Annotated in this window: 54 protein-coding genes (2 of these 54 running past the window's edge); 11 read left to right on the plus strand and 43 right to left on the minus strand. The window is 62.8% G+C overall.

Annotated elements, in window-relative coordinates; translation table 11 throughout:
* Nucleotides 1-490, minus strand: partial view of a TetR/AcrR family transcriptional regulator gene (locus tag OPU96_RS03060; protein WP_192296965.1) — the 5' portion only. The gene continues 134 nt to the left of window position 1, outside the view; only the first 490 of its 624 coding nucleotides appear in the window; it begins with the start codon at nt 488-490; the stop codon falls past the left edge of the window.
* 153 nt (nt 491-643) lie between these two features.
* Between OPU96_RS03060 and OPU96_RS03065 the strand changes: the two genes are divergently transcribed.
* From OPU96_RS03065 to ppnP, 8 genes are all read left to right on the plus strand, one after another.
* Complete coding sequence (locus OPU96_RS03065) at nt 644-2,422, plus strand: acyclic terpene utilization AtuA family protein (RefSeq protein WP_498558631.1); 1,779 nt, start codon at nt 644-646, stop codon at nt 2,420-2,422.
* A 13-nt stretch (nt 2,423-2,435) separates the two neighbouring features.
* Nucleotides 2,436-3,308, plus strand: a complete 873-nt coding sequence (locus OPU96_RS03070; RefSeq protein ID WP_498558632.1) for an SDR family oxidoreductase — start codon at nt 2,436-2,438, stop codon at nt 3,306-3,308.
* A gap of 3 nt (nt 3,309-3,311) precedes the next feature.
* Nucleotides 3,312-4,928: a geranyl-CoA carboxylase subunit beta gene (gene atuC / locus OPU96_RS03075; RefSeq protein ID WP_305391292.1), complete on the plus strand. Its 1,617-nt coding sequence runs from the start codon at nt 3,312-3,314 to the stop codon at nt 4,926-4,928.
* Nucleotides 4,929-4,941: 13 nt separating this feature from the next.
* Nucleotides 4,942-6,099: a citronellyl-CoA dehydrogenase gene (gene atuD / locus OPU96_RS03080; RefSeq protein ID WP_498558633.1), complete on the plus strand. Its 1,158-nt coding sequence runs from the start codon at nt 4,942-4,944 to the stop codon at nt 6,097-6,099.
* Nucleotides 6,096-6,857: an enoyl-CoA hydratase/isomerase family protein gene (locus OPU96_RS03085; protein WP_226455016.1), complete on the plus strand. Its 762-nt coding sequence runs from the start codon at nt 6,096-6,098 to the stop codon at nt 6,855-6,857. Before atuD ends, OPU96_RS03085 begins: the two co-directional genes overlap by 4 nt.
* A 110-nt stretch (nt 6,858-6,967) precedes the next feature.
* Nucleotides 6,968-8,851 carry an acetyl/propionyl/methylcrotonyl-CoA carboxylase subunit alpha gene (locus OPU96_RS03090; RefSeq protein WP_498558634.1) on the plus strand — a complete coding sequence of 628 codons (1,884 nt, stop codon included), beginning with the start codon at nt 6,968-6,970 and terminating at the stop codon, nt 8,849-8,851.
* Nucleotides 8,852-8,923: 72 nt separating this feature from the next.
* A complete protein-coding gene (locus tag OPU96_RS03095) occupies nt 8,924-9,466 on the plus strand; it encodes a 3'-5' exonuclease (protein WP_192296972.1) in 543 nt (180 codons plus the stop codon).
* 64 nt (nt 9,467-9,530) lie between these two features.
* Complete coding sequence (ppnP, locus tag OPU96_RS03100; protein WP_192296973.1) at nt 9,531-9,815, plus strand: pyrimidine/purine nucleoside phosphorylase; 285 nt, start codon at nt 9,531-9,533, stop codon at nt 9,813-9,815.
* 49 nt (nt 9,816-9,864) lie between these two features.
* On the opposite strand, the gene OPU96_RS03105 is transcribed toward ppnP, so the two are convergent.
* Both OPU96_RS03105 and OPU96_RS03110 read right to left on the minus strand, forming a co-directional pair.
* Complete coding sequence (locus OPU96_RS03105; RefSeq protein ID WP_192296974.1) at nt 9,865-10,671, minus strand: MOSC domain-containing protein; 807 nt, start codon at nt 10,669-10,671, stop codon at nt 9,865-9,867.
* Nucleotides 10,672-10,775: 104 nt separating this feature from the next.
* Nucleotides 10,776-11,711 (minus strand): chemotaxis protein CheV, encoded by a 936-nt coding sequence (locus tag OPU96_RS03110; protein ID WP_498558635.1) that lies wholly within the window; start codon nt 11,709-11,711, stop codon nt 10,776-10,778.
* 548 nt (nt 11,712-12,259) lie between these two features.
* Between OPU96_RS03110 and OPU96_RS03115 the strand changes: the two genes are divergently transcribed.
* From OPU96_RS03115 to OPU96_RS03125, 3 genes are all read left to right on the plus strand, one after another.
* Nucleotides 12,260-12,709: a hypothetical protein gene (locus OPU96_RS03115; RefSeq protein WP_192296976.1), complete on the plus strand. Its 450-nt coding sequence runs from the start codon at nt 12,260-12,262 to the stop codon at nt 12,707-12,709.
* 258 nt (nt 12,710-12,967) lie between these two features.
* Nucleotides 12,968-13,861, plus strand: coding sequence for a sensor histidine kinase (locus OPU96_RS03120; RefSeq protein WP_226455013.1), 894 nt, complete (start codon nt 12,968-12,970; stop codon nt 13,859-13,861).
* Nucleotides 13,858-14,517 carry a response regulator gene (locus OPU96_RS03125; protein ID WP_498558636.1) on the plus strand — a complete coding sequence of 220 codons (660 nt, stop codon included), beginning with the start codon at nt 13,858-13,860 and terminating at the stop codon, nt 14,515-14,517. Before OPU96_RS03120 ends, OPU96_RS03125 begins: the two co-directional genes overlap by 4 nt.
* On the opposite strand, the gene yegS is transcribed toward OPU96_RS03125, so the two are convergent.
* The 40 genes from yegS to fliE all read right to left on the minus strand — a co-directional run.
* Nucleotides 14,476-15,393 carry a lipid kinase YegS gene (yegS, locus tag OPU96_RS03130; RefSeq protein WP_498558637.1) on the minus strand — a complete coding sequence of 306 codons (918 nt, stop codon included), beginning with the start codon at nt 15,391-15,393 and terminating at the stop codon, nt 14,476-14,478. The genes OPU96_RS03125 and yegS overlap by 42 nt on opposite strands.
* Nucleotides 15,394-15,486: 93 nt before the next feature.
* On the minus strand, nt 15,487-16,029 hold the full coding sequence (locus OPU96_RS03135) for a hypothetical protein (protein ID WP_192296980.1): 543 nt from the start codon (nt 16,027-16,029) through the stop codon (nt 15,487-15,489).
* Nucleotides 16,030-16,169: 140 nt separating this feature from the next.
* Complete coding sequence (locus tag OPU96_RS03140; protein WP_226455011.1) at nt 16,170-16,499, minus strand: hypothetical protein; 330 nt, start codon at nt 16,497-16,499, stop codon at nt 16,170-16,172.
* A gap of 24 nt (nt 16,500-16,523) precedes the next feature.
* Nucleotides 16,524-16,829, minus strand: a complete 306-nt coding sequence (locus OPU96_RS03145; RefSeq protein ID WP_192296982.1) for a hypothetical protein — start codon at nt 16,827-16,829, stop codon at nt 16,524-16,526.
* 11 nt (nt 16,830-16,840) lie between these two features.
* Nucleotides 16,841-24,610, minus strand: a complete 7,770-nt coding sequence (locus tag OPU96_RS03150; RefSeq protein WP_498558638.1) for a hemagglutinin repeat-containing protein — start codon at nt 24,608-24,610, stop codon at nt 16,841-16,843.
* A gap of 24 nt (nt 24,611-24,634) precedes the next feature.
* Entirely contained in the window at nt 24,635-25,156 is a 522-nt protein-coding gene (locus tag OPU96_RS03155) for a toxin-activating lysine-acyltransferase (protein WP_192296984.1), read from the minus strand.
* A gap of 11 nt (nt 25,157-25,167) precedes the next feature.
* Complete coding sequence (locus tag OPU96_RS03160) at nt 25,168-26,796, minus strand: ShlB/FhaC/HecB family hemolysin secretion/activation protein (protein ID WP_329959600.1); 1,629 nt, start codon at nt 26,794-26,796, stop codon at nt 25,168-25,170.
* 493 nt (nt 26,797-27,289) lie between these two features.
* Nucleotides 27,290-27,682 carry a DUF2802 domain-containing protein gene (locus tag OPU96_RS03165; protein WP_226455008.1) on the minus strand — a complete coding sequence of 131 codons (393 nt, stop codon included), beginning with the start codon at nt 27,680-27,682 and terminating at the stop codon, nt 27,290-27,292.
* Complete coding sequence (locus OPU96_RS03170; protein WP_017735234.1) at nt 27,683-28,168, minus strand: chemotaxis protein CheW; 486 nt, start codon at nt 28,166-28,168, stop codon at nt 27,683-27,685.
* A gap of 79 nt (nt 28,169-28,247) precedes the next feature.
* On the minus strand, nt 28,248-29,021 hold the full coding sequence (locus OPU96_RS03175) for a CheW domain-containing protein (protein ID WP_192296987.1): 774 nt from the start codon (nt 29,019-29,021) through the stop codon (nt 28,248-28,250).
* Nucleotides 29,021-29,809, minus strand: coding sequence for a ParA family protein (locus tag OPU96_RS03180; protein WP_192296988.1), 789 nt, complete (start codon nt 29,807-29,809; stop codon nt 29,021-29,023). The genes OPU96_RS03175 and OPU96_RS03180 overlap by 1 nt, the downstream gene beginning before the upstream one ends.
* Nucleotides 29,810-29,859: 50 nt before the next feature.
* Complete coding sequence (gene motD, locus OPU96_RS03185; RefSeq protein WP_226455006.1) at nt 29,860-30,747, minus strand: flagellar motor protein MotD; 888 nt, start codon at nt 30,745-30,747, stop codon at nt 29,860-29,862.
* 121 nt (nt 30,748-30,868) lie between these two features.
* Nucleotides 30,869-31,609, minus strand: a complete 741-nt coding sequence (locus OPU96_RS03190) for a flagellar motor protein (RefSeq protein ID WP_192296990.1) — start codon at nt 31,607-31,609, stop codon at nt 30,869-30,871.
* The gene (locus tag OPU96_RS03195) at nt 31,609-32,739 is read right to left on the minus strand and encodes a protein-glutamate methylesterase/protein-glutamine glutaminase (protein WP_305391300.1); all 1,131 of its coding nucleotides are present in this window, start codon (nt 32,737-32,739) and stop codon (nt 31,609-31,611) included. Before OPU96_RS03195 ends, OPU96_RS03190 begins: the two co-directional genes overlap by 1 nt.
* 47 nt (nt 32,740-32,786) lie before the next feature.
* A complete protein-coding gene (locus OPU96_RS03200; RefSeq protein WP_498558639.1) occupies nt 32,787-35,024 on the minus strand; it encodes a chemotaxis protein CheA in 2,238 nt (745 codons plus the stop codon).
* An 11-nt stretch (nt 35,025-35,035) separates the two neighbouring features.
* Entirely contained in the window at nt 35,036-35,824 is a 789-nt protein-coding gene (locus OPU96_RS03205) for a protein phosphatase CheZ (RefSeq protein WP_192296993.1), read from the minus strand.
* 18 nt (nt 35,825-35,842) lie between these two features.
* On the minus strand, nt 35,843-36,217 hold the full coding sequence (locus tag OPU96_RS03210; RefSeq protein WP_192296994.1) for a chemotaxis response regulator CheY: 375 nt from the start codon (nt 36,215-36,217) through the stop codon (nt 35,843-35,845).
* A 168-nt stretch (nt 36,218-36,385) separates the two neighbouring features.
* Nucleotides 36,386-37,126, minus strand: coding sequence for an RNA polymerase sigma factor FliA (gene fliA, locus OPU96_RS03215; RefSeq protein WP_065909829.1), 741 nt, complete (start codon nt 37,124-37,126; stop codon nt 36,386-36,388).
* On the minus strand, nt 37,123-37,956 hold the full coding sequence (gene fleN / locus OPU96_RS03220) for a flagellar synthesis regulator FleN (RefSeq protein WP_003192912.1): 834 nt from the start codon (nt 37,954-37,956) through the stop codon (nt 37,123-37,125). The genes fliA and fleN overlap by 4 nt, the downstream gene beginning before the upstream one ends.
* Before the next feature lie 106 nt (nt 37,957-38,062).
* Nucleotides 38,063-39,379, minus strand: a complete 1,317-nt coding sequence (gene flhF / locus OPU96_RS03225; protein WP_226455002.1) for a flagellar biosynthesis GTPase FlhF — start codon at nt 39,377-39,379, stop codon at nt 38,063-38,065.
* 11 nt (nt 39,380-39,390) lie between these two features.
* Nucleotides 39,391-41,505: a flagellar biosynthesis protein FlhA gene (flhA, locus tag OPU96_RS03230; protein WP_226455001.1), complete on the minus strand. Its 2,115-nt coding sequence runs from the start codon at nt 41,503-41,505 to the stop codon at nt 39,391-39,393.
* Between the two features lie 128 nt (nt 41,506-41,633).
* Nucleotides 41,634-41,834: a cold-shock protein gene (locus OPU96_RS03235; protein ID WP_305391302.1), complete on the minus strand. Its 201-nt coding sequence runs from the start codon at nt 41,832-41,834 to the stop codon at nt 41,634-41,636.
* Nucleotides 41,835-42,340: 506 nt separating this feature from the next.
* On the minus strand, nt 42,341-43,477 hold the full coding sequence (flhB, locus tag OPU96_RS03240) for a flagellar biosynthesis protein FlhB (protein ID WP_192296999.1): 1,137 nt from the start codon (nt 43,475-43,477) through the stop codon (nt 42,341-42,343).
* 3 nt (nt 43,478-43,480) lie between these two features.
* Complete coding sequence (gene fliR / locus OPU96_RS03245) at nt 43,481-44,266, minus strand: flagellar biosynthetic protein FliR (protein WP_192297000.1); 786 nt, start codon at nt 44,264-44,266, stop codon at nt 43,481-43,483.
* A 4-nt stretch (nt 44,267-44,270) separates the two neighbouring features.
* A complete protein-coding gene (gene fliQ / locus OPU96_RS03250) occupies nt 44,271-44,540 on the minus strand; it encodes a flagellar biosynthesis protein FliQ (protein ID WP_003214552.1) in 270 nt (89 codons plus the stop codon).
* 4 nt (nt 44,541-44,544) lie between these two features.
* Nucleotides 44,545-45,288: a flagellar type III secretion system pore protein FliP gene (gene fliP, locus OPU96_RS03255; RefSeq protein WP_192297001.1), complete on the minus strand. Its 744-nt coding sequence runs from the start codon at nt 45,286-45,288 to the stop codon at nt 44,545-44,547.
* Nucleotides 45,288-45,722 carry a flagellar biosynthetic protein FliO gene (fliO, locus tag OPU96_RS03260; protein WP_498558640.1) on the minus strand — a complete coding sequence of 145 codons (435 nt, stop codon included), beginning with the start codon at nt 45,720-45,722 and terminating at the stop codon, nt 45,288-45,290. The genes fliP and fliO overlap by 1 nt, the downstream gene beginning before the upstream one ends.
* A 1-nt stretch (nt 45,723) precedes the next feature.
* Nucleotides 45,724-46,191, minus strand: a complete 468-nt coding sequence (gene fliN, locus OPU96_RS03265; protein ID WP_192297003.1) for a flagellar motor switch protein FliN — start codon at nt 46,189-46,191, stop codon at nt 45,724-45,726.
* A gap of 43 nt (nt 46,192-46,234) precedes the next feature.
* Entirely contained in the window at nt 46,235-47,203 is a 969-nt protein-coding gene (gene fliM / locus OPU96_RS03270) for a flagellar motor switch protein FliM (RefSeq protein ID WP_017735217.1), read from the minus strand.
* A gap of 9 nt (nt 47,204-47,212) precedes the next feature.
* Nucleotides 47,213-47,713 (minus strand): flagellar basal body-associated protein FliL, encoded by a 501-nt coding sequence (gene fliL / locus OPU96_RS03275; protein ID WP_192297004.1) that lies wholly within the window; start codon nt 47,711-47,713, stop codon nt 47,213-47,215.
* A 220-nt stretch (nt 47,714-47,933) separates the two neighbouring features.
* Nucleotides 47,934-49,256 (minus strand): flagellar hook-length control protein FliK, encoded by a 1,323-nt coding sequence (locus OPU96_RS03280; protein ID WP_498558641.1) that lies wholly within the window; start codon nt 49,254-49,256, stop codon nt 47,934-47,936.
* Between the two features lie 142 nt (nt 49,257-49,398).
* A complete protein-coding gene (locus tag OPU96_RS03285; protein WP_192297006.1) occupies nt 49,399-49,746 on the minus strand; it encodes an Hpt domain-containing protein in 348 nt (115 codons plus the stop codon).
* A gap of 30 nt (nt 49,747-49,776) precedes the next feature.
* Nucleotides 49,777-51,495 (minus strand): ATP-binding SpoIIE family protein phosphatase, encoded by a 1,719-nt coding sequence (locus OPU96_RS03290; RefSeq protein ID WP_498558642.1) that lies wholly within the window; start codon nt 51,493-51,495, stop codon nt 49,777-49,779.
* Nucleotides 51,492-51,797 carry an STAS domain-containing protein gene (locus OPU96_RS03295; RefSeq protein WP_192297008.1) on the minus strand — a complete coding sequence of 102 codons (306 nt, stop codon included), beginning with the start codon at nt 51,795-51,797 and terminating at the stop codon, nt 51,492-51,494. Before OPU96_RS03295 ends, OPU96_RS03290 begins: the two co-directional genes overlap by 4 nt.
* A 183-nt stretch (nt 51,798-51,980) precedes the next feature.
* Nucleotides 51,981-52,430 carry a flagellar export protein FliJ gene (gene fliJ / locus OPU96_RS03300; RefSeq protein WP_192297009.1) on the minus strand — a complete coding sequence of 150 codons (450 nt, stop codon included), beginning with the start codon at nt 52,428-52,430 and terminating at the stop codon, nt 51,981-51,983.
* A 3-nt stretch (nt 52,431-52,433) separates the two neighbouring features.
* On the minus strand, nt 52,434-53,792 hold the full coding sequence (gene fliI / locus OPU96_RS03305; protein ID WP_192297010.1) for a flagellar protein export ATPase FliI: 1,359 nt from the start codon (nt 53,790-53,792) through the stop codon (nt 52,434-52,436).
* Nucleotides 53,782-54,546 carry a flagellar assembly protein FliH gene (fliH, locus tag OPU96_RS03310; protein WP_192297011.1) on the minus strand — a complete coding sequence of 255 codons (765 nt, stop codon included), beginning with the start codon at nt 54,544-54,546 and terminating at the stop codon, nt 53,782-53,784. The genes fliI and fliH overlap by 11 nt, the downstream gene beginning before the upstream one ends.
* A 10-nt stretch (nt 54,547-54,556) precedes the next feature.
* Nucleotides 54,557-55,576 (minus strand): flagellar motor switch protein FliG, encoded by a 1,020-nt coding sequence (gene fliG / locus OPU96_RS03315; protein WP_017735208.1) that lies wholly within the window; start codon nt 55,574-55,576, stop codon nt 54,557-54,559.
* Nucleotides 55,569-57,350 carry a flagellar basal-body MS-ring/collar protein FliF gene (gene fliF / locus OPU96_RS03320; protein ID WP_226454995.1) on the minus strand — a complete coding sequence of 594 codons (1,782 nt, stop codon included), beginning with the start codon at nt 57,348-57,350 and terminating at the stop codon, nt 55,569-55,571. The genes fliG and fliF overlap by 8 nt, the downstream gene beginning before the upstream one ends.
* Before the next feature lie 16 nt (nt 57,351-57,366).
* On the minus strand, nt 57,367-57,426 hold the 3' portion of the coding sequence (fliE, locus tag OPU96_RS03325) for a flagellar hook-basal body complex protein FliE (protein WP_192297013.1). The gene runs 270 nt beyond the window's last position; only the last 60 of its 330 coding nucleotides appear in the window; its start codon lies off the right edge, out of view — the gene reads right to left on this strand; its stop codon occupies nt 57,367-57,369.

Genomic DNA, 57,426 nt, shown 5'->3' on the forward strand with positions numbered 1-57,426 from the left:
CCCTGATGTAGCCAGCCGCCTTGGCCTCGCCAAGTACCTGCAACCACAGGGCTTCGTACACGTCGCGCAGCGCCAGCACCTGGGCCTGGCCTTCGGCAGACAGCGAACGCCACTCGTACACCAACACCGCCATGGCCTCGCCGCTGCCGCCCATGATCGACTGCAATTCACAGCGGATCAGCGCCAGCACGCGTTCGCGCACCGTGCTCGCTTCTTCCAGCGAGGCGCGCATCATCGCCGTGTTGTAGTGGATGGTTTCTTCCATCACCGCGCGCAGGATCTCGTCCTTGCTCTTGAAGTGATGAAAAATGCTGCCGGACTGGATGCCCACGGCACTTGCCAGGTCACGCACGGTGGTGCGCTCAAAGCCTTTGTTGCGAAACAGGTGCGCCGCGGTTTGCAGCAACTTGCCCCGGGCACTGTCGGGGTCGGTCAATTGGCCGGCGTCGACCATGGTGCGCATCACCCCCAGGGCTTTGTGCTCATCCATGCCTCTCTCCTCTACTTCTACTGACGTCTTGGCCGGCAATTTAGGCCGTGGCCGCTACCCAAGCAAGCGCTTGGGCAAAATCTATGTCCAGAGTTTACAAACCAAGCGCTTGCTTGGTAGTCTCGGCGACAGCCATCAGAGCAAGGATTTCTCATGAGTGACACGGTTCGTATCGGCTGCGCCAGCGCCTTCTGGGGCGACACCTGCACCGCCGCCGCCCAGTTGGTGCATGGCGGTGCGCTGGATTACCTGGTGTTCGACTACCTGGCGGAAGTCACGATGTCGATTCTTGCCGGAGCGCGGATGAAAGATCCCCAGGCCGGCTACGCCACGGATTTTGTCGAGGTGCTCACGCCGCTGCTGGCAGACATCCAGCGCCAGGGCATCCGCGTGATCAGCAACGCCGGCGGCATCCATCCCCAAGCCTGCGCCTCCGCCCTGCAAGCGGCCTGCGACAAGGCCGGCATCGCGCTGAAAATCGCCGTGCTGCTGGGCGACGACCTGCAACCCCAACTCAAAAAACTCGAAAACATCACCGACATGTTCGACGGCACGCCCCTGCCCCCCATGTGCGTGTCCGCCAACGCCTACCTCGGCGCGCCCGGCATAACCCAAGCGCTGGGGTTGGGCGCAGACATCATCATCACCGGCCGCGTGGTCGACAGCGCCGTGGTCAGCGCGGCACTGGTGCATGCCTTCAACTGGTCATGGCACGACTACGACCGCCTCGCCCAAGCCGCGCTGGCCGGGCACATCATCGAATGCGGCGCGCAGTGCACCGGCGGCAACTTCACCGATTGGCGCGATGTGCCGGACTACGCACACATCGGGTTCCCCATCGTTGAGGTCAGCGCCGACGGTCAGTTCACGGTGAGCAAAGTCGAGGGCACCGGCGGCCTGATCAGCGAACTGAGCGTGGCCGAACAACTGCTGTATGAGATTGGCGACCCACGCGCCTATTTACTCCCGGATGTGATCTGCGACTTCAGCCAGGTCACCTTGCAGCAACAGGGTGACAACCGCGTGCGCCTGCACGGCGCCAAGGGCCTGCCGCCCAGCGACAGATACAAGGTCAGCGCCACCTGGCCGGACGGCTTCCGTTGCACCGCCAGTTGCCTGATCGCCGGGATCGACGCCGTGGCCAAGGCCGAGCGGGTCAGCCAGGCGATCATCGACAAGACCGCCGAACTGTTCCGCCAACGCGGCTGGGCGCCGTATACCGAGGTGAACATCGAACTGCTCGGCAGCGAAGCCACCTACGGCCCCCACGCCAGGCGCCACGACTGCCGCGAAGTGGTGGTGAAACTGGCGGTACGTCACCCCAGCAAACAGGCGCTGGTGCTGTTCGCCCGCGAGATTGCCCAGGCCGCCACCGGCATGGCGCCGGGGTTGACCGGGATCGTCGGCGGACGGCCGACGGTGTATCCGCTGATCCGCTTGTTTTCGTTCCTGGTGGATAAATCCGTGTGCGCGCCGCTGATCGATTTCCAGGGCCAGCGTCACAACGTTGAACTGCCCGCCGCCGCCCGCCCCAGCACACCCAACGCCGCGGTTGCGCCCCCCAAACCCGAGGGCCAGGCCGACGCCAGCGTGCCGCTGGTCAAACTCGCCGTGGCGCGCTCGGGGGACAAGGGCAACCACAGCAATATCGGCGTGATCGCCCGTGCGCCCGAGTACCTGCCGTGGATCGCTGAAGCGCTGACCCCCGAGGTGATCGTCGAGTGGATGGGCCACGTGCTCGACCCACAGCGCGGCCGCGTTCAACGCTGGTATCTGCCGGGCAGCCACAGCCTCAATTTCCTGCTGGAAAACGCCTTGGGCGGCGGCGGTATCGCCAGCCTGCGCATCGACCCGCAAGGCAAGGCCTTCGCCCAGCAACTGCTGGAAATCCCCATCGCCGTGCCGCAACACCTTGCTGACCAACTCAACTGACAGGAGCGTGGCCATGGCCTTCGATTCGATCTTCAAAGCCGACCTGTTCCAGGGGCACACCGTGATAGTCACCGGGGGTGGCAGCGGCATCGGTCGTTGCACCGCCCATGAGCTGGCGGCGCTCGGTGCGCGGGTGATCCTGTTGGGACGCAAGCCCGAGAAGCTGGAAAAAGTCGCGGCAGAAATTGCCGAAGACGGCGGCAACGCCCATTGGCTGGCCTGCGATATTCGCGATGAAGAGGCGGTGAAGGCGCTGGTCACGCAGGTCCTCAAGGAGCACGGGCCGATCCACGGCCTGGTGAACAACGCTGGCGGCCAATACCCGTCGCCGTTGGCTTCGATCAACCAGAAAGGCTTCGAAACCGTGCTGCGCACCAACCTTGTCGGCGGCTTCCTGATGGCCCGGGAAGTGTTCAACCAATCCATGAGCAAACAGGGCGGCGCCATCGTCAACATGCTCGCCGACATGTGGGGCGGCATGCCCGGCATGGGCCACTCGGGCGCGGCGCGCGCCGGCATGGACAACTTCACCAAGACGGCCGCCTTCGAGTGGGGCTGCGCCGGGGTGCGGGTCAACGCCGTGGCGCCGGGGTGGATTGCGTCCAGCGGCATGGACACCTACGAAGGTGCATTCAAGGCGGTGATCCCGACCCTGGGCGAACATGTGCCGCTCAAGCGCATCGGCACCGAATCGGAAGTCAGCGCGGCCATCGTGTTCCTGCTCAGCCCCGCCGCTGCCTTTATCAGCGGCAGCACCCTGCGCATCGACGGTGCCGCGAGCCTGGGCAGCCGCGCCTGGCCATTGCACAAGGCGCAACCGCCGAGCGAGCCGTTCAACGGCTTCCACCGCGCGTATTTGCCCGATGTGCTCAAGGCGGAGCAATAAACCATGCCAGTGCTTGAATCCTTGATCGACCCCCACAGCGCCCAGTTCGCGCAGAACCGTGAAGCCATGCTGGTGGGCATCCAGCATCTGCGCCAATTGGAGCAGAACCTGCTGAACAAGGCCGAGGAGGCCAGGCCCAAGTTCGACAAGCGCGGGCAACTGCTGCCCCGTGAGCGCCTCAATCTGCTGCTGGACCCGGGCGCGCCGTTCCTCGAACTCGCCAGCCTGGCCGGCTACAAGCTGCACGACGACAAGGACGGCAGCGCCGCCGGCGGTGGCTTGATCGCCGGTATCGGCTACGTCAGTGGCGTGCGCATGCTGGTGGTGGCCAACAACAGCGCGATCAAGGGCGGCACGATTTCCCCCACGGGGCTGAAAAAATCCCTGCGCCTGCAACAGATCGCCATGGAAAACAAACTGCCGGTGGTGACCCTGGCCGAGAGCGGCGGTGCCAACCTCAACTATGCCGCCGAAATTTTCGTCGAAGGCGCGCGCAGCTTTGCCAACCAGGCGCGCATGTCGGCCATGGGCTTGCCGCAGATCACCGTGGTGCACGGTTCGGCCACGGCGGGCGGGGCGTATCAGCCGGGGTTGTCGGATTACGTGGTGGTGGTGCGCGGCAAGGCCAAGCTGTTCCTCGCCGGGCCGCCGTTGCTCAAGGCGGCCACCGGCGAAGTCGCCACCGATGAGGAACTGGGCGGTGCCGAAATGCACGCCCAAATCGCCGGCACCGCGGAATACCTGGCGGAAAACGATGCCGATGGCGTGCGCATCGTGCGTGAGATCGTCAGCGCTTTGCCATGGAATGATCAACTGCCGCAGGTGCCCAAGCGCGCCTACGACGAACCGCTCTACCCCATCGAAGAGCTGCTGGGCCTGATCCCGGACGACCCGAAAAAACCCTACGACGTGCGCGAGATCCTCGCGCGCCTGGCCGACGCGTCGCGCTTGCTCGAATTCAAGGGCGAGTTCGATGCCCACACCGTCTGCGGCCACCTGCACATCCAGGGCCGCGCCGTCGGCGTGATCGGCAACAACGGCCCGATCACGCCAAAAGGCGCGAGCAAGGCTGCGCAATTTATCCAGCTGTGCGACCAGAGCCGCACGCCACTGCTGTTCCTGCACAACACTACCGGTTTCATGGTCGGCACCGAATCCGAACAGCAAGGGGTGATCAAGCACGGCGCGAAGATGATCCAGGCGGTGGCGAATGCGCGGGTGCCTAAACTGACGATTGTGCTCGGCGGCTCCTACGGCGCCGGCAACTATGCAATGTGCGGCCGTGGCCTGGACCCGCGCTTCATCTTCGCCTGGCCCAACAGCCGCACGGCGGTGATGGGCGGCGCGCAGGCGGGCAAGGTGCTGCGGATCGTCACCGAGGCCAAGCAATTGAAAGACGGCCTGGTGCCCGATCCCAAAGTGCTGGACATGCTGGAGCAAGTCACCGCGCAGAAGCTCGACAGCCAGTCCACCGCGCTCTACGGCAGTGCCAACCTGTGGGACGACGGGCTGATCGACCCCCGGGATACACGGACCCTGCTCGGCTTTCTGCTGGACCTTTGCCACGAGGCCCAGATGCGTGAACTGCAACCCAATACCTTCGGCGTAGCGCGCTTCTAGGAGAACAATAAAAATGCTGTTTACCCAGGAACATCAGGAACTGCGCCGCACCGTGCGCGCCTTCGTCGACCGCGAGATCAACCCCTATGTGGATGAATGGGAAAAAGCCGGGCGCTTTCCCATCCACGAGATCTTCCGCAAGGCCGGCGACCTCGGCCTGCTGGGCATTTCCAAACCGGAACAATTCGGCGGCATGGGCCTGGACTACAGCTACTCCATCGTCGCCGCCGAAGAATTCGGCAGCATCCGCTGCGGCGGCATCCCCATGGCCATCGGCGTGCAGACCGACATGTGCACCCCCGCCCTCGCCCGCTTCGGCAGCGATGAACTGCGCGACGAGTTCCTGCGCCCGGCCATCAGCGGCGAGCAGGTCGGCTGCATCGGCGTGTCGGAAGTGGGTGCCGGTTCAGATGTGGCCGGGCTCAAGACCCATGCGCGCAAGGACGGCGACGACTACGTGATCAACGGCAGCAAAATGTGGATCACCAACTCGCCCAGCGCCGACTTTATCTGCCTGCTGGCCAACACCTCCGACGACAAGCCGCACATCAACAAATCGCTGATCATGGTGCCGATGAACACACCGGGGATCAGCGTCAGCCAGCCCCTGGAAAAGCTCGGCATGCACAGCTCCGAGACCGCCCAGGTGTTCTTCGACAATGTGCGCATACCACAGCGCAACCGCATCGGCCACGAAGGCGCGGGCTTCATGATGCAGATGTTGCAGTTCCAGGAAGAACGCCTGTTCGGCGCGGCCAACATGATCAAGGGCCTGGAGTACTGCATCGACAGCACCATCGAGTACTGCAAGGAACGCCAGACCTTTGGCAAGGCGCTGATCGACAACCAGGTTATCCACTTTCGCCTGGCCGAACTGGCCACCGAAATCGAATGCCTGCGCGCGCTGGTCTACCAGGCCACCGAGCAATACATCAAAGGCCAGGACGTCACGCGCCTGGCGTCCATGGCCAAGCTCAAGGCCGGGCGCCTGGGGCGTGAAGTCAGCGACAGCTGCCTGCAATACTGGGGCGGCATGGGCTTTATGTGGGACAACCCGGTGGCGCGCGCCTATCGCGATGTGCGCCTGGTGTCGATTGGTGGCGGCGCCGACGAAATCATGCTGGGCATCATCTGCAAACTGATGGGCACCTTGCCGGGGAAAAAACCATGAATACCCTGTTGCTGGAATCACACAACGGTGTGCTGCACATCACCCTCAACCGCCCGCAATCGCGCAATGCGATGAGCCTGGAGATGGTCAACGAACTGCATGCCGTGTTGGCTCAGCTGGATGGCCACACGCGAGCGCTGGTGATCAGCGGCGCCGGTGGGCATTTTTGCGCCGGCGCGGATGTGAAGGACCTGGCCGCTGCGGGCAGTGATTTGCAGGCGCTGAACCGGGCGTTCGGCACCTTGCTGCAAGCCGTCGAAGCCGTGCCGCAGGTGGTGATCGTAGTGCTGCAAGGCGCGGTGCTCGGCGGTGGCTTTGGCTTGGCCTGTGTGAGCGACATCGCACTGGCTGATCATCAGGCGCAGTTCGGCTTGCCGGAGACAGGCCTGGGGTTGCTGCCGGCGCAGATTGCGCCGTTTGTGGTCAAGCGTATCGGCCTGACCCAGGCACGGCGGCTGGCGCTGACGGCAGCGCGGTTCGATGGGGTGGAGGCGCAGCGGTTGGGGGTGGTGCACTTTACCGAGCGCGATCCCCAGGCATTGGCCGAGCGCCTGGATGAGGTGTTGGGCCAGGTGTTGCGCTGCGCGCCGGGGGCGAATGGGCGGACCAAGGCGTTGTTGTTGGCCAGTGTGGATGAGCCGCTGGAACGGGTGTTGGATCGCGGGGCGCAGTGGTTTGCCGAAGCGGTGCGCGGGGAGGAAGGGATTGAGGGGACGCGGGCGTTTGTGCACAAGCGCAAGCCTGGGTGGTGCAAATGACGCCTTCGCGAGCAAGCCCGCTCCCACATTTTGAAATGCGTTCCACCTGTGGGAGCAGGCTTGCTCGCGAAGAGGCCCGAACAAACACCCCATCAGCCGAGGGATAACCCATGCCCGCATTCAACAAAATCCTTATCGCCAACCGTGGCGAAATCGCCTGCCGCATCCAGCGCACCGCCCAGGCCCTGGGCTACCGCACCGTGGCCGTCTACAGCGACGCCGACGCCGACGCCCTGCATGTGCAGATGGCCGATGAAGCGGTGCCTATCGGCCCCGCGCCCGTGCAGCAGTCCTACTTGAATACGGCGGCGATTCTCGCAGCGGCTCGAATAACCGGCGCCGATGCGATCCACCCCGGCTATGGTTTCCTCTCGGAAAACCCCGACTTCGCCCGCGCCTGTCTGGCGGCAGGCCTGACCTTCATAGGCCCCAGCGCCGAGGCCATCGAGCTGATGGGCAGCAAGCGCCGGTCCAAACTTGCCATGCTCGACGCCGGTGTGCCGTGCATCGCCGGTTACCAGGGCAGTGCCCAGGACGACGCTACCCTGCAACGCGAAGCCGAGCGCGTCGGCTACCCGCTGATGATCAAGGCCAGCGCCGGCGGTGGCGGGCGCGGCATGCGCCTGGTGCACAGTGCCGAGACGTTGCTGGAGAACCTCCACACCGCACGCTCCGAAGCCAGCAACGCCTTTGGCAGCGACGAACTGATCCTCGAACAGGCACTGATCGAGCCGCGCCACGTCGAGATCCAGCTGTTCGGCGACAGCCACGGCCACTTGATCTACCTGGGTGAACGCGACTGTTCGATCCAGCGCCGCCACCAGAAAGTCATCGAAGAAGCGCCCTGCCCGGTGATGACGCCCGACCTGCGCCACGCCATGGGCGAAGCCGCGCTGAAAGCCGGGCGCGCGGTGAATTACGTGGGTGCCGGCACTGTGGAGTTCCTGCTCGACCGCAATGGCCGGTTCTACTTCCTGGAAATGAACACCCGCCTGCAAGTGGAGCACCCGGTCACCGAGCTGATCACCGGCCTCGATCTGGTCGACTGGCAATTGCAGATCGCCGCCGGCCAGCCACTGCCGCTGACGCAACAGCAGGTGAGCCTGACCGGCCACGCCATCGAAGTGCGCCTGTATGCCGAAGACCCGACCCAGGGCTTCCTGCCGCAAACCGGCGAAGTGCTGCGCTGGACGCCAGCGGCGGGGGTACGCATCGATCACGGCGTCAGCGAAGGCCAGCGCATCAGCCCGTTCTACGACCCGATGCTGGGCAAAATCATCGCCCATGGCGCCACCCGCGAAGAAGCGCGGCGCAAGCTGCTGCGGGCGGTGGAAGACACGCTGTTGCTCGGCGTGACCACCAATCAGCGGTTACTGGTGGCGTTGCTCAGGCATCCGGATTTTATCGGCGGCGATTTCAGCACCGGCTTTATCGCCGAACACTTCAACGACATCGCGCGCCCACCCGTATCAGCCGAACAACTCGCCCTGGCCGCCGCGCTGTTCTATCAGCACAGCGCCGAGCGGCATCCCCCGGGCCTGGCGGGCTGGCGCAACAACGTCGGTGTGCCGGGCACTTACCGCCTGGAGGTCAACCACGAGCTGCATAGTGTCAGCGTTGCCCCGCTGGCGCTGACCAGCGACGGCCGCCACGTCAGCGCCGTACTCAACGGCATCCGCCGACGCATCGCCTACCACCTCGACGGCGACCAACTGTGGCTGCCGGGCCTGAGCGTGACCAACCGTACCCAGCAAGTCGCCCGCCGCCAGGCCGACGCGCGCAGCGGCACGGTCAAGGCGCCGATGGACGGGGCCATTGTCGATGTGCGCGTCTGCGCCGGTGACAGCGTCAGCAAAGGCCAACTGTTGCTGGTACTCGAAGCGATGAAAATGGAGCATCCACTGCTGGCCGGCATCGACGGGGTGATCAAGGACGTGCAGGTGATCGCTGGCGACCAGGTGCGCAACCGCCAGGTATTGCTGGAGATCGAATAACGCCTAGGCGGAACTACGCGGCCGGGCTACGCTCTATCCCCATCAAGAAGGGAAGAGACGGGAACCTGCACGATGCCTCATTGGCTTGTTATTGACCTTGAAGCCACCACGGATGACGGCGGCTGGCCCGTGACGGAGATGGAAGTCATCGAGATCGGCGCGAGCCTGGTGAACCGCCAGGGCCGCGAACTGGATCACTTCCAGCGCTTTGTGCGGCCCCTGCGCCGGCCCTTGCTGACGCCCTTCTGCCGCCAGCTGACCCACATCACCCAGGCCAATATCGACGGCGCCGCGCCGATCACCGAGGTGTGGCCGCTGTTCGAGCGCTGGCTGGCCCAGCATCAGGCGCGCCTGGAAGGTTGGAGCAGTTGGGGTGACTACGACCGCAAGCAACTGGAGCTGGAATGGCAGCGCCATGGCCTGGCCAGCGCACTGGCGCAAACGCCCCATGTGAACCTCAAGCAACGCTTCGCCAAGGCCCGGCGGCTGGACAAGCCGCTGGGGCTCAACGGCGCACTGCAATTGGCGGGGATGCAGTTCCAGGGCCAGCAACATCGGGCCCTGGAGGATGCGCGTAACACGGCACGCCTGCTGCCGCTGATTTTGCCGGTCTAGGCAGCTCCCCTGCCCTTGGGCATACTGGCCGACCTTTCCAGACCCTTTTTCCGAGGATTCACCCATGTTTAAAGTCAACGAGTACTTCGACGGCACCGTCAAGTCGATCGCTTTCGGCACCGCAGAAGGTCCGGCGACCATCGGCGTGATGGCCCCGGGTGAATACGAATTCGGCACCGCCCAAGCGGAAATCATGCACGTGGTGTCCGGCGCGCTGACCGTCAAGCTGCCTGAAGCCGGCGAGTGGGAAACCTTCGCCGCCGGCAGCCAGTTCAACGTACCGGCCAACAGCAAGTTCCAGCTGAAAGTCGCCGTAGACACTGCTTACCTGTGCGAATACCGCGGCTAAGCCGTCGCGTGCGGAAAAAAAAGCCCGTCTCGCAGGAGACGGGCTTTTTTTATTCCAGGATCGTTACCGGCATCCCGACGGCCAGTTGGCCGATGCCATCGTTGACCAGGTTCTGCCCGAAGATCGCGCCGTTCTCGGTCTTGCGATAGGTCTCCAGGGTGGCGAAGGGTTCACGGTCGGCGCTGCGCTCGCCGGTCTGCGGGTCGATGGTGGTGAGGATGCAACGCGAGCAGGGCTTGACCGCACGAAACTCCACATCGCCGATGCGCAGGCGTTTCCAACCGTCTTCGGCAAAGGCCGCACTGCCTTCGATCACCAGGTTGGGGCGAAAACGCAGCATTTCCATGGGACGGCCGATGCGTTGCGACAGGTCGTCCAGGGACGCCTGGCCGATCACCAGCAACGGGTAACCATCGGCGAACGCGACCTGGTCATCGTCCTTGCCGTAACCCGCTTCGGTGGTGCGGGCGCGTTCCAGGGGGATCTGTACCAGGCGTGTGGGCTTGCCGATAAAACGGCTGACCCAGGCCGCCGCGGCATCACCCGCATCCGGCACGCGCAGGGTGTCGCGCCAGATGGTCACGCCGCGCAACTCGGCGTCGCTGCCGGGCAGCGTCACGTCCAGCGCGGGGTGGCCGGGTGAGCTGAGGGTCAGGCCACCGGCGCTGTTCCACAGAGCCGACAGCTGGCTCATCTTCGCCACCGCACGCTGGGTGAGGAAACGCCCGCTGGCCTCGTCCACCAGCATCCAGCGTCGGTCGCCGTCCAGCCCGAGTTTATCCAGGCCGATCTGTTGCAAGACCTCGGCCTTGCCGGACTTCAAGGGGTAACGGTACAACGCGCTGAGACGAAGCATGGGCCTGCGTTCCTTGGGACGAAAGCCACTACCCTATCCCAATCCCCACTTCCTGGCACCTTGTGCTGAACCTGTGGCGACAGAGCTTGCTCCCTCGCCTCAGGTCAAACGGGCACTTCGTCCAACATCAGGCGCTGACGCACTACGTCCACCAGCTTGTCGGGCTGGAATTTGGACAGGAAGTTGTCGCAGCCGACCTTCTTCACCATCGATTCGTTGAAACTGCCCGACAGTGAGGTGTGCAACACCACGTAAAGACTGCGCAGACGCGGGTCGCTGCGGATCTCGGTGGTGAGGCGATAACCGTCCATCTCGGGCATTTCAGCGTCGGTGAAGATCATCAGCAGCTTGTCGGTCATCACATGGCCGGCGTCGGCCCAGGCCTTGAGCATGTTCAACGCCTTGAGGCCGTCACTGGCGATGTGCATCTTCACACCCAGTTGGCCGAGGGTATCGCGCAGTTGCGACAGGGCCACGTTGGAGTCATCCACCAGCAGCACTTCGCGGCCACGTGCACGCTCCAGCACCGGGTCTTCGAGTTTTTCCCGCGAGACCTTGGCGTTGTACGGCACGATTTCGGCCAGGACTTTTTCCACGTCGATGATTTCCACCAACTGGTCGTCAACCTTGCTGATGGCCGTGAGGTAATGCTGGCGCCCGGCGCTGGTCGGCGGTGGCAGGATGGCTTCCCAGTTCATGTTGACGATGCGGTCCACGCCGCCCACCAGGAACGCCTGCACCGAGCGGTTGTACTCGGTGACAATGATGGTGCTGTTCGGACCCGGCACCAATGGGCGCATGCCGATGGCCTGGGACAGGTCGATCACCGGCAACGTCTGGCCGCGCAGGTTGACCACGCCGCAGACAAACGGATGGCGCTGGGGCATCAGGGTCAACTTGGGCAATTGCAGGACTTCCTGCACCTTGAACACGTTGATTGCAAACAGCTGCCGCCCGGCCAGGCGAAACATGAGGATCTCCAGGCGATTCTCACCGACCAGTTGCGTACGTTGATCTACCGTGTCGAGAATGCCGGCCATTAAAAGCTCCTGATGCGCTAAGGGTTTGTGTAGCTCACTTATGGCTGTTTATCGGCGGCGACCGCCAGATCTTGACCCCGTTAAAATGCCACGTAATTTAATTGATGTCACACTGACATCATGCTTTACTGGCCTGACGCTTCATATGGCAATCTTGCGACCCACGGCGACACTCAAACCGACGCAAGGTTCCGTCATATAAGGGATTCCCCTATACGCAATCAGGCCCAACCTGATATTCGCAATATCTAATAGCCATTAATGTGACGCCATTCTCACTTGCATGAATGGAGTCAGGCTTTTGTTTGCTATGCCAAGCCCCCCGCCCACGGGTCTTCCAGACATTTACATGCTGGCAACCAAAGCCGCGCAAACGCCGCCAATGATGTGGGTAATGCGCGGTTTTTGTGTGCATTCAAATAAACGTCCTACTAAAAGTTCAGACGCCCCCTACAGACCCAAGTCATATTTCAGCGCTAGTTTTACGCCATTCACCCGATGCGGCATCTCATCGCCCGACCTTACGACCTTACGTTGTGGAGACTTGCATGATGAATAGCGCAAACGAATGGCAAACCGCACTTCCAGAGTTTCTGCTCGAAGCGGAAACACTGCTGGCCAAGTCGGAAGAATGCCTGAGCCACCTGCATCTGATCCGCAACGACAGCGATGCGATCGACTGCATGAAACTCAGCCTCACCAAACTAGCCGAAAAGGCCGATAGCCTGGCCCTGCAGGCCATCAGCGAATTCTCGCGGCACATCCAGTACCTGATTGCCAACGCCGTCAACCCGCTGCAACTGCATGATCAGGCCCTGGATGCGTTGCATGCCTGCCTGACGTTGTTGGCCTGGCAACTGGAACTGATCGACACGCGTACCGGCGAACTGGGCCTGGACGAAAGCGAACAAACCACTTTGATTGCGACGGTGGCCTTGCAGATCCCGCAGAAAAACTTCGGCCATAAACCACAGCAGCGCCTGCATCACGCGTCATGACTGCATGCTGATTGGGTAAAGTTGTCGCTTTTAATCAATGACTTATCCAAAAACGACAACATTAATTAATACGCGACGTGCACTTATATCCCGGCAAAATAACGCCGGTTATAAGCACACGCTTATACAGCGCGAGCGGCGATATATAACCTTCGTTGCTAAAGTGACGTTTGGCGACCAACGGTAATCAAAGTGTTACCATGCAGCCCTCGAAGTGACTCAACTTCATGATGCATAAAAACTGAAAAAGCATCCGCTATGTACGCCAGCCTCAAGTCACTCCTCGCCAAATCCATTTCCCGCAGTCAGGCACGTCGCATCATTCTCGCGTTGTGCCTGTGTTCGCTGCTGATCAGCCTCTGGGCCTACAGCCGCTCTGCGCCGGTGCCGCTGGCACTGCTCCTGCTCAACCTGAGCACCTTGAGCATCGTTGCTCTGCAACAGTGGTCCTCGCGTAAATCCATCAAGTTCCAACCCCAGGAACTGGCGGACCGCCTGCTGCAAGTCCAGGAAAACGAACGCCACCGCCTCAGCCGTGAACTGCACGACGACATTGGCCAACTGCTGACCGCCGCCAAGCTGCAAAGCGAATGGCTGCAACGGCGCATGCCCCAAGAGCTGCAAGGCCAATGCACGGTGCTGTGCAACACCCTGAGTGAAACCCTGGCGAAAGTGCGCGATGTGTCCGCCATCCTCAACCCGCGCCAGCTGGCGAGCCTGGGCCTGGAAGCGAGCCTGCGCGCGCACCTGCTCAAGACCCTGGAAAACACCCCCATCCACTGGAGCCTGGAGTGCCAGCAACGGCTCACCGGCATCCCCGAAGAAATGGCCGTGGCCGCGTTTCGCATCACCCAGGAAGCGGTGACCAACATGTTGCGCCACGCCCAGGCGCGCAACCTGCGGGTGCGTCTGCAACGCTTGCCGGAAGGCCTGTCGCTGAGCATTTGCGATGATGGCCAGGGTTTTTTGCCCGCCTCCAACCCCGGCCTGGAAGGGCAACGGGGCATGGCCGGGATGGTCGAGCGCATCGATCAACTGGGGGGCACCTTGGCGGTGCTCAGCCAGCCAGGCTGCGGCACGCGGATCGACGCCCTTTTCCCCTGGGCACCCCGCGCCCTCGAACGGGCCAGCGCGCCTAAGGTGCTAGAGTGACGTGCAATTTACTGCTGGTGGATGATCACGCGCTGATCCGGGCTGGCGTGCGCGCGCTGATCATGGATATACCCGGCTATGCGGTGGTCGGCGAGGCTGGCGACGGCGCGCAGTTGCTGGCGCAGTTCGACGCGCTGCAACCGGACATCGTGCTGCTCGACCTGTCGATGAAGCACATGGGCGGCCTGGACGCGTTGCAGCAGCTCAAGCGCGCCCATCCCAAGTGCAAGGTGTTGATCCTGTCGATGCACACCGACCCGGAGCTGATCATGCGTGCCCTGGAGTCTGGCGCCCACGGCTACCTGCTCAAGGACACCAGCGCCAGCGAGCTGGAACATGCCCTGCTGGCGCTGCGCAACAACGAACGCTACCTGAGCCCGGCGATTGCCCATACGGTGATCAACCAGGCGCTGGTGCGCAGCCAGGCGCCCACCGCGGCCATCGCCCACAGTCACAACCTCACGGCGCGCCAGTTGGAGATTTTGCGTTTGATCGTGCGCGGCAAGTCCACCCGGGAGATCGCGCACGGCCTGGGCTTGAGCATCAAGACCGTGGAGGCGCACCGTTCGCAGATCATGAAGCGCCTGCAGATTTTCGACGTGGCGGGCCTGGTGTTATTCGCGGTGCGCGAGCAAATCATCAGCCTCGACGACTAGCGGCGAACCCACCGGCAGGTGCACGCGCAAGGCCTTGGGCAGTGCACTGAAACGCAAGTCGTCACCCTTGAGCGGCTCGCCGTCGAGGTTGATATACAGCCCGTCGGCCACCTTGATCTCGACCCACGGCAACCGCGCCCGCACGAAGATATTGTCCAGACCGCCATCGGTCATCAGGGTCAGCAACGTGCCGACCACTTCCTGCGGCGCCGGCAGGATGCTGATGTCGAGCAGCCCATCGTCGGCCATCGCCCCCGGGCACAGCACATGCCCACCGCCCGCCTGGCGACCGTTGCCGATGCCCAGCGCGAGCAGGTCGCCCTTCCAGTGAAAGCCCGGCCCTTCCAGTTCGCCGTAGGCCGCCTTCAGCTCGCTGAAGCGCGTCAGCCCGGTGAACAGATAGGCGGCGCCGCCCAGCACTTTTTTCAGGTCTTCGGAGGTGTTGGCGGTGACCTGGCTGCCGAAGCCGCCGGTGGCCATGTTCAGAAAAATCTGTTCGCCGGCCTGGCCGAGGTCGATGGCCTTGGGCGGCACGTCCAACAGGGCCAGGGCCTCGGCTGGCGCCAGCGGCACACCGGCGGCGCGGGCGAAGTCATTGGCGGTACCCAGGGGCATCAGCACCAGGCTCGCGTCGGTCTTGGCCTGGGCCATGGCTTCGGCGACATCGCGCAAGGTGCCATCCCCGCCGCCGGCGATCAGGTGGGTGTAGCCCGCGTCCAGCGCCTCATGCACCAGGCGCCTGGCGTCGCCGCCCTCCCACGTGACGCGCACCGCCAACTCCCAGCCCTGCTCACGCCGAGCCAGCAACGCGGCGCGCACGTCCTCGTTGAGGGCTTGCTTGCCGTGAAGGATCAACAGTGCCTTGGGGCTGGTCATAGCGGGCTTACTCCTGGATTCAAAGGTGCATGAAGGATGTGGACCTTTGGCAACCGGAAAAAAGCCATCGGCGAGGCAAATTAATCTGCCGCCCTAGAAATTATCCATCGCGTTGCACATCGGGACTTTGCCCACCGGGGTCGGTTCGATCCGCAGCCATTGCTTGCCGTCCACCGGCAACTCGTCGAGCAGGATCGAACAATCTGCCGACATGGACGCCTGCACCATGTAGTCACGCCCTGGCTTGGGGACAAAGGTCATGGTCTTGGCGCACTGGCGAGGGTATTGCAGCCGCCCCAGATAATGGAACGCGATGGGTTTGTTCGCCGGCACCACCAACTCCGACGTGACCGCACCGGCCCACGAGTAGATCGGCCCGGGCATGCCGAGGTTTTCGCCGTTGTGATCGGGAAAACCGGCTTTCACCGACGCCATCACCCCGGCGCCCGGCACGTTCCAGTCCAGGCAATCACGCCCAGGCACGGCGCGCACCAGGCCGTCGGTGACAATGCGCACCCGCGCAGTCTCGCCGCTTTGCGGCGGTACGTAGCCGGTGGACAACGAACGGATGTTCGCCACCTGGCCGCAGCCGCTTAGCGCGAACAACACAACAGCAATAACGCTTGGATACTTCATCAGCACATCCTTGTAGTGAGCGGGCTTGCCCCGCGCCGGGTGGCGAAGCCGCCCCAAAACCTGGCGACACGGTTTAACAGGATAAACGCGGTGTATGGATTGGGGCGGCTTCGCCACCCGGCGCGGGGCAAGCCCGCTCACTACTGGGGCTGGCGGCAGTTCTGGTTGACCGACAGGTGCGGCGCCGGCTCGTAGCTCACGCGCTGCAAGCCATCGGCGCCCTGGAACAGGAAGTACTTGGCGCGGCAATCCTTGAACATCGGCGAATAGCCCTCGGCGCGAAAGCCCTGGCCATCGACTTGCTTGGTCACGGTGTTGTTACGGCTGACCACGGCGAGCACCTTCTGGTAGCTGTCACCCATGTTCACTCCTGGCTCGCCAGTGACGGCGGCCGACGAGGCGCAACCGCCCAGGGTGGTTGCCGCCAGCACCAGCGCGGCGCCGTACAGTCCATTGCGTAGATCGATCATTCCTTGGTTCCTTTTAGTGATGGATTAGCGGCGGCCTTCGCACACCGGCGATTCGCCGATGCGGCCTTCCTTGCACAGGTCCAGGTTGTCCTTGCGGGTAAAACCTGCATCCTTCATGCAGTAGAAGCGCGTCAGCACCACATCAATTGGCGACTTGTCTCCCACACCATCAAGGTTGGTGTACCCGCAAGCACGCATTGCGTCGTCGACGCCCTGCTGGGAGACCCCCTTCTTTTTCCATTGGGTGTAGGACCCAGGCGGAGGCTGGAAGGGCGTACACGCGCCGAGTGCCAAAAGGCACAGACTCAACATAACGGTAATCTTGAACATATTCGGATTCCTCATGATTGCGGGACCTTGACGAACTCTGGCTTGCCCGTGGGGGAGTGGCTCCAGTATTTGCGGCACGCTTCTCCGCCATTGGCGTAGCAGTTATGCACGGTGTTCTCAGCACCAAATACCTTCAACCACTCCCACAAGCGATTACTGCCATCGGGAATGTTGCCGCCAGTCCCCGGGTTGAACCCTACGCCCGGTGTGCGGGCAACGGGGTCGAAGTCATGGTTCTGATACTTCAAGATCAACCCGTCGCGCTGTTCCGCCGAGGTGATTTTTGTACGGTCCTGCAATATCCCCAATAGCGTATCGGCCTTTTTCACCCCATACGCCGCCCCGAAGAAGTTCATCGATGTATCACCCAACAGCCCAACGTTCGCTTGATCACGTACCAACGACTCCATGGCATTGCCCGTGGTCATGGTGCCACGGCTATGCCCGTCGATATGCAACCCGCTCTGACCGAACTGGACCATGTATTCCTTGGTCTGCACCGTCGCGTTGGACAGGCCCCAGAAATCGTTTTCCAGGTTCTTCTGATACGCCGCGATCATCAACTCCGACGTGAAGTTGTTGGCCTTCTCGAAATGGATCAGATACTGCGGCCCAGTGTCGGCCGAACTGTGTTGCTCGGCATATTTGGCGGCACCGTCGGCGTCGTTGAAAATGCCGTTGTTGGCGATATGTACCTTGCCGTCCGGGCCAGGCTTGAGGTGCTGCTTTTCTTCGTCGCTCAACTCGCGGTACTGAACCTTCTTGCCATCGAGCAGCAGCGCCTTGCCATTCTCATCCTTCAACACCTCATACACCCGCGCCTTCTCAAGGAAGATCTTGCGATACGCCTCATCCGCCAGCAGCGACACCTGGTTGTAGAACTCACGCTTGATCTCTTGCTCAGCCTCGACCTTGCGCCCCATTTCCGCCACGTCCAGACGCTCCACGGCAGCATGGGCAGCCTCGGTATTGCGGTTGAGGTTGGCAATCGTCTGGTCGACGCTCATGCCGGCGACCACGCGCTGGCGCTCGGCATTGGTGATGACCAGGGTGCCGGCGCTGATGGCGCTGCGGGTGTCGCTGGCGGCGGAGTCGGAGTCCGAGCCGTTGGCGAGGCTGTTGGCGAGCAGCGCCTTGGCCGTGCCGAGCTTGCCGTCGAGCATGTCCGAACTGAGCTCCACCCCTGACGTCTTGACGCTGGCTTCGGAGGTGTTGTGGATGTCGGCCACGGTCAGCGTGCCGGTGGTCAGGCTGTTCTTGCCGTCGGCGATGGCCTTGTCGGTGCTGGAAATCACGCCGCCCTTGAGGCCGGTGTTGCCGCGTACGTTGAGGTCGAAACCACCGTCGCCGGCGCGAATGCCCGATTGCTCGATGACGCTGGCAAAGTTGGACTTCTGCTTGGTGTTGCTCGAGCTGAAGCTGGCCGTCGCCGCGCCAGCGCAGACCGGCGGGATGCAGATGCTGATGCCGGCACTCATGCTCTTCTGCTCGGAGGCAAATGTGCTGGTGTCTTGCAGGCTCTCGATATTCAAGTCGCCGCCGACGTCGGCCTTGACCTTGTCGGCCGAGACCACTGCACCGCGCAGGGTGGTGTCCTTGCCGGAGATCAGGCTGGCCTGGTTGCCCGCTGTCACGTGGGTGTTGCTCCAGACCAAGTCGTTGCCATCGGCATTGCCACGGCTCTGGGAGGCTGAAGCGTTGAAACTCAGGCCGTTTTTCTCGCTGCCGAAAGAGATCCCAATCCCCAGGCTGCCGTTCACGCTTTTGTTGGTGCTGTGCTGCTCGATGGTGTTCTGCGCACCCGCCAGCAGGATATTGCCGTCGGCCTTGAGCAACGCATCGTTGCCGGCAGTGATCTGGCTGCCCTGCACGGTCAGGTCGTTGTTGCGCTTGCCGCCCGTGGCCACAATCGACACATCGTGCCCCGCCGCCACCGTCGAGCCGGCCGCTGTGTTGGAAGTCTGCTCGCTTTTGTTCTCGCTCTTGTTCATGCCCAGGGCGATGCTCAAGTTGATCCCGCCCGCCGCTGCCGGGTCGGCCATCACCTGGGTATGGGCTTCGCTGGCGGCCCAGGCGGTGTTCAGCGCGGCGAGGGCTTTCATGCGCTTGTCGTCGGTGCGCTCGGCGGCCTTGTTCATGCGCTGGCCGGTTTGCACCGCGTTCACGATGGGGTTGGTCAGGGTCAGGCTCACGCCGGTCTGCTTGAAGCGCTGCTCCTGTTGCTGCGCGGCGAGATTGCGCGCTTCGAGGATATTGACCTCGGATGCGTCAATCGACACATCGCCCTTGGGCGCACTCACATTGCTGCCAACCTGGCGGTATTCGCCGCCCGCGCTGATCAGCACATTGCCGTCGGTGGACCCGACGCTGCTGGCGGCGGCCGTGGTCTGCTGGCTGCTGTCCTTGTTGGTCTGCTGCTGCGAGCCGATGGTGACGGCAATCGCGCCGCCGCTGAACATGCCGCTGGTCTTCACGTCCTTGGTGTGTTTTTCGTCGAGGGTCTCAGTGGCCGCCAACACCTTGATGTCATTGCCCGCCACCAGCGCCGTGCCCGAGGTCGAGACCACGTTGCTGCCGGTGAGGGTGATGTTGTTGCCCGCCTGCATCACCGTCTGCTCGCCGCTGAACGTCGAGCCTTGCGCGGTGGTCTGGGCCACCGTGTCGCGGGTGGTGGTGGTCTTGCTGGAGAACATGCCGTTGCTGCCCTTGACCTTGTGCGCCTCGTCCGCACTGTTGAAGCGCTCGCTGGCCTCGACGTTGATGTCGCGCAGCGCGCTGACCGACACCGCGCCGGCGTCACTGTTGACCAGCGCACCGCGTGCCTGCACGTCACGCCCGGCGCCCAGGCGAATGTCGCCGTTGGCTTGTACCGAACTGCCGACCTCATTGCGCCCGGCTTCCTTGCGCCAGTTGTCGCCGTCCCACTGGTTGGCCTGGGTATAGGACTCTTTGAGCGTGCTCAAGGTGATGTCGTTGCCCGCCACCAGCGCGGTCTTGCCGCCGACGCCCGTGTTGCTGACCTGGGCCGCTTGCAGGTTGATGTCATGGCCCGCCGTGGCAATCAGGTTCGCCGCCGGGGCCGACACGTACAGCCCGGCCACCCGCGACAACGCGGTGCGGATGCCCTGCTCGCTGGTGCTGTCGGTGGTGATCGAACGCACGTTGATGTCATTGCCGGCGCTCAACGCCAGGCGACTGTTGGCGCTGATCAGGCCACCGATGTTGTTCAGGTCCTGGCTGGCATTGAGCGACACGTCGTTGCCCTGGATGCGCCCGCCGAGGTTGTCGAGGTTCTGCACGCTGATGGTCACACCGTCGCGCCCGGCCAGGCTGCCCGAGTTGACCAGGTCACCGCGTACATCCAGGTTCAGGGTGCGCCCGGCCATCAACGCGCCCGAGCCATCCACATCGCCTTCGCGAACCCGCACATACACTTGCGGTACCAGCACCTGGCGCACTTCGCCGCTGGCCAGGGTGACGTCCTTGGACACCAGCCACACGATGTCGCTGGTCAACTGCGCCATTTGCTCGGCGGTCAGCGCCACGCCCGGGATCAGTTTCCACTGGTCGGCCAGGGTCACGGCGCTGTCGATCATGCCGCGGTATTGCGCTTCGTCGCTGGCATAGCCGTCGACAAACCGGCGCCCGGTGAGCTGCGCGACTTGTTCGCGGATCAGCTTCTGCTCGTAGAACCCGTCGCCCAGGCGTTGCTGAGTGCCCGCCGGGTCAAGGTTCAGGCGTTCGAGCATGTAGTCCGACGACAGCCACTTGCCGTAGTTGGCAAACCGCGGGTCGGTCTCCACCAGGTAACCGGCGGTGCTGTTCGGGTTGATCTGGTACAGGCTGCTGTTGGGCAGGTCCGGGTTGAAACCGCCGGTACGGATCTGCTCCACCGCGCCGGTCGCGTTCTGTTGGGTCAGCGCCTGCACCTGGCTGATCGGGCTGACCGCATACGTGCGCCCGGCACCTGCAAGGTCACCGGTACCCGCCGCGCTGTCGGTGACCTTGGCCAGCACCAGCGCGCCGACCTGGGTGCCCGTGCCGTTGATGGCCGCGTACTCGGTAAAGACGGTCGGCGTCAGCGAGATCTGCTCGATCAACGGCGCCGGGGTATACGCCGTGACGTTCAGGCCCTGGCGGTCACGGCCTTTGCGCTGGATGCGGTAGTAGCTGGACAAAGTGCCGCTGTCGGACGTGACTTTCTGGCCGCTCAATTCGGTGTTGATTACCGAACCGACGCTGGCGTTCAACGCCTGGCCGGCGATGATCCGGCTCTTGTCGTTGTACACCTGGTCGGCAATCAGGTTGATATTGCCGCCGGCGAGCATTTGCGCCGGGTCCGAAGCGACGATCTGCGTCTGGGTGACGGTGCGGGTGTAGTCATAGCGGTTCCAGCGCGTGCCGTAGCCTTCCGGGGTGACGAGGTGCAGCACCTCGTCGTTGTACAGCGAGATCTGCCCCGGCAGGTAGCGGTTGGTCGAGCCCGACAGCAGGTATTCCTGCAACGCCTGGGTGGACACCTGCACTTGCTGGGTGGCGAAGTGTTCGTTGGTGTTGTTGATCTGCCTGGCGTTGACAGTCAGGCTGCCCAGCGCTTCGACGGTGGCACTGGCGTTGTTCAACACCTGCGCCTGGCCGCTGGCCTGGTCGTTGGCATCCAGTGCACCGCCGATGAACAGGTTGCCGGTGCTGAAAATCAGCCCGTGTTCGCGGTTGTTGAGGACCTGCGCGCCGATGTCCAGGCGGTTGCGTGCGGCAATGGTCGCGGCCGATGCGCCTTCGAGGGTGTTGTTGAGCGTGCCGGCGGCAATCGCCAGTTGATCACCGTAGATGCGCCCGGTGCCAAGGTTGTTCAGGGTTGCGGTGCCCAGGCGAGTGGTCTCGGCGTCGATCAGGCCACGGTTGTCCAGTTGTGTGGCCGCATTGGCCTGCACGCTACGTGCGCTGATCACGCCAGCGGCGCCGTTGTCGATCACGTTGGCGTCGAGGCGCAGCAGGTTGCCCGCCTGCAAGGTGCCCACGTTGGTCAGCCGCCCGGCGGTCGCCAGTGCCACATTGCCGTTGGCCTGGAACAGGCCGCTGTTGATGAAGTCCTGGGTCAGGCGGAACGTCAGGTCGCCCAGGCTCAACACCTTGCCACTGCCGGTGTAGTTGGCACTGTCGATCAACAGCGATTGGCCGGCAATCAAGGTGCCTGCGCCATTGTTGATGACCTGGCGTTTTTGCGCGAGGTCGCGGTCGGCCACGGTCAGGTTGCTACCGGCCGAGAGAATCCCCTGTTCGTTGTCCACGGTACCGCTGCCGGTGACGCTCAGGGTGGTGTCGGAAACAATCGAACCACTGCGGTTGCTGACAGTGTCTGCATCCATCGCGACAGACTGGCCCTTGATGCCCTGGTTGGCGCCCTGGGTGCTGCTGTTATCCACACTGGCGCTGCTCAGCAACAGATGCCCGTCGGCCCGCAACAGACCGGCCTGGTTACTCAGTTGCTGGGCGTAGACCTGCAAGGTGCTGGCGCTGCCGATAAAGCCACGGTCGTTGAGCAACTGCCCGGCGTGCACGGTGACGTCGCGCTGGCCGAGGATGCCGCCGGTGCTGCCCGAATCGCGGTTGGTCAGCAACTGGCCGTGGGTGTCCACCTTGAGGCTCGACTTGGCCTGCACGATGCCGCCGTCGTTGTTCAGCGCGCCGCTGTCGAGGGTCAGGGTGTCGCTGGCGTTGAGGGTGCCGCCGCTGTTGTCCAGCTGTTGGCCGTGGGTGTCGACGCGCAGTTGCGCGGCGGTGACCACGCCACCACTGTTGGTCAACCCTTGGGCGTTGACGGTCAATGCCTTGGTCGCCTCGAGGCGGCCGCCGGTGTTGTCGAGCGCTGTGGTAGTGCTGTTGAGCAGCAAATCGCCGGCCACCGAACCAAGCGTACCGCCCTGGTTCAATACGCTACCGGCGGTGACTGTCAGGTTTTGCGTGGCGGCGACGGTGCCCTTGGCGTTGTTCAACTGCGCGGCGTTGATACCCAGCGCGCCGCCTGCAGTGATCTGCCCGCTGCTGTTATCCAGGGTGCCGCCGTCGAGGGTCAGTTGCGCGGCGGTCACCAGCTTGCCGTTTGCGTTGTCCAGGTGCTCGCGCGCAGTGACGGCCAGGTCGCCCTGCGCACCGGACTGCACCAGGCCTCCACGGTTGCCCAGGGTGTTGGCACTCACGTCGAGGCGCCCGCCGCTGGCGAGGGTGCCGCCGGTGTTATCGAGGTTGCGCGTGACGGTCACACGCATGCCGCCGTTGCCGGTCTGGACCCATTTGCCGGCGGCGTTGGACAGGTCCAGCGCGGTGACGCTGATCTGCGCCGCGCCCACCTGGGCCGCATCGCTGAGCAAGCTCTGATTGGCGTTGGCGGTCAGCGCCTGGCCTGCGGTGACGCGGCTGCGGCGCAGGTCCAGGTTGCCATTGGTGCTGGTCAGCTCGACGGTCTGGGCCGAGGTCTGGCTGTCGCTCAGGTCGACCTGGGCGGCGTTGGCGGTGAGTTTTTGTGCCGCGAGGTTCTGCCCCTTGGCCGTGATCGTGCCCGCCGAGGTCAGGGTCAGCGAGCCGCTGTTGCCCAGCTTGCCGGCACTGTCGACGCCCGCCGCCAGGGCCGAACCTGTGTGGCTGCGAATCGCTCCAGTGGCGCTCAGGCGTGCATTGCCTTGGGCCGACGCGATGCCTTTGTTGTCGATATCGGCGCCAGTGGTCAGCGCCAGGTTGCCCTGGGCGAACAGCGTGCCGCTGTTGTCGATGCCCTTGTCGGCCGTGGCCGTCAGGTCGGTGGCGCTGCTGATCTGGCCACGGTTTTCGATACGCCCGTCGCTGCTGATCACCACTTCGCCGGCACTGGAGCCGATCTGCCCGGCGTTGCGCACGCCCACACCGGCGCCGTTGCCGACCAGGGTGATCTTGCCGGCATACATGCCGCCCAGCTGCGCCACGTCAATGGCCACTGCGGGCGTGTCTGCCGGCGGCTGGCCGCTGGTGCCGGTCTTGATGGTCAGGTCTTTCGACCAGATCCCGGCGTTCACCTCGACGGTGCGCGCGATGATCTCGGTGTAGTCGGCGCGGGTACTGTCCATGCCTGCGCCGCCGACCGTGACCTTGCCGCCCGAGACTTGATAGCCGCTGATCAAGCCATTCTCGAACTGCGCGCGCCCAGTGGTCAGCGTGGCGCGGTCGGCGTTGATAAAACCGCAGCCTTCACAGGTGATGCCCGACGGGTTGGCAATCACCACCTGGGCCTTGGAACCGCCAACTTCGACAAAGCCGCGCAACTGGCTCGGGTTGTTCGAATTGACCTCGTTGAGAATCACCCGTGCGCTGCCGTTGGCCAGCGCGCGGTTGCCTTCGATCCAGCCGCCCAGTTGGGTCTGGCTGTTGGTCGCGCCGTTGTTGAGGATCACTCCGCGCTTGTCCACATCGAACTGCGAATAGGTGTTGCGCGACACGCCCGCGCCGCTCGGCGCCGTAATGTTCACCACGGGCGCACCGTTACCGGCGGCGCCGATAGTCGGGCGCTGGCCCGCAGGCGCGGAGCCGTCCGCCACGACCTGAGCCTGGACGGGCGCGACCAGCGCGACCCAGCCCATGCCCAGCATCAGCGCAAAGCGCAGGGGCGTGAGCGTCGCCACCAGCGGGCCGGCCTGGGCCACGGCGCGTGTGGTGCCGGGGGCCTTGCAGGCACTCTTGACGTTCTCGGCCACCACCATCAGCAGGCCACGGGCGCGGTTGAAGACAACTCGAAATAGATGCTTGTTCATGCAAATCCTTTGCGCGGTGACCGATCAGAGCGCGTCGCTGGGTAACGGGTGAGTGGCAAACCAGGCTTGCGCCTCCAGGTCCAGGACGGCGATACCCTGGAAGTTCAAGACGCGCAAACCGCGCTCTTCGCCTTTGTGGTGCAGCGCGCGGAACACCTTCGTGGGCCACAGACGCCGCAGCAGCAAGCGGCTGATCCGCCGGGTATGGCCGAACGGCGCAACCCAGTCGTTGACCCACAACCGATCGCCGCTGTCCCAGTCTTCTGCCGGCAGGCACACCGCGGGTGCACGCAGGTAGCGCGCCTCGGCCTCGGCACTGAGGTTGAGCCATGACAGGAAAAACACCGGCCGCCCTTCCTCACTGATCAAGATGAACTGACGCCGCTTGATCGCCGGCAACAACAGGCTCGACAGGCTGTGCAACGGCGCATCGCGATGGGCCGCCGAGTGCATCCACAGCCACACCGCCGAGCCCAGCACCTGGGCTTCGTCGATGGCGCTGTCGGCGCGCTCGGGGGCGAGCACCTCCAGGGTGTCGTGGCGCATGCTGGGCTCCTTCAAAACGACCAGTTGGCGCTGAAGCCACTGGTCACGTCGGCGGTCTGGAAACCCTTGGGTTTTTCCAGGGGTTTGCCGGTGTAGATGTCATAGGAAAACTGCTTGTAGCCGCCGCGCAGGCCCACCACCGCACCAGCCAGGCGTCGGCCCGCGAGGTGCTGGGTGGAATGCCCGCCGACTTCGCCGTAGTCCACGCCCAGGTACAGCTCCTGGCCGGTGTTGGCCAGGCTCAGGCCCAGGTCGTTGCTGAACGTCCAGCCGCGTTCGGCCGACAGGATCTGCTCGCCGTCAAAGCCGCGCACGGTGTAGCGCCCGCCAATCGAAAAGCGGTCCTGAGGGATCAGCGGCGTGCGGTTCCACTGCCCGCGCCAGCCCGCGACGTAACGCAGGCGTTGATCGGCCAGGGTGAACGGCACCTGCAATTGCGCGTTGGCGCTGATGATCTGCGAGCGCGAGGTGCCTTCGCCGGTTTCTTCTTCGGGGGCACGCAGTGCATCGCGGGCGCCGGTGCCACGGCGATAACCCACGCCAAGGTCGAGGGTGCTGGCGCCGATGAATTCACGGTGATTGATCCCGGCCTGCCAACCGGCCATGCGCCGCCGTTGCGATTCGATTTCGGTGTCTTCGACGTAGTTGCTGGAAGTGCGGCTCCAGCCGCCGACCGACACGGTGGTCTTACGCACTGCGTCGCGGTAGATCACCCGTGACAGCTGCACCTCGTTGGTCCGGCTGCGGCCACTGTAGGAATAGGCCTGGTTCACCCCGGCGATCGTCTGGTGGTAGTCGTATTCGCTGGACGTCAGGCTCAACTGCCAATAGTCGTAGGGCACCGAGTAGTGCACGGTGTGGCCCTTCGAGCCGCGATCACCGCTCTGACCGCCGCCCAGGTCGTGGTTGAAGCTGATGTAGAACAGGTCGTTGAGGCTCGCCAGGTTATCCAGCGACAGGGCGACGTTGCCCTGGTACTTGCCGGTCTGTTTGCTGCCGGAGTCGTCCACCGACAGGCTGACGCGCACCGGAATCGCCTGCTTCCAGGCAATCACCACATCGCTCTCCCCCGGCTGCGCGTCCGCGCCTTCGGCCGGCGTGATCTGCACGTCGGCTTCGGCGGTGGGCACGCGCTTGAAGTTTTCCAGCGCCTGTTCGATGTCGCGCAGGTTGAGCACATCGCCAGGCGACGCGGGCATGGCGTTCCAGTAGTTGGCGCGGCTGGAGGTGCCCGGGGCGAAACGGATGTGCTTGATGCGCCCCGGCACCAGCACCAACGCCAGCGTGCCCTGGTTCAAGTCCTGGGCCTGGGCGAGGACGCGGGTGGTGATGAAGCCCTTGGCGATGATCGCGTTCTGGATGCGTTTCATCGTCAGGTTGATACCGGCAGAGCCGATGCATTGGCCCAGCACCGGATCGTCGCTCGGGTTGGCGGCACGCAAGGCCCACTGGAAATCTTCGGATTGCTCGCCGGTGAGGACCACGCGGTCGATCTTGAAGCACGGCGTTTCATTGCGCGGCAGACGCAGGGTGCCGGTGCTGTCTTGCGGAGCTTCGAGACGCACGTCGGGGGACGGCTCCAACTGCTCGCGCTGGGCACGTTCACGTTGTTGCTGCAGGAGCAATTGCTGGGCAGGCACTTGAGGTTCAGCCGCGAGTGCCGCCGCGCTGGTTAGAAAACCGACAAGGGAGCAGGTGGCGACGCAAGACTGCAGCAAAACAGAGGGTTTTGTTCTAGGTAGAGCGTCGAAAGACATTTCGCATCCTTGTGAGTGAAACTTCCTACATGCGCAGGTTGGTCACCACAAAGACATAAAAGTGCCATCGGGATGTATGGCCTTGTGACACATTTCGCAAAAACGGGGGGTGGGAAAGGCTCGGATTTTAGTGTTGAAGGCTCTATCTCGAGGCCTAGAGCTGATTTCTCCAGACTCGACAAAAATTCAACTTTTGTACAGCTTCATATCCCGATCTACACAACTGTAGTGAGCGGGCTTGCCCCGCGCTGGGTGGCGCAGCCGCCCCAAACGGGCCGACGCGGTTTTTCAGGAAGACCGAGGCGCCTGGATTGGGGCGGCTTCGCCACCCAGCGCGGGGCAAGCCCGCTCACTACAGTTGGGATGAAACCAAGGATCAGCTCTTGTGCAACTTGCTCATCAACTGCGCCTCGGCCTGGGTCAGGCCGCAAGACTGGGTCAGCTCATCCACCGTCGCGCCCATGCCCACCAGCTTCGCCGCCTGGGCAAACGACAGGCTCGACGGATCACGCTGCTCGATCTGCGCCAGCTTGTCCGGCAACGGTGCGAGGATCGCGCGCAGTTCATGCACCTCGTCCCCGACCCGCACCGCACTTTGCTGGAAGTGATCGACACGCTTGGCCAGCTCGACCACACGCCGGTCGCGCACGGCGTCGCGCTCGGCCTGTTGCAGGGCCACTTCCCGTTGCTGGCGCAAATAGCGCAGCAGGAAGGCCAACGTCCCGACCCACAACAGGGCCAGGACGATCACTGCCGCTTCAAGAAACAATCAGATGTTCTCCAGATCCGACCATTCTTCTTCGCTCATCATCTTGTCCAGCTCAACCAGAATCAGCAGTTCGCCGTTCTTGTTGCACACGCCCTGGATGAACTTGGCAGATTCTTCGTTACCGACGTTCGGCGCGGTTTCCACTTCCGATTGGCGCAGGTAAACCACTTCCGCCACGCTGTCGACCATGATCCCGACCACTTGCTTGTCGGCTTCGATGATGACGATACGGGTGTTGTCGTTGACTTCGGTCGGCACCAGGCCAAAACGCTGGCGGGTGTCGATCACCGTCACCACGTTGCCGCGCAGGTTGATGATGCCCAGCACGTAGCTCGGCGCACCCGGTACCGGCGCGATCTCGGTGTAGCGCAGCACTTCCTGCACGCGCATTACGTTGATGCCATAGGACTCGTTGTCCAGCTTGAAGGTTACCCATTGCAGGATCGGATCATCCAAACCTTGTGCGGACGCTGACTTGTTGTTCATACCCCTGACCCCTTCAAATGCCGTTGAAACGGCGTGTGTACTTCGTTGGCCGCACTTGCGCGCGGCCCTTATTGTTCAATCAACTGCGTGTGTTACCGGGCATCGACTTGACGGCCCCACTGGCGATCAGCTCGGCCAATTCGGACACGTCGAGCAATGCGCACATGTGTTCGATCACGGTGCCCGCCAGCCAAGGCCGCTGGCCCCGGTGGCTGCGCCATTTGATTTCGTTCGGGTCCAGGCGCAACGAGCGGCTGACTTGATGCACCGCCAGCCCCCACTCGTAGCCCTGCACCGAGATCACGTATTGCAAACCCTGGCGGAAGTCGTCGCGGTAGCGGTCGGGCATCACCCAGCGCGCTGTGTCGAGCACCTTGAGGTTGCCGGCCTGGCTGGGCAGGATGCCGAGGAACCACTCCGGTTGCCCGAACAATGGCGTCAACTCCTGGCCTTCCAAGGAGTAGATCGAGCCCAGGCACACCAGCGGCACCGCCAGGGTCAAGCCGGCGACGTCGAACAGCAGGCACTCGAACGGCTCGGCAGCCCAGCTTGGGCGACCATCACCAGTGACCGGCGGTGGCGTGATGCTCGGCGGCAGGTGCACTTCGACCACCGGCTCGACCACCACCGGGGCGACCACCACGGGCTCAAATGGCGCTACAACCGGGGCAACGTGGGCATCACGGGCTTGTTCTTCGAGCACTGCCAACTGGAATTCATCCAGCGTGCTTTCTGGCTCAAGCACCAGAATCGGCTCGGGCAACTCTTCGGCGGTCGCCTCCTGCAGCAGGGCATCCAGGTAGGATTCCAGTGCCAGTTGTGGCCGGGTCTTAAGTTCGACAGGACGGTTCATCAAGCCACCTGCGCCACAAGTTGCTGGGACAACAGGTGTTTGAGCAGCGCGCGGTAGGCCATCACGCCACGGCTCTTGCCGTCGAACTGTGACGGCGTGAGGCCGGCGCGGCTGGCGTCACGCAGGCGCGTGTCCACCGGGATGTAGCCGTTCCAGATGGTGTCCGGGTAGGCATCGCGCAATACGCGCAAGGTGCCGAGGGACGCCTGGGTACGGCGGTCGAACAAGGTCGGCACGATGCTGTACGGCAGCGCCTGCTTGCGCGAGCGGTTGATCATCGCCAGGGTGCTGACCATGCGTTCCAGGCCTTTGACCGCCAGGTGCTCGGTCTGTACCGGGATCACCAGTTGCTGGCTGGCCGCCAAGGCGTTGACCATCAGCACGCCGAGCAACGGCGGGCTGTCGATGATGGCGTAGTCGAAGTCCTGCCACAGTTGCGCCAAGGTCTTGGCGATCACCAGGCCCAGGCCGCTCTGCCCCGGCGACTGGCGCTCGAGGGTGGCCAGCGCGGTGCTCGACGGCAACAGGGAAATGCTGTCGTTGCTGGTGGGCAGCAGCAGTTGCCCCGGCAGGTCGGCCGGCACACTGCCTTTGTGCAGGAACAGGTCGTAGCAGCTGTGTTCCAGCGCATCCGGGTCGTAGCCGAAGTAGCTGGTCATCGAGCCGTGGGGGTCGAGGTCGACCACGACCACACGCTTGCCCGCCTCGGCCAGCAAGCCGGCTAAGGCGATGGAGGTGGTGGTCTTGCCGACTCCACCTTTTTGATTGGCAACTGCCCAGACTCTCATTCGGTTGGTTCCTCCCGGTGGGCACAGGCGCGACCGAGACATTGCATAGGTTATTGAGCCGGTGACGGAGAATTGACGGAGCTCTGACGCACCGGCGGCTTTGCAGGAGCCGGTGCAGTTTGTGTGCCAGCCCGCTTCAAGGCCGCATCCGGTGTTGCATTGGCGGTGCCGGTGCCGGTCAGGCTGCGGCGCACATCCAGGTTGCGGGATACCACCAGCACTACCCGGCGGTTCTTGGCGCGGCCTTCTACCGTGGCGTTATTCGCCACTGGCTGGAACTCACCATACCCCACCGACGCCAGGCGTCCGGGGTTCACACCCTGCATCGCGAGCATGCGCACGATGCTCGACGCCCGCGCCGAGGACAGCTCCCAGTTGGTCGGGTACTGCGCGGTGCTGATCGGGAAATTATCGGTAAAGCCCTCGACGTGGATCGGGTTCTCGAACGGTTTGAGGATCGCCGCAACCTTGTCGATGATGGTGAACGCCTGGTCGCTGGGCAGCGCATCGGCACTGGCGAACAGCAGGCTGGAATTGAGTTCGATCTCGACCCACAACTCATTGCCGCGCACGGTCATCTGGTTGGAACTGATCAGGTCGCCAAAGGCGGCGCTGATGTCGTCGGCGATGCTCTTGAGTGGATCACTGGTGCCACCGACGCCGGCGGCGGTTTCGTCGCTGTCGTTGACCAGCGGCTTGGCCGGGGTCACGGTCCTGGGCCGCTCTTCGCCAATGGGAATCGGCTTGAGGGCGCGATCGGTGTCGTTGAACACCCCGATCAGCGCCTGGGAAATGACTTTGTACTTGCCTTCGTTGATCGACGAGATGGAGTACATCACCACGAAAAACGCGAACAACAAGGTGATGAAGTCCGCGTAGGACACCAGCCAACGTTCGTGGTTGACGTGTTCTTCAGGCTCGCGACGGCGACGGCTCACTGGCAGTTACCTCTCTGAACACACAATTCCCTGTGGCTGGCGAGCGTGTTGTGGTGGTGACGGGCGAGCTTGCTCGCTCGCCACCAAAGGCCAGTGCGCCACAGATCGATAACCATCGCCATCAGTCCATGAAGCCCTGGAGCTTCAATTCGATGGAGCGTGGGTTTTCCCCCTCGGCAATCGACAGGATGCCTTCGAGCAACATCTCGCGATAACGCGACTGGCGCTGGGCAATGGACTTGAGCTTGCTCGCCACCGGCAGCAACACCAGGTTGGCGCTGGCCACGCCGTAGATGGTGGCGACGAACGCCACGGCAATCCCGCTGCCCAGTTGCGACGGATCGGCGAGGTTGCCCATCACGTGGATCAGGCCCATCACCGCACCAATGATGCCGATGGTCGGCGCGTAGCCGCCCATGCTTTCAAAGACTTTGGCGGCATTGATGTCACGGCTCTCCTGGGTGTAGAAATCCACCTCCAGGATGCTGCGGATCGCTTCCGGTTCGGCGCCGTCCACCAGCAATTGCAGGCCTTTGCGCGCGTAGCTGTCGGGCTCGGCATCGGCCACGCCTTCCAGGCCCAGCAGGCCTTCCTTGCGGGCGGTGAGGCTCCAGTTGACCACGCGGTCGATGCCGCCGGCCAGGTCGACGCGCGGCGGAAAAATGATCCACACCAAGATCTGCATGGCGCGCTTGAAGGAGCTCAACGGCGACTGCAACAACGCGGCGCCCACGGTGCCGCCAATCACGATCAACGCAGCCGGACCGTTGGCGAGGGCGCCGAGGTGGCCGCCTTCGAGGTAGTTGCCGCCGATGATTGCGACAAACGCCATGGTGATGCCGATCAGGCTCAACACATCCATTAGAGGCAGGCCTCCACCAGATGCTTGCCGATGTCGTCCAGGCTGTACACGGCGTCGGCCAGTTCAGCCTTGACGATGGCCATGGGCATGCCATAGATCACGCAGCTGGCTTCGTCCTGCGCCCAGATCGCGCTGCCGCCCTGCTTGAGCAGGCGCGCGCCTTCACGGCCGTCGGCGCCCATGCCGGTGAGGACCACCGCCAGAACTTTGTCGCCGTAGGACTTGGCAGCCGAACCGAAGGTGATGTCCACACAGGGTTTGTAGTTCAGGCGCTCGTCGCCCGGCAGGATTTTGATTGCACCGCGCCCGTCCACCATCATCTGCTTGCCACCGGGCGCCAGCAGCGCCAGGCCAGGACGCAGGATGTCGCCATCCTCGGCTTCCTTGACGCTGATGCGGCACAGCTTGTCCAAGCGTTCGGCGAACGCCTTGGTGAAGGCCGCTGGCATATGTTGGATCAACACGATCGGCGCCGGGAAGTTGGCCGGCAACTGCGTCAACACGCGTTGCAAGGCCACCGGGCCGCCGGTGGAGGTGCCGATAGCGACCAACTTGTAGGCTTTGCGTTTCGGCGCTGGCGAGTACGCCGTGGCGGCCGCAGCACGCGTCGGTGCCGCCACCGCAGGCCGGGCAACCGGAGCGGGTGCCGGGCGACCGAACGTGCTCGCCGATGCGGCAGCCGCCGGTGTCGGCGCAGGCGCGGGGGCCGGTGCGCTGAACAGGCTGCGACGGTTGCTGCGGGAAATACTGTGGACTTTCTCGCACAGCAGTTGCTTGACCTTCTCGGGGTTGCGCGAGATGTCTTCGAAATTCTTCGGCAGGAAGTCCACCGCACCAGCGTCCAGCGCATCGAGGGTTACCCGGGCGCCTTCGTGCGTCAGCGAGGAGAACATCAATACCGGGGTCGGGCAGCGTTGCATGATGTGTCGAACTGCCGTGATGCCATCCATCATCGGCATCTCGTAGTCCATGGTGATCACGTCCGGCTTCAACGCAATGGCTTGATCAATCGCCTCTTTGCCGTTGGTGGCCGTGCCGACCACCTGGATACTTGGATCGGCGGAAAGAATTTCCGAGACGCGGCGGCGGAAGAAACCCGAATCGTCCACCACCAGGACCTTGACTGCCATAAACACTCCGTTAGGCGGGGCGGGCGAACCGCCCTACCCCACCAGAATCAAATACGCCGAGCGGCGTAACGCTTGAGCATGCTCGGAACATCGAGAATCAGCGCGATCCGACCGTCACCGGTGATGGTCGCACCCGACATGCCCGGGGTTCCCTGCAGCATTTTGCCCAAAGGCTTGATCACCACTTCTTCCTGGCCAACCAGTTGATCGACGACAAAGCCGATACGCTGGGTGCCCACGGAAAGAATCACCACATGGCCTTCGCGCTGCTCTTCATGGGCAGCCGAAGCCACCAGCCAGCGCTTGAGGTAGAACAGTGGCAACGCCTTGTCACGCACGATTACCACTTCCTGGCCGTCGACCACGTTGGTGCGCGACAGGTCGAGGTGGAAGATCTCGTTGACGTTGACCAGCGGGAAGGCGAACGCCTGGTTGCCCAGCATCACCATCAGCGTCGGCATGATCGCCAAGGTCAACGGCACCTTGATCACGATCTTCGAGCCCTGGCCCTTGGTCGAGTAGATATTGATCGAGCCGTTGAGCTGGCTGATCTTGGTCTTCACCACGTCCATGCCGACGCCACGGCCGGACACGTCGGAGATCTCGGTCTTGGTCGAGAAGCCCGGGGCGAAGATCAGGTTGTAGCACTCGGTGTCGGTCAGGCGGTCGGCGGCGTCCTTGTCCATCACGCCACGCTTGACCGCGATATTGCGCAGGATGGTCGGGTCCATGCCTTTGCCGTCATCGGTAATCGACAGCAGGATATGGTCGCCTTCTTGCTCGGCCGCCAGGATCACCTTGCCGCCACGGGACTTGCCCGAGGCTTCGCGTTCTTCCGGGGTTTCCACGCCGTGGTCGACGGCGTTGCGCACCAAGTGGACCAGCGGGTCGGCCAGGGCCTCGACAAGGTTTTTGTCGAGGTCGGTTTCTTCACCCACCAGTTCCAGGTTGATTTCTTTCTTGAGCTGGCGCGCGAGGTCGCGAACCAGGCGCGGGAAGCGGCCGAAGACTTTCTTGATCGGCTGCATCCGCGTTTTCATCACGGCGGTTTGCAGGTCGGCGGTGACCACGTCGAGGTTCGACACGGCCTTCTGCATGGCCTCGTCGCCGCTGTTCAGGCCCAGACGCACCAGGCGGTTACGCACCAGCACCAGTTCGCCGACCATGTTCATGATGTCGTCCAGGCGTGCGGTATCAACCCGCACGGTGGTTTCGGCTTCACTGGCAGGTTTTTCAGCGCCAGCCGGTGCAGGTGCCGCGGCACGTGCAGGGGCGGCGGCGGCGGGCGCCGCAGCAGGCGCGGGAGCCGGTTTGGCGGCTGCCGGAGTCGCAGCTTTCGCCGCCGCTGCTGGCGCTGGCGTGGCGACCTTGGCCGTCGCACCCACTTCGGTGAACTTGCCTTTGCCGTGCAGTTCGTCCAGCAACGACTCGAACTCGTGATCGGAGATCAGTCCGTCGCCGGCAGGTGCGGCAGGGGCAGCAGGCGTGGCAGCCGCCGCGGTTGGCGCGGTGGCTGCGACGGCGGGCAAGGCGTCGGCCGCAAACGTGCCCTTGCCATGCAGCTGGTCGAGCAACGCTTCAAATTCGTCGTCGGTGATGTCGGTGCTGGTCGAGGCGGCTGGCGTTTCGGCAGGCGTTTCGGTCGGCGCGGCAGGTGCCACCGCGTCGGCGGCGAACTGGCCTTTGCCGTGCAGCTGGTCGAGCAGCGATTCGAATTCAGCGTCGGTAATGTCTTCACCCGTCGGCGCCGCAACGGGCGCTGCCGGAGCTTCAGCCTCGGCCTTGACCGCGCTGAGGGAGTTGAGCAGTTGCTCGAACTCGCTGTCGGTCACGTCCGCTTCGGGCTCTGCCACAGGTTCCGGCACAGCTTCAGCCACCGGTGCCGCCGACATGTCGGCAGGCTCGGCATAGCGCGCCAGGGCGGCCAGCAGTTCCGGCGTAGCTGCGGTGATCGGGGCACGTTCACGCACTTGGCTGAACATGCCGTTGACCGCATCCAGTGCTTCGAGAATCACGTCCATCAACTCCGAGTCGACGTGCCGCTCACCCTTGCGCAGGATGTCGAACACGTTCTCGGCGATGTGGCAGCACTCCACCAGCTCATGGAGCTGGAGGAAGCCGGCGCCCCCTTTTACAGTATGAAAACCGCGAAAAATTGCATTGAGCAGGTTCGCATCATCCGGTCGGCTTTCCAGCTCGACCAGTTGCTCGGACAACTGCTCTAAAATTTCGCCGGCCTCTACAAGGAAATCCTGAAGGATCTCTTCATCGGCGCCGAAGCTCATGTGGGTGCTCCTTAGAAGCCTAAACTGGATAACAGGTCATCGACATCATCTTGACCCGATACAACGTCTTCACGTTTATCGGCATGAATCTGCGGACCTTCACCCTTGGCGAGATGTTTTTGTGGATCTTTTTCCGAGAGGATCGCTTCGCGGTCATGTTCGATGCCGGCAAAACGGTCAACCTGGCCTGCCATGAGCACCAATTTGAGCAAATTGCTTTCCACTTCGGTGACCAATTGGGTCACACGCTTGATCACCTGACCGGTGAGGTCCTGGTAATCCTGGGCCAGCAGAATGTCATTGAGGTTGCTGGAAACCATGCGGTTTTCCTGCTCACTGCGTGACAGGAAACCTTCGACCCGACGTGCCAACTCACGAAACTCTTCGGCCCCGACTTCGCGGCGCATGAAGCGACCCCAGTCGTGGCTCAAGGCCTGGGCTTCGGTGGCCATGCCATTGACCAGAGGCGTGGCGTTTTCCACCAGGTCCATGGTGCGGTTGGCCGCTGCCTCAGTCAGCCTGACCACATAGGACAGGCGCTCGGTGGCATCGGTGATCTGCGAGATCTCTTCGGCCTGGGGCATGTGCGGGTCGATCTGGAAATTGACGATCGCACTATGCAGCTCACGCGTGAGCTTGCCCACTTCCTGGTACAGGCCGCGGTCACGGGTCTGGTTGAGCTCATGGATCAACTGCACCGCGTCGCCGAACTGGCCTCTCTCAAGGCAGTCGACCAACTGGTGAGCATGCTTTTTCAGGGTCGACTCGAAGTCTCCCTGTGATGTTTCTTTATGCTCCATAGCTCCCCCGCGATGGCATTAGCCGTGGATGCGTTCGAAGATTTTTTCGATCTTCTCTTTCAAGGCCAATGCAGTGAAAGGTTTGACCACGTAACCGTTTACCCCGGCTTGGGCGGCTTCGATGATCTGTTCACGCTTGGCTTCGGCGGTCACCATCAACACGGGCAGGCCGCGCAGCTTTTCGTCGGCACGCACGTGACGCAGCAGGTCGATACCGGTCATGCCCGGCATGTTCCAGTCGGTTACCAGAAAGTCGATGCTCCCGCTGTTGAGGATCGGAATCGCCGTAAGGCCGTCATCCGCCTCGACCGTGTTTGTGAACCCAAGGTCACGCAACAGGTTTTTAATGATCCGCCGCATCGTTGAGAAGTCATCAACGATGAGGATTTTCATGTTCTTGTCCAATTCGACCTCCAAGCAGTCTTAAACGCGCCCAGCACCTGGACGCGCCATTTCAATCAACAGGCGTTACACAAAAAGGACTGCCCAGGGCACCACGGCGCAAAACCGCAAAAGCGTCACGCCTTCACGGTCTCGTCTGCAGTGTCCCCACACTGCCTGTCAGCGCGCGCGCCACTCTCCCAACCGCCCCCGCAAGCGGGCTGCGCACTGGCTATGCAGCTGGCTGACACGCGATTCGCTGACCCCCAGGACCTCACCGATTTCCTTGAGGTTCAGCTCTTCGTCGTAGTACAGCGCCAACACCAGTCGCTCACGCTCCGGCAAATTGGCAATCGCGTCCGCCAACGCGCCCTGGAAGCGTTCATCCTCCAGGTCGCGCGACGGCTCAAGATGTGCACTCGCGCCGTCCTCGTGCAGCCCTTCGTGTTCGCCGTCCTGTAGCAGGTCGTCGAAGCTGAACAGGCGGCTGCCCAAGGTATCGTTCAAAATCCCGTAATAATCGTCGAGACTCAATTGGAGTTCGGCCGCAACTTCGTGATCTTTAGCGTCGCGACCGGTTTTTGCTTCAATTGCACGAATTGCGTCACTGACCATGCGCGTATTGCGGTGTACCGACCGCGGCGCCCAATCACCTTTACGCACCTCATCGAGCATCGCGCCACGGATACGGATGCCCGCGTACGTCTCGAAACTGGCACCCTTGCTCGCATCGTATTTGGTCGACACTTCAAGCAGGCCGATCATGCCGGCCTGGATCAAGTCTTCGACCTGCACACTCGCCGGCAGGCGCGCCAGCAGGTGATAGGCGATGCGCTTGACCAGCGGCGCATAGCGCTCGATCAATTCGCCCTGGCTGTCACGTGCCGACTTCTTGTAAAGGTTGTAGCCGCTGGATGTCATAGCACAGGTCCCGCGCTCGTCTGATGCACCAATCGCTCGACGAAAAACTCCAGATGCCCCCGGGGATTGGCGGGCAATGGCCAAGTATCGACCTTCTGAGCAATAGCCTTGAACGCCAGTGCGCACTTCGAACGAGGGAACGCTTCATAGACCGCACGCTGCTTTTGCACGGCCTTGCGCACGCACTCGTCATAGGGAACTGCGCCTACGTATTGTAAGGCGACATCAAGAAAGCGATCCGTGACCTTGGTCAACTTGGCGAACAGGTTGCGCCCTTCCTGCGGGCTCTGGGCCATGTTGGCCAGGACGCGGAAGCGGTTCATGCCGTAGTCACGGTTAAGCAATTTGATCAGGGCGTAGGCATCGGTGATCGAGGTGGGTTCATCGCAGACCACCAGCAAGACTTCCTGCGCGGCGCGCACGAAGCTGACCACCGACTCGCCGATCCCGGCGGCGGTGTCGATCACCAGCACGTCGAGGTTGTCGCCAATGTCGCTGAACGCCTGGATCAGGCCGGCATGCTGCGCCGGGCTCAGGTGCACCATGCTCTGGGTGCCGGAGGCAGCCGGTACGATGCGGATCCCGCCAGGGCCCTGGAGCAGCACATCACGCAGCTCGCAGCGGCCCTCGATCACATCGGCGAGGGTGTGTTTGGGCGTCAGCCCCAGCAGAACGTCGACGTTCGCCAGACCCAGGTCAGCATCCAGCAACATGACCCGACGGCCAAGCTCTGCCAGGGCCAGGGACAAATTCACTGACACGTTAGTTTTCCCGACGCCACCTTTGCCGCCGGTCACCGCGATCACCTGTACGGGATGCATGCTGCCCATTTTATTTCTTTACCTTGTCTTGCTTAGACGCAGGCTACATGGCTTGGCCGCGTGAATCGCTTGCAGACCAACGATGTAGATACATTTCACGGTGTTCGCCCTGCCCTCAACCCACCCGCTTTGCCGGGTTGTGGTAGAGGTCGGCGAACATATCGGCCATCGCTTCCTCGCTAGGCTCTTCTTGCATTTGCACGCTGACAGCGCGGCTGACCAACTGATGACGGCGCGGCAGATGCAAATCATCCGGGATCCGCGGCCCGTCGGTCAGGTAGGCGACCGGTAATTCATGGCTGATCGCCAGGCTCAATACTTCGCCCAGGCTCGCCGTCTCATCCAGTTTAGTCAGGATGCAGCCGGCCAGGCCGCAACGTTTGTAGCTGTGGTATGCAGCGGTAAGAACCTGTTTCTGGCTGGTGGTTGCAAGCACCAGGTAATTTTTCGACTTGATGCCACGCCCGGCCAGGCTTTCCAGTTGCATGCGCAGCGCCGGATCGCTGGCCTGCAGGCCGGCGGTGTCGATCAGCACCACGCGCTTGCGCAGCAGCGGATCGAGGGCGTTGGCCAGGGACTGGCCCGGGTCGACGTGGGTTACCGACACATTGAGGATACGGCCCAGGGTCTTGAGCTGCTCCTGGGCGCCGATGCGGTAGCTGTCCATGCTCACCAGCGCGATGTTGTGCGCGCCGTACTTGAGCACATAACGCGCGGCCAGCTTGGCCAGCGTGGTGGTCTTGCCCATGCCGGCAGGGCCGACCATGGCGATCACACCGCCCTCTTCCAGGGGCTCGATTTCCGGGGTGACGATCATCCGCGCCAGGTGCGCCAACAGCATGCGCCAGGCTTGGCGAGGCTCCTCGATTTCGGTGGTCAGTGCCAGCAGGTCGCGGGACAACGGGCCGGACAGGCCAATGCGTTGCAGGCGGCGCCACAGGTTGGCCTGGGCCGGCTTGCTGCCTTGCAACTGTGTCCACGCCAGGGAGCCCAGCTGCACTTCCAGCAGCTCACGCAGGCCATTGAGTTCAAAGCGCATCGAGTCGAACACACGCTGGTCGACTGCGCCCGCCGGTGGCGGCGCTGCAGGACGCGGTGGTTCGGTGAAGGTGGGCTCAACCAAGGGCTCCGCAGCGGTCAGCGGCAGGCCGGCGAACAACTGGCGATTGGTGGTGGCATCGCTGTCGCCGCGCATGCTCAGTTCGGCCTGGGCCGACACAATGCGCGAGGCGGTCTTGCGCAGCTCGTCTTCGAGTTCCATGTTCGGCACACGCGGCGCCAGCGCCGAAGGCGTGTAATCCAGGGCAGCCGTCAGCTCGACACCGCCGGCAATACGACGGTTACCGATAATCGCGGCATCGGCGCCCAGCTCATCACGCACCAGTTTCATGGCCTGACGCATATCGGCGGCGAAAAAACGCTTCACTTGCATAACCCACTACCTCAGCCGTTGGGCCCTACTGTCGCGACGATAGTCACTTGCTTGTTGTCAGGAATTTCCTGATAAGCCAAAACGTGCAAATTCGGAACTGCCAGGCGCCCAAACCGCGACAACATCGCCCGGACGGGGCCGGCCACCAGCAGAATCACCGGATGGCCCTGCATTTCCTGGCGTTGTGCGGCGTCGATCAACGAACGCTGCAGTTTTTCAGCCATGCTTGGCTCCAGCAGAACGCCCTCTTCCTGGCCTTGTCCTGCCTTCTGAATACTATTGAGCAATATTTGTTCCAACCTTGGCTCCAAGGTGATCACAGGCAGCTCAGACTCAGTCCCTACAATGCTTTGCACGATGGCGCGAGACAATCCGACACGCACCGCCGCCACCAGCGCGGCGGTATCTTGACTCTTGGCGGCATTGTTGGCGACGGCCTCGGCGATGCTGCGAATGTCGCGCACCGGCACCTGTTCGGCCAGCAGCGCCTGCAACACCTTGAGCAACTGCGACAGCGACAGCACGCCTGGCACCAGCTCTTCTGCGAGTTTTGGCGAAGCCTTGGCCAGCAAACCCATCAATTGCTGGACTTCCTCGTGGCCGATCAGCTCGTGGGAGTGCTTGTACAGGATCTGGTTGAGGTGGGTGGCGACCACGGTGCTGGCGTCAACCACGGTGTAGCCCAGGGACTGCGCCTGGCTGCGTTGGCTGATTTCGATCCACACCGCTTCCAGGCCAAAAGCCGGATCTTTGGCGGTAATGCCGTTGAGGCTGCCGAATACCTGGCCGGGGTTGATCGCCAACTCGCGGTCCGGGTAGATCTCGGCTTCGGCGAGGATCACGCCCATCAGGGTCAGGCGGTAGGCACTGGGGGCCAGGTCGAGGTTGTCGCGGATGTGCACGGTGGGCATCAGGAAGCCCAGGTCCTGGGACAATTTCTTGCGCACGCCCTTGATCCGCGCCAGCAGCTGGCCGCCCTGGTTGCGGTCCACCAGCGGGATCAGGCGGTAGCCGACTTCCAGGCCGATCATGTCGATCGGGGTCACGTCGTCCCAGCCCAACTCCTTGGTTTCCGAGGCGCGGGCCGGGGACGGCAGCAGTTCCTGCTGGCGCGCCACCTCTTGCAGGGCCTGGACCTTGACCGCGTTTTGCTTTCTCCAGAACAGGTACGCCGCGCCGCCTGCCAGGGCCGCCATGCTCAGGAACGATACGTGGGGCATGCCCGGCACGATGCCCATGATCGCCATGATGCCCGCCGCCACGGCCAGGGCCTTGGGCGAGGCAAACATCTGCCGGCTGATCTGCTTGCCCATGTCTTCGGAGCCCGAGGCACGGGTCACCATGATCGCGGCAGCTGTGGATAACAACAGTGATGGCAATTGCGCCACTAAACCGTCACCGATGGTCAGCAAGGCGTACACCTTGCCCGCATCGCCGAAGGTCATGCCGTGCTGGAAGATACCGACGGCCATGCCACCGATCAGGTTGATGAACAGAATCAGCAGGCCGGCGATGGCGTCACCGCGCACGAACTTGCTGGCACCGTCCATGGAACCGTAGAACTCGGCTTCCTGGGCGACTTCCAGGCGGCGAGTCTTGGCTTGGTTCTGGTCGATCAGGCCGGCGTTGAGGTCGGCGTCGATCGCCATCTGCTTGCCGGGCATCGCATCGAGGGTGAACCGTGCGCTCACCTCGGAAATCCGCCCGGCACCCTTGGTCACCACGACGAAGTTGATGATCATCAGGATCGCGAACACCACGATACCGACCACGTAGTTACCGCCGATCACCACCTCACCAAAGGCCTGGATCACCTTGCCGGCGGCGGCGTGGCCGTCCTGGCCGTGAAGCATCACCACGCGGGTCGACGCCACGTTGAGCGCCAGGCGCAACAGGGTTGCCACCAGCAGGATCGTCGGGAATACCGCGAAATCCAACGGCCGCAGCGCGTATACGCAGACCAGCAGGACTACGACGGACAGGGCGATGTTGAAGGTGAAGAACACGTCCAGCAGGAACGGCGGCATCGGCAACATCATCATTGCCAGCATCACCAGTAGCAGCAACGGCACACCCAGATTGCCCCGCGACAGGTCAGTCAGGGTGCCACGGGCCGTGCTGAACATTTGAGAGCGATCTACCACCGGTATTCCTCGTGTTCCTTGAAGCAAAGTTTTGACGCCGGGAGGCGACTTGAAGGCGGTATTGCAAGAAGCCTTCCAACTTTTACCCAAGTCAGACGAGTACCGTTTTTTTACACGACCCGTACGTTTGCAGCCTGCGGCCCTTTTTGTCCGGGCGTTATCTCGAACTCGACCTTTTGCCCTTCAGTAAGGCTCTTGAATCCGCTGGCCTCAATCGCCGAATAGTGGACAAAAACATCCGTACCATCTTCCTGCTGGATAAACCCAAAGCCCTTTTCTGCGTTGAACCACTTCACCGTGCCTGTCGCCATTGCCGCTCTCCCGACATCTCATTCAAAAACCCGAGATCAGTGTGACGTTGACTGCAAAGATGCCCCGGGGACGATGAATCCTGCCAAATCGCACCCGCTGCCCAACCTTGAGCCGAACCCCGGCCGAGCTGGTGAGGTCTACCCGCACCTGCTCACTCCCGCCATCCATTGCGATGACCCCTTCCCCTGTCTCACTGCTGTAAAACCTGACGGTTCCGGTCACCCACTTCATTGCTACCTCGCTGCTTGTTCCTACACGCAGTTTCTGCTGCCATGGAAACGCGGGACGCGCAGGCTGGCTACTGTCAGAGTTGACAGGTCAGCAAGGATTTACGACGAACGGTACGCATGCGATTGCCGTAGTGAGCGGGCTTGCCCGCGCTGGGTGGCGAAGCCGCCCCAAACGGGACGCCGCTATGTTTCAGGAAGACCGAGGTGTCGGGATTTAGGGCGGCTTCGCCACCCAGCGCGGGGCAAGCCCGCTCACTACAGGGTAAGGGGAAATATCAGGAGTCGCGGCGTAAATCCGGGGGAATCGGCAGGTCCTTGAGCGGATCAGGCCGCTTGCCTTTGCCCGCGCGGTATTGGCGGATCTGATAGACATAGGCCAACACCTGCGCCACCGCCAGGTAAAGCCCGGCCGGGATTTCCTGGTCGAGGTCGGTGGAGTAGAAGATCGACCGCGCCAGTGCCGGCGACTCCAGCAGCAGGATGTCGTTGGCCACGGCGATTTCGCGGATTTTCAGTGCGGTAAAGTCACTGCCCTTGGCCAACAGCATCGGCGCGCCGCCTTTTTCCGGGTCGTACTTGAGCGCCACGGCGTAGTGGGTCGGGTTGGTGATGATCACGTCGGCGTCGGGCACCGAGGCCATCATCTTGCGCTGGGACATTTCCCGCTGCAGTTGGCGAATGCGCTGTTTGACCTCGGGACGCCCTTCCTGGTCCTTGTGTTCATCGCGCACTTCCTGCTTGGTCATCAGCAGTTTCTTGTGGCTTTCCCACAGCTGGATCGGCGCATCCACGGCAGCAATGATGATCAGCCCGGCGGCCATCCACAGCGCGCTCCACCCCACCACCTGCACGCTGTGGATGATCGCCGACTCCAGCGGCTCGTGGGCGATGCGCAGCAGGTCGTCGATGTCGGACGTCAATACCATCAACGCGACGAACAGGATCAGGATGAATTTGGCCAAGGCCTTGAGCAACTCCACCAGCGCCTTGGCCGAAAACATGCGCTTGAGCCCGGCAGCGGGGTTCATGCGGCTGAATTTGGGCGCCATGCTGCCGGCCGCGAACAGCCAGCCGCCAAGGGCGACCGGGCCGATCAGCGCGGCCAACAGCAAGGTGATCAGGATCGGCTGCACCGCCAGAATCGCGATCTTGCCCGAATGCAGCAGGTACTGGCCCATCGCGCCAGGGTTCAGCAGCACTTCGCGGGGCAAGCTGAAGTTGTGTTTCATCAACTCCATCAAATCCAGCGCCAGGCCACCGCCGTAGATCAGCAGGGCGCCGGCGCCGGCCATCATGGTCGCCACGGTATTCAGCTCTTTCGAGCGGGCGATCTCGCCCTTTTCCCTGGAGTCCTTTTTGCGTTTCTCCGTGGGGTCTTCTGTCTTGTCCTGACCGCTCTCGCTCTCGGCCATGGCTCAGCGCGCCCGTGCCAGATCACGTAAGAACTGCAAGGCGTCGGACGCCAGCGGTTGATACTGATTGAGAATGTCGGCCAGGCCGATCCAGAAAATCCCCATGCCCAACACCAGGGTCAACGGGAAACCAATCGAGAAAATGTTCAGTTGCGGCGCTGCGCGAGTCATCACGCCAAACGCGATGTTGACCACCAGCAGCGCCGTGATCGCGGGCAACACCAGCAGCAGCGAGGCGCCCAGCACCCAACCGAGACGCCCGACCATCTCCCAGAAATGGTTGACCACCAGCCCCGAGCCCACCGGCAAGGTGGTGAAGCTCTCCGTCAGCACTTCGAACGCCACCAGGTGGCCGTTCATGGCAAGGAACAACAAGGTCACCAGCATGGTCAGGAATTGCCCGATCACCGCTGCCGATACGCCGTTGGTGGGGTCGACCATGGACGCGAAGCCCATGCCCATCTGGATCGAGATGATTTGCCCGGCGATCACAAACGCCTGGAAGAACAGTTGCAGGGAGAAGCCCAGCATGGCGCCGATCAGCACCTGCTCGGCGATCAGCAGCAAGGCGCTGAGATCGAGCGCATTCACAGGTGGCATCGGCGGCAAGCCGGGGACCAGCACCACGGTGATCGCCACCGCGAAATACAGGCGCACCCGGCGCGGCACCAGGGTCGTGCCGAACACCGGCATGGCCATCAACATCGCCGTCACGCGAAACAGCGGCAGAATGAAGGACGCCACCCAGGTACTGATCTGGGTGTCGGTCAATGCCAGCAAGGATTGCATCGGCTCAGCCGATCAACTGCGGAATACTGCCGTACAACTGCAGGATGTATTCCATGAAGGTTTGCACCAGCCACGGGCCGGCGACGATCAGGGTGATCAGCATCACCAGCAGGCGCGGCAGGAAGCTCAAGGTCTGTTCGTTGATCTGGGTCGCGGCCTGGAACATCGCCACCAACAGGCCCACCAACAAGCTTGGTACCACCAGCACGGCAACCATCATGGTGGTCAGCCACAGCGCTTCACGGAACAGGTCAACGGCGACTTCTGGCGTCATGGCGCTATACCCCTCCGAAACTGCCGGCGAGCGTGCCGATAATCAGCGCCCAGCCGTCCACCAGCACAAACAGCATGATTTTGAACGGCAACGAGATGATCAGCGGCGACAGCATCATCATCCCCATGGCCATCAGCACGCTCGCCACCACCAGGTCGATGATCAGGAACGGGATAAAGATCATGAAGCCGATCTGGAACGCGGTCTTCAATTCGGAGGTGACGAACGCCGGCACCAGAATGGTCAACGGCGCCTGGTCCGGGGTGGCGATGTCGGTGCGCTTGGACAGGCGCATGAACAGCTCCAGGTCGCTGGAGCGGGTCTGCGACAGCATGAAGTCCTTGATCGGCCCCTGGGCCTTGTCGATCGCGACTTGGGCAGTGATGGTTTCGGCGAGGTAAGGCTGCAGGGCTTGCTGGTTCACCTTGTCGAACACCGGCGCCATGATGAACATCGTCAGGAACAGGGCCATGCCGGTGAGGATCTGGTTCGACGGCGTCTGCTGCAAGCCGAGGGCCTGGCGCAGGATCGAGAACACGATGATGATCCGCGTGAAACTGGTCATCAGCATGACAAACGCCGGGATGAAACTCAGCGCAGTCATGATCAGCAGGATCTGCAGGCTGACCGAATATTCCTGGGCGCCGGCGGCGTTGGTGCCCAGGGTAATCGCCGGGATCGACAACGGGTCGGCGGCGAACGCCAGTGGCGCAGCCAGCAACAGCATGAGCGTCAAGAAAACGCGCATTACTTCTTATCCTTCTGATCCTTGCCCAACAACTCCATCAGGCGCTGGGCGAATTCTGGCGTGGCGGACTGGGTCTGATCCACGTTGACGGGCGTCTTGAGCACATGCAGCGGGGTGATGCGGCCGGGGGTGAAGCCGAGCAGGATCTGCTCCTCACCCACCTGCACCAGCACCAGCCGATCACGCGGGCCCAGGGCGCGCGAGCCGATCAGTTCGATCACCTGGGCGTTGCCCGGGCCGACGTTCTGCACGCGGCGCATCAGCCAGGCGAGCACGAAGATCAAGCCGACCACCAGCAACAGGCCCAGCACCAGTTGGGTCAACTGGCCACCGACGCCACTGCCGACCGGTGCCGCCGCGGCCTGGGCCACGGGCTCCGCCGCCAACACGCTCAACGGCAGCGCGAGCAACAGTGCGAGCATCAGCCGCTTCATATCAGCGCAACTTCTTGATGCGTTCGCTCGGGCTGATCACGTCGGTCAGGCGGATGCCGAACTTTTCGTTGACCACCACCACTTCGCCGTGGGCGATCAGGGTGCCATTGACCAGTACGTCCAGCGGCTCGCCGGCCAGGCGATCGAGCTCGATCACCGAACCCTGGTTGAGTTGCAGCAGGTTGCGGATGTTGATGTCGGTGCTGCCGACTTCCATGGAGATCGACACCGGGATGTCGAGGATCACGTCCAGGTTCGGGCCATCGAGGCTCACCGGCTCGTGGTTCTTCGGCACGCTGCCGAATTCTTCCATCTGCAAGCGGTTGCCGGCCGGCGCGGTGGCGGCGTCAGCGGCCAGCAGCGCGTCGATGTCGTCCTGGCCGACTTCGCCAGTTTCTTCCAGGGCCGCAGCCCATTCGTCAGCCAGGGCCTGGTCTTCGGCGGAAGTGTTTTCGTGTTCGGTAGCCATTACATGTCCTCGGCGGAGCAAGCATTCATAAATTAGGGTTGGATCAGCGACGGTTGATCGGCTCGATCACTTGCAGTGCCAGGTTGCCCTTGTGGGAACCGAGCTTGACCTTGAATGACGGCACGCCATTGGCGCGCATGATCATTTCTTCCGGCAATTCCACAGGGATCACATCACCCGGCTGCATGTGCAGGATGTCACGCAGGCGCAGTTGGCGACGGGCCACGGTGGCGCTGAGCGGCACGTCCACATCCAGCAGGTCTTCGCGCAGGGCCTTGACCCAACGCTCGTCCTGATCGTCCAGGTCGGACTGGAAACCGGCGTCGAGCATCTCGCGCACCGGCTCGATCATCGAGTACGGCATGGTCACGTGCAGGTCGCCGCCACCGCCATCGAGTTCGATGTGGAACGTGGACACCACAATGGCTTCGCTGGGGCCGACGATGTTGGCCATGGCCGGGTTCACTTCCGAGTTGATGTACTCGAAATTGACTTCCATGATCGCCTGCCAGGCTTCCTTCAAGTCGATGAAGGCTTGCTCCAGCACCATGCGCACCACCCGCAGTTCGGTGGGGGTGAATTCACGGCCTTCGATCTTGGCGTGACGGCCGTCGCCGCCGAAGAAGTTGTCCACCAGCTTGAACACCAGCTTGGCGTCAAGGATGAACAGCGCGGTGCCGCGCAGCGGTTTGATCTTGACCAGGTTGAGGCTGGTGGGCACGTACAGCGAGTGCACGTATTCACCGAACTTCATCACCTGCACGCCACCGACCGCCACGTCCGCCGAGCGGCGCAGCATGTTGAACATGCTGATGCGGGTGTAACGGGCGAAACGTTCGTTGATCATCTCCAGGGTCGGCATACGTCCACGGACGATGCGATCCTGGCTGGTCAGGTCATAACTTTTGACGCTGCCGGGTTCGGCAGCCATTTCGGTCTGCACCAGACCATCGTCGACGCCATGCAACAGCGCGTCGATTTCATCCTGGGACAGCAGGTCTTGCACGGCCATGTCGTGATCCTACTGCAATACGAAGTTAGTGAAGAGCGCCTGCTCGATCACGACTTTGCCGAGCTCTTTCTGGGCCACTTCCTGCACGCTGGCAGTGACCTTCTGGCGCAGCATTTCCTGGCCGACCGGGGTGGCCAGGGCATCGAAGCTCTGCCCGGAGAACAGCATCACCAGGTTGTTGCGGATCACCGGCATGTGCACCTTGAGGGCTTCCAGGTCAGCCTGGTTGCGCGCGAGCAAGGTGATGCTCACTTGCAGGTAGCGCTGGCGGCCGTTCTGATTGAAGTTGGCGACAAAGGCCGGGAGCATCGGCTCGAAGATTGCCGGTTGCTTGACGTTGCTGGCGGTTTCGGCCGCAGGCGCCGGTTTGCTCGCGCTGCTGTGCATGATGTACCAAGTGCCACCCACCGAGGCGCCAATGGCCAGGATCAGGCCCACGACAATCATCAGGATAAGCTTGAGCTTGCCTTTGCCTGCGGGTGGTTTTGCTGCGTCGTCGCTCTTCGCCATGCCAATAATCCGTCACTATTCGGGGATTCATAGATCTACGGAAAGGCAAGAGCAAGTGTTATGCCAGAGTTGTCTGGTAATTGGGCAGAGCCAGCACCACCAATCAAATGTGGGAGCGGGCTTGCTCGCGAATGCGGTGTGTCAGTGACAGATGTATTGACTGACACACCGCATTCGCGAGCAAGCCCGCTCCCACATTTTGTCCCGCGACAGGTTCAGGTCAGGCGTAGTAGTCGACGGCGCTGGAGCCGATGACGTTGGAGATCACAGGCGTCACTGCTTCAGCCACTTCGGCATGGGCAGTGCTGTCGCCACTGTCACCACGTCCGCTGCTGCTGATACCCCGCGCCTGATTCTGCTGTTGCTGCTGCTCCTGGCCACGGGACTGGTCCGACACGTTCACATCCACCTGCCCCATGCCCTGCTGGGCAAACATCTCACGCAAGCGCCCGGATTGGCTTTCCAGCGCCTCGCGCACCACCGCATGGCCGCTCATGAAGCTGACCTGGGCTTGCTGGTCCGCCGTCATATTGACTTTGATGTCCAGGCGCCCGAGTTCGGCCGGTTGCAGTTGGATCTCCGCCGACTTGAGGTTGGCGCTGGACAGGTACATCACGCGGTTGACCACTTCCTCGGTCCAGCCGCTCTGGTGCATGGCCAGCGGTGCGTTGGTCACCGGCGGCAGGGCGTTTGCGGTTTTCGGCGTGGCGGCCTGGGTCAAGGCAGCCAGACGATTGGCGAAGTCATCGACGCGGGTGTCGCTGCTGGCGCCCTTGAGGTCTTTGAGGCCGTCTTCGATCAGCCCGCCGAAGGCTTTGTCACCACCCTGGTCAGTGCTGTCCTTGGCGGCTTGCTGGTCGACCATACTGGCCAGGCCGGCACTGAAATTCTGGGCGGCGGTCGGCTGGTCCAGGTCCGGCGGCGGTGCGCTTTTCTGGGGGGCCTGGCTACTGGCCGAGACGTGACCGCCCTGCTCCATCGCCAGGCGCACGGCCGGCATTGCGTCGAGAGGGTCGCTGGCGGGGTCGAACGCTGGTGCCTTGACCTCATCGGTCACGGCAAGCGGTGCTGCGGCCACGGGCTGAGCCTTTTCATCAACCACAGGCGCGACGGTTGCCGGAGCCACCGGCACTGGCACTGGCACGGCGACTGGCGTGACCGTCGCCACCAACGCCGGGTCTACGACCGGGTCAACCACCGGCTGTTGCACCAGGCTTGGGTCGGCGGGCTTGTCGTCATCACTCTTGCTGGCGCTGTCATCAGCCTTGGCCGGCGGGTTGGCAGGCAAAGGATTGCCGCTATCGGCAACTGCCGGTGTGCTGGCGGCAGGCTTGGCGCTGCTGTCGGCAGGCTTGTCACGGCTGGTTTTCGACGGGGTATCGTCGGCCTTTGCCACAGGTTTGGAACCCTGATTGGCGAACACCTGAGCAAAGCCGGCGCCCTTGTCACGCGGCTCCGCAGCCGCTGCCGGCGGGTTGGCGGCAGGCGCTTGAGGCTTGGCCGCAGGGGCAGCCTGAAGAAGCGAATTAGGGGCGACTGGCATAGGTAAAGGTCTCCACTGCATGAGGGTCGGGGATGCAGTATCTGGAGGTAGAGCAAGAGTCGGGCCAGGTTGCCGAGCGCAGCTGAAAAATGTGGGAGAGGGCCCGTTCCCACATTTGGATCTTCAAATCTCTATCAGCACATCAGAGCTGGAAGCGCTGGCGCTCCGATTCGTACAGCGGCCGCACCAAGGCAAACTCATGATCAATCTGATCCACCAGAACCCCCAGGTCAGCGCCAGGCGCTTGCGCAGACTCAGCCTCCAGCCGCTGGCACAACTGCGCCAGCCGCACCGCACCGAGGTTGCCGCTGCTGCCCTTGAAGCTATGGGCGATACGCCCCAGCGCCTTGGCGTCATCGCGCGCCTTGCGCAAGGCTTCGACGCGTTTTTGCGAATCATCGAGGAAGGTATCCAACAGCCTGGGGTACTCGCCCTCCATGACTTCCTGCAAACCCGACAGCACGTCGGGGTCCAGATGAATCTCAGCCACTTGTTCGCTCCTTGATCAAGAATCGGCGGATTATGCCTGAGCCGGCCATGAAAACTCCACGCAGACACTGCGCCCACCATCGGACCAGCGCACATCGCCGCTCAATTGACGGACCAGATTCAAGCCGCGACCGGACAGCCGATCAACGTCCAGGGGCCGCGCCAACACTTGATCCACGTCAAACCCGGCGCCGCTGTCTTCGATGCGCAAGGACAGCTGCCCGCCGCTCAGCGTCGGCACCACCTGCACATGCACGCGCACATAGCCACTACTGAGCTGCGCCAGCCGCTCGTTGCGCTGGCGGTAGTAGTCGGCAAAACCGTGCACGTCGCGCTTGAGCCGCGAGTCCAGGCCCAGCACGCCATGCTCCAGGGCGTTGGAATACAACTCGGCCATCACGCTGTACAGCGCCCCGCTCTGCTCGCGCAGGCCATGGACCTCCAGCAGCAACTGCAACAGGTAGGGCAAGGGGTTGTAACGCTTGAGGGTTTCAGCGCGGAACTCGAAACTCACCGACCAATCCAGCGGGCACGACTGGCCGCTATCGGTATACAGCGGCCCCGTCGCACGCAGGGATGGCCCATCTTGCAGGGTGATTTCCACCATGCTCACATCGTCGCGCGCCTCACCGCGAAACGCGGCCAAGGCCTGCTCGATCTCTTCAAACAGCCGGTCGGGCTCGCGATTGGCGGCGAATACCTGATGTAAACGTTCGACACCAAACAGCTGATCAGCGGTATCAGCCGTGTCGAGTACGCCGTCGGAGAGCAAAAACACCCGGTCACCCAGGGCCATCGGCCAGACTTCGGTGCTGTCGTCAAACGCCTCGGCCGACAACACGCCCAACGGCAAATGCCGTGGCTCCAGCGCCGTACGCTTGCCGCTGGCGACTTCATGTACATAACCTTCGGGCATGCCGCCGTTCCACACCTCCACCACACGCCGCTGGGTGCTCAGGCACAACAGGGTGGCGCAACAGAACATGTCCACGGGCAGGATGCGCTTAAGCTTGACGTTCATCTCCCGCAGGATCTGCGCCAAGCCGTAGCCCTTGGCGGTCATGCCGTAGAACACCTCCGCCAGGGGCATGGCGCCGACCGCCGCCGGCAGGCCGTGGCCGGTAAAGTCGCCGAGCAGCACATGCATATCGCCCGACGGCGTATACGCGGCCAGCAGCAGGTCACCGTTGAACAACGCATAGGGCGATTGCAGGTAGCGGATATTCGGCGCGGCGTTGATACAGCCCGAATGCGCGACTTTGTCGAACACCGCCTTGGCCACCCGCTGCTCGTGCACCAGGTAGTCGTGGTGCCTGGAGATCAGGTCGCGTTGCTGCAGCACCGTGGCCTGCAAGCGGCGCAGGCGGTCCATGGCGTTGATCTTCGCCGCCAGGATCAGTTGGTTGTAGGGCTTGGCCAGGAAGTCATCACCGCCGGCATCCAGGCACTGGGCCAGGGCCGCGCTCTCGCGCAGGGAGGTCAGGAAGATGATCGGCACCAGCGCCTCACCGGCCAGTTGCTTGATCTGGCGCGCGGCTTCAAAACCGTCCATCACCGGCATCAGCGCGTCCATCAACACCAGTTGCGGGCGTTCGCGGGCAAACACCTGCACGGCATCGAGGCCGTTGCTGGCCGTGAGCACGCGGTGCCCCTGGCGCTTGACGATGGTCGACAACAACAGCACGTCGGCGGCGCTGTCTTCGGCAATCAGCACCGTCAACGGCTCCAGCACAGTGGCCAGGCCGCTCAACTGATGTCGAACAGTTTGTCGAAGTTGGAGATGGCGAGGATCTTGCGCACATCGGAGTTGCTGTTGACCACCTGCACTTCCGAGTTGTCACCGCCGGCATGATCGCGCAGCAGCAGGAGCATGCCCAGGGCCGAGCTGTCCATGTAGGTGGTTTCCTTGAGGTCCACGACGTACAGCTCGGGCACCTTGTAGAAACGCTCATAGGCATCACGAAACACTTGGTGGCTGCCAAAATCGAAACGACCTCGGATCGCGATCGTCAACTTCTTCCCATCCAGGGATACTTCGGACTCGACTGACATGTGACTGCTTCCTTGTCATAGGCGGTAGACAAAGGTTTAGCAGCTGAAGTGGATAGCAGCAACACAGCAGTTCAAATGTGGGAGCGGGCTTGCTCGCGAATGCGGTGGATCAGTCAATGAGTTTTCCGACTGATACACCGCATTCGCGAGCAAGCCCGCTCCCACACAAGCCCTCATCCACATTCAGTATTGCGACGGCCTTGGGAGACGCTGGGAGAGTTCATCCAGCAGCTTTTGCTCGCGCTTGTCTTCCAGCGCCCGCGCTTCGTCGATGTAGCGCTGCACCAATTTGCGCAAGCCCTCGACCCGCGCATAGGCCTGCTGCCAGCTGTCGCGGGCCTTTTCGAAGTTGTTCTGGTGCCAGAGCAGGCTTTGGCGCTGCTGGTCGACGGCGGTTTCCAACTGGTTGAGGAAGCCCTGGTAGCCCATCAACCACTGGCCCGACACACCTTGGGTCCCGCGCTCGATCCACTGCTGCTGGTACTCGCTGCGAAAGCGCTCCAGGTCGCCCAGCTTGCTTTCCGCCAGGCGCACCTGGCCCTGGAAATAGCCCAAACGTTGCACGGCGGTTTTTTCGGCCTTTTCGGCCATGTCCACCACCGGCGCCAGGCGTGAAGAGCGCGTACTGGCCATGGCTTAGCCGCCTGGCGCCGGGGCGAAGATCGAGCCCAGGTGCGCTTCGCTTTCACCCATGCTGATCTTGTCGTTGAGGCCCTGGCGCAGGTAGGTCACCAGTTGCGGTTGCAGGGCAATCGCCAGGTCGGTGTCGCGGTCGCCACCGGCCACATAGGCGCCGACGCTGATCAAGTCGCGGCTCTGCTGATAACGCGACCACAACTGCTTGAACTGTTGTGCACGGGCCATATGCTGCGGCGTGACCACCGATGGCATCACCCGGCTGATGGACGCTTCGATGTCGATGGCCGGGTAGTGCCCCTCCTCCGCCAGGCGCCGCGACAGCACGATGTGGCCGTCAAGCACGCCCCGCGCCGAGTCGGCGATGGGGTCCTGCTGGTCATCGCCTTCGGACAACACCGTATAAAACGCAGTGATCGAGCCGCCACCGGCCTCGGCATTACCGGCACGCTCCACCAGTTTCGGCAGCTTGGCGAACACCGACGGCGGATAGCCCTTGGTCGCTGGCGGCTCGCCGATGGCCAGGGCGATTTCCCGCTGGGCCTGGGCGAAACGGGTGAGCGAGTCCATCAGCAACAGGACGTTCTTGCCCTTGTCGCGGAAATATTCGGCGATGCGCGTGCAATACATCGCGGCGCGCAAACGCATCAACGGCGCATCGTCCGCCGGAGAGGCGACCACCACCGAACGCTTGAGGCCTTCTTCGCCAAGGCTGTGCTCGATGAACTCCTTCACCTCGCGACCCCGCTCGCCGATCAGCCCGACCACGATGATGTCGGCCTCGGTAAACCGGGTCATCATGCCCAGCAATACCGATTTACCCACACCCGTACCGGCAAACAGGCCCAGACGCTGGCCGCGCCCGACCGTCAATAATCCGTTGATGCTGCGAATGCCCACGTCCAGCGGCTGGCTGATCGGGTTGCGCTTGAGCGGGTTGATCGTCGGGCCGTCCATCGGCACCCAGTCTTCAGCCTTCATGCCACCCTTGCCGTCCAGCGCACGGCCGGCGCCGTCGAGTACGCGGCCGAGCATGCTGATGCCCATCGGCAGGCGGCCGGTGTCGGCCAGGGGCACCACGCGGGCGCCAGGGGCGATACCGGCCAGGCTGCCAACGGGCATCAGGAAAATCTTGCTGCCGGAAAAGCCCATCACCTCGGCTTCAACCTGCACCGGGTGGTAGCTGTCGTCGTTGATCACCAGGCAGCGACTGCCCATGGCGGCACGCAGGCCTTCGGCTTCGAGGGTCAGGCCGACCATGCGCAACAGGCGCCCTTCGAGGATCGGTTGGCCGGGCAACTCGGTGGCCTCGGTGTAACCACTCAGGCGCTTGGCGAAGCTGGTGCGATCAAGGCGCATCGGGGGCGTCCAGGTCAACGCTCAGGTCGGGTTCGGCGGGGTTGAGCACCTGCTCGTGGGCTTGGTCGAGCAGCTTGGCCATGATCTGGCTGACGCGCGTCTCCACGGTGGCGTCGATGCGGCTGTGCTCGGTCTCGACCCGGCAGCCACCGGGCTGCAACGCCGCATCTTCAACGATGCGCCAGGTTTCCTCATGGCGCTCGCGCAGGGCTTTGACCTGCTCGAAATCCTGCGGGTTGATGTACAGCCGCACATTGCCGACGCCCAGAGGCAGCAGCTTGAGGGCTTCGCGCATGACGCTTTCGATTTGGCTGGAGTCGAGCACCAATTCGCGCTGGATCACCTGGCGCGCAATGTGCTCCACCAGGCCGACCATGGTTTTTTCGATCTGCGAATCCTGCTCGGCAATCGGGTCGAACAACCCGACCATCAAGCGCTCCAGGCTGGAAAGCTTGACGGCCAGCGCAGCCTCGGCCTCCTGGCGCACCTTGAGCGTGGTGGCGCGAAAGCCGTCCTTTTCCCCGGCGGCAAAGCCTTCGTTGTAGGCTTCCTGGCGGATGCTTTCCAACTCTTCGAGGGTCAGTGGCTGGACTTCCTCCAGCGGCACTTCTTCCATTTCCGCCGGCACTTCGGGTTCCGGCTCGGGCTCGGGTTGCGGCACATGCGGATCGAAGCTGGGCAGCGACCAGATGTCGAACCCGCCGACATCCCGTGCGCGAATCAGATCGCTGGGTGCCTCATCTTTGTTCGACATCAGGGGCGCCTTAGATCATTTCTTCGCCGCCCTTCCCACCGAGAACGATTTCTCCGGCTTCGGCCATACGGCGGGCAATGGTGAGGATTTCTTTCTGTGCGGTTTCCACGTCGCTGACGCGCACCGGGCCCTTGGCTTCGAGGTCGTCGCGCAACAGTTCGGAGGCACGCTTGGACATGTTCTTGAAGATCTTCTCTTTGACGCCTTCGTCCGAGCCCTTGAGGGCCAGCACCAGCACGTCGGAGGAGACTTCGCGCAGCAACGCCTGGATGCCACGGTCGTCGACATCGGAGAGGTTGTTGAACACGAACATGAGGTCTTCGATCTGGCCGGACAGGGTGTCGTCGATCTCGCGGATCGAGTCCATCAACTGGCCTTCGACCGAGCTGTCGAGGAAGTTCATGATGTCGGCGGCACGCTTGATACCACCCAGGGTGGTGCGCGCGGCGTTGGAGTTGCCGGAGAACTGCTTCTCCAGGATGGTGTTCAATTCTTTCAAGGCCGCCGGCTGCACAGTGTTCAGCGACGACACGCGCAGGATGATGTCCAGGCGCACTTTATGGTCGAAGTGGCCAAGCACTTCACCGGCCTGGTCCGGGTCGAGATACGCGACGACGATGGCCTGGATCTGCGGGTGCTCGAAGCGGATCACGTCGGCGACGGCGCGCGGTTCCATCCACTTGAGGCTGTCGAGACCACTGGTGTTGCCACCCAGCAGGATGCGATCGATCAGGCCGTTGGCCTTGTCTTCGCCCAGGGCCGAGGTGAGCATCTTGCGAATGTAGCTGTCGGAGCCGACGCCCAGGCTGGTCTGGTCGCCGACGATCTCGACGAACTCGCTCATCACCTGCTCGACTTGCTCGCGGTGCACATTGCGCATCTGCGCCATGGCCACGCCAACCCGCTGGACCTCTTTGGGGCCCATGTGGCGCAGCACTTGGGCGGCGTCGGTTTCACCGAGGGACAGCAGCAGCACGGCGGCTTTGTCGACCTTGGTCAGTTTGGCAACAGCGGCTCGATTATCACTCATCTGCGTTGATCCACTCTTTCACGACCTGGGCCACACGACCCGGGTCTTCTGCCACCAGACTTTTGATTGCGTTCAGCTGAGCGTCGTAACCTTCGCTCGGGCTTGGCAACAGGATGCTTTGCGGGCCGCCGAGGCTGACGCGGTCGTTGGCCAGTTCGCCATCCAGGCCGCCCATGCCACCCAACTCCACGTCGCCGCCACCGAAGGCCGCCAGTTGTTTCTTGCTGCCATTGCCGGTGATGTTGTTGAGCACCGGGCGCAGCACGCCGAACACCAGTACCAGGATGAACAACACACCCAACACTTGCTTGACGATGTCCCAGAACCACGGCTGCGTATAGAACGCCGCTTCGGCAATCACTTCGCCACGCTCGGCGGAGAACGGCATGTTGATCACGCTGACGCTGTCGCCACGGCTTGCGTCGAAACCGACCGCGTCCTGCACCAGGCGGGTGAAGCGCGCCAATTCGTCGGCGCCCCATGGGGCACGGGTAATGGTGCCGTCAGCGGCATTGACCTTGACCTGGTCATCGACCACCACCGACACCGACAGGCGATTGACGCGGCCCTGTTGCTGCTTGGTGTGGCTGATGGAACGGTCGAGCTCGAAGTTCTTGGTGGACTGGTTACGCTTGTCCGCCGGGTACGGTGCGAGCATTGGCTGGCCGGTGGCCGGGTCCATGATCTGCTGGCCGTTGGCGTCCAACAGCGGTTGGCCCGGGGCGATGGCGCCTGCGGTGGCTGCGGCGCCGCCGGTGGTTTGCGGGGCCGAGGCCGGGGTTGGTGGCTGGTTGCTCAGGGCACCCGGCACACCTTGCGGGCCACTGCTGGCGGTGCGTTGTTCGCTGGTGGACTGCTCGCTGCGCAGCGCCGGCTGGTCCGGGTTGAATTGTTCGGAAGTCGACTCGACGGCACTGAAGTCCACATCGGCTGACACTTCAGCCTTGTAGCGGTCGTTGCCCAGCACAGGTTGCAGGATGTTGTGCACACGCTGGGTGAGCATGCTTTCCATGCGGCGGCTGTAGTCGAACTGCTTGCCAGCCTGGGTCAGTGCCGAGTTTTCAGCCATGTCCGACAGCAGGTTGCCCTTCTGGTCGACCACGGTGATTTGCGACTTGCTCAGCTCGGGAACGCTGGTGGCCACCAAGTTGATGATCGCCATCACTTGGCCAGGCTCCAGGGAGCGGCCGGAGAACAGCTCCACCAGGACCGAGGCGCTTGGCTTGCGTTCGTCACGCACAAACACTGAGCTCTTCGGGATGGCCAAGTGCACGCGGGCGCCCTTGACGTTGTTCAGGCTGGAGATGGTGCGAGCCAGCTCGCCTTCCAGGCCACGACGGTAGCGGGTGGCTTCCATGAACTGGGAAGTGCCCAGGCCCTGGTCTTTGTCGAGAATTTCAAAACCGATGTTGGCGTCGGACGGCGTCACGCCGGCAGCGGCGAGCTTCATGCGCGCACGGGCCACGTCGTCGGCCTTGACCAGCAAGGCGCCGGAATTGGGCTCGACGGTGTAGGCGATGTCGGCGGCGGCGAGGGTTTCCATGATCTGCTTGGAGTCCATGCCCGCCAGGCTGCCGTACAACGGCCGGTAATCCGGTTGCTGCGACCACAGCACCACGGCAAAACCAATCGCCACGCTGGCAGCCAGGCCGACCATCAGGCCTACCTGACGCAGCATGGTCATTTCGGAGAGGTTTTCCAGGAACGACAGGCCAAACAGCGGCGGTTTGCCGTCTGCCTTGGCGGGTGCGTTGTCCACGACTGCTTCTGCCATGACTTAAATCTCGTCCTTAAACCGGCATCTGCATGATGTCTTGATAAGCCTGAACCAGCTTGTTACGCACCTGGGT

Source organism: Pseudomonas sp. RP-B7 (assembly GCF_059803535.1).

What these genes read in the sequence shown, in the direction of transcription:
- OPU96_RS03065 (WP_498558631.1), top strand. Translation starts at nt 644, where the DNA reads ATGAGTGACACGGTTCGTATCGGCTGCGCCAGCGCCTTCTGGGGCGAC.
- OPU96_RS03070 (WP_498558632.1), top strand. Translation starts at nt 2,436, where the DNA reads ATGGCCTTCGATTCGATCTTCAAAGCCGACCTGTTCCAGGGGCACACC.
- atuC (WP_305391292.1), top strand. Translation starts at nt 3,312, where the DNA reads ATGCCAGTGCTTGAATCCTTGATCGACCCCCACAGCGCCCAGTTCGCG.
- atuD (WP_498558633.1), top strand. Translation starts at nt 4,942, where the DNA reads ATGCTGTTTACCCAGGAACATCAGGAACTGCGCCGCACCGTGCGCGCC.
- OPU96_RS03085 (WP_226455016.1), top strand. Translation starts at nt 6,096, where the DNA reads ATGAATACCCTGTTGCTGGAATCACACAACGGTGTGCTGCACATCACC.
- OPU96_RS03090 (WP_498558634.1), top strand. Translation starts at nt 6,968, where the DNA reads ATGCCCGCATTCAACAAAATCCTTATCGCCAACCGTGGCGAAATCGCC.
- OPU96_RS03095 (WP_192296972.1), top strand. Translation starts at nt 8,924, where the DNA reads ATGCCTCATTGGCTTGTTATTGACCTTGAAGCCACCACGGATGACGGC.
- ppnP (WP_192296973.1), top strand. Translation starts at nt 9,531, where the DNA reads ATGTTTAAAGTCAACGAGTACTTCGACGGCACCGTCAAGTCGATCGCT.
- OPU96_RS03105 (WP_192296974.1), bottom strand. Translation starts at nt 10,671, where the DNA reads ATGCTTCGTCTCAGCGCGTTGTACCGTTACCCCTTGAAGTCCGGCAAG.
- OPU96_RS03110 (WP_498558635.1), bottom strand. Translation starts at nt 11,711, where the DNA reads ATGGCCGGCATTCTCGACACGGTAGATCAACGTACGCAACTGGTCGGT.
- OPU96_RS03115 (WP_192296976.1), top strand. Translation starts at nt 12,260, where the DNA reads ATGATGAATAGCGCAAACGAATGGCAAACCGCACTTCCAGAGTTTCTG.
- OPU96_RS03120 (WP_226455013.1), top strand. Translation starts at nt 12,968, where the DNA reads ATGTACGCCAGCCTCAAGTCACTCCTCGCCAAATCCATTTCCCGCAGT.
- yegS (WP_498558637.1), bottom strand. Translation starts at nt 15,393, where the DNA reads ATGACCAGCCCCAAGGCACTGTTGATCCTTCACGGCAAGCAAGCCCTC.
- OPU96_RS03135 (WP_192296980.1), bottom strand. Translation starts at nt 16,029, where the DNA reads ATGAAGTATCCAAGCGTTATTGCTGTTGTGTTGTTCGCGCTAAGCGGC.
- OPU96_RS03140 (WP_226455011.1), bottom strand. Translation starts at nt 16,499, where the DNA reads ATGATCGATCTACGCAATGGACTGTACGGCGCCGCGCTGGTGCTGGCG.
- OPU96_RS03145 (WP_192296982.1), bottom strand. Translation starts at nt 16,829, where the DNA reads ATGTTCAAGATTACCGTTATGTTGAGTCTGTGCCTTTTGGCACTCGGC.
- OPU96_RS03150 (WP_498558638.1), bottom strand. Translation starts at nt 24,610, where the DNA reads ATGAACAAGCATCTATTTCGAGTTGTCTTCAACCGCGCCCGTGGCCTG.
- OPU96_RS03155 (WP_192296984.1), bottom strand. Translation starts at nt 25,156, where the DNA reads ATGCGCCACGACACCCTGGAGGTGCTCGCCCCCGAGCGCGCCGACAGC.
- OPU96_RS03170 (WP_017735234.1), bottom strand. Translation starts at nt 28,168, where the DNA reads ATGAACAACAAGTCAGCGTCCGCACAAGGTTTGGATGATCCGATCCTG.
- OPU96_RS03175 (WP_192296987.1), bottom strand. Translation starts at nt 29,021, where the DNA reads ATGAACCGTCCTGTCGAACTTAAGACCCGGCCACAACTGGCACTGGAA.
- OPU96_RS03180 (WP_192296988.1), bottom strand. Translation starts at nt 29,809, where the DNA reads ATGAGAGTCTGGGCAGTTGCCAATCAAAAAGGTGGAGTCGGCAAGACC.
- OPU96_RS03190 (WP_192296990.1), bottom strand. Translation starts at nt 31,609, where the DNA reads ATGGATGTGTTGAGCCTGATCGGCATCACCATGGCGTTTGTCGCAATC.
- OPU96_RS03195 (WP_305391300.1), bottom strand. Translation starts at nt 32,739, where the DNA reads ATGGCAGTCAAGGTCCTGGTGGTGGACGATTCGGGTTTCTTCCGCCGC.
- OPU96_RS03200 (WP_498558639.1), bottom strand. Translation starts at nt 35,024, where the DNA reads ATGAGCTTCGGCGCCGATGAAGAGATCCTTCAGGATTTCCTTGTAGAG.
- OPU96_RS03205 (WP_192296993.1), bottom strand. Translation starts at nt 35,824, where the DNA reads ATGGAGCATAAAGAAACATCACAGGGAGACTTCGAGTCGACCCTGAAA.
- OPU96_RS03210 (WP_192296994.1), bottom strand. Translation starts at nt 36,217, where the DNA reads ATGAAAATCCTCATCGTTGATGACTTCTCAACGATGCGGCGGATCATT.
- fliA (WP_065909829.1), bottom strand. Translation starts at nt 37,126, where the DNA reads ATGACATCCAGCGGCTACAACCTTTACAAGAAGTCGGCACGTGACAGC.
- fleN (WP_003192912.1), bottom strand. Translation starts at nt 37,956, where the DNA reads ATGGGCAGCATGCATCCCGTACAGGTGATCGCGGTGACCGGCGGCAAA.
- flhF (WP_226455002.1), bottom strand. Translation starts at nt 39,379, where the DNA reads ATGCAAGTGAAGCGTTTTTTCGCCGCCGATATGCGTCAGGCCATGAAA.
- flhA (WP_226455001.1), bottom strand. Translation starts at nt 41,505, where the DNA reads ATGTTCAGCACGGCCCGTGGCACCCTGACTGACCTGTCGCGGGGCAAT.
- OPU96_RS03235 (WP_305391302.1), bottom strand. Translation starts at nt 41,834, where the DNA reads ATGGCGACAGGCACGGTGAAGTGGTTCAACGCAGAAAAGGGCTTTGGG.
- flhB (WP_192296999.1), bottom strand. Translation starts at nt 43,477, where the DNA reads ATGGCCGAGAGCGAGAGCGGTCAGGACAAGACAGAAGACCCCACGGAG.
- fliR (WP_192297000.1), bottom strand. Translation starts at nt 44,266, where the DNA reads ATGCAATCCTTGCTGGCATTGACCGACACCCAGATCAGTACCTGGGTG.
- fliQ (WP_003214552.1), bottom strand. Translation starts at nt 44,540, where the DNA reads ATGACGCCAGAAGTCGCCGTTGACCTGTTCCGTGAAGCGCTGTGGCTG.
- fliP (WP_192297001.1), bottom strand. Translation starts at nt 45,288, where the DNA reads ATGCGCGTTTTCTTGACGCTCATGCTGTTGCTGGCTGCGCCACTGGCG.
- fliO (WP_498558640.1), bottom strand. Translation starts at nt 45,722, where the DNA reads ATGAAGCGGCTGATGCTCGCACTGTTGCTCGCGCTGCCGTTGAGCGTG.
- fliN (WP_192297003.1), bottom strand. Translation starts at nt 46,191, where the DNA reads ATGGCTACCGAACACGAAAACACTTCCGCCGAAGACCAGGCCCTGGCT.
- fliM (WP_017735217.1), bottom strand. Translation starts at nt 47,203, where the DNA reads ATGGCCGTGCAAGACCTGCTGTCCCAGGATGAAATCGACGCGCTGTTG.
- fliL (WP_192297004.1), bottom strand. Translation starts at nt 47,713, where the DNA reads ATGGCGAAGAGCGACGACGCAGCAAAACCACCCGCAGGCAAAGGCAAG.
- OPU96_RS03280 (WP_498558641.1), bottom strand. Translation starts at nt 49,256, where the DNA reads ATGCCAGTCGCCCCTAATTCGCTTCTTCAGGCTGCCCCTGCGGCCAAG.
- OPU96_RS03295 (WP_192297008.1), bottom strand. Translation starts at nt 51,797, where the DNA reads ATGTCAGTCGAGTCCGAAGTATCCCTGGATGGGAAGAAGTTGACGATC.
- fliJ (WP_192297009.1), bottom strand. Translation starts at nt 52,430, where the DNA reads ATGGCCAGTACGCGCTCTTCACGCCTGGCGCCGGTGGTGGACATGGCC.
- fliI (WP_192297010.1), bottom strand. Translation starts at nt 53,792, where the DNA reads ATGCGCCTTGATCGCACCAGCTTCGCCAAGCGCCTGAGTGGTTACACC.
- fliH (WP_192297011.1), bottom strand. Translation starts at nt 54,546, where the DNA reads ATGTCGAACAAAGATGAGGCACCCAGCGATCTGATTCGCGCACGGGAT.
- fliG (WP_017735208.1), bottom strand. Translation starts at nt 55,576, where the DNA reads ATGAGTGATAATCGAGCCGCTGTTGCCAAACTGACCAAGGTCGACAAA.
- fliF (WP_226454995.1), bottom strand. Translation starts at nt 57,350, where the DNA reads ATGGCAGAAGCAGTCGTGGACAACGCACCCGCCAAGGCAGACGGCAAA.